General features: G+C 69.5%; 44 protein-coding genes, 3 rRNA genes and 1 riboswitch (2 of these 48 cut by a window edge). Of the genes, 26 read left to right on the forward strand and 21 right to left on the reverse strand.

What is annotated here, in order from left to right; all coding sequences use genetic code 11:
* The 3 genes from ACZ9QC_RS22255 to ACZ9QC_RS22265 form a co-directional block, all read left to right on the forward strand.
* On the forward strand, window positions 1-314 hold the 3' end of the coding sequence (locus ACZ9QC_RS22255) for a PP2C family protein-serine/threonine phosphatase (protein WP_472921762.1). The gene continues 790 nt to the left of window position 1, outside the view; 314 of the gene's 1,104 nt are visible here — the last part of the coding sequence; its start codon lies beyond the left edge, outside the window; it ends in the stop codon at window positions 312-314.
* A gap of 309 nt (window positions 315-623) precedes the next feature.
* Window positions 624-786: riboswitch (cyclic di-AMP (ydaO/yuaA leader) on the forward strand.
* A 10-nt stretch (window positions 787-796) separates the two neighbouring features.
* Window positions 797-1,858 (forward strand): M23 family metallopeptidase, encoded by a 1,062-nt coding sequence (locus ACZ9QC_RS22260; RefSeq protein ID WP_472914730.1) that lies wholly within the window; start codon window positions 797-799, stop codon window positions 1,856-1,858.
* Window positions 1,859-1,987: 129 nt separating this feature from the next.
* Entirely contained in the window at window positions 1,988-2,932 is a 945-nt protein-coding gene (locus ACZ9QC_RS22265) for an aldo/keto reductase (protein WP_472914731.1), read from the forward strand.
* Between the two features lie 192 nt (window positions 2,933-3,124).
* Here ACZ9QC_RS22265 and ACZ9QC_RS22270 read toward each other — a convergent pair whose 3' ends face one another.
* From ACZ9QC_RS22270 to ACZ9QC_RS22285, 4 genes are all read right to left on the reverse strand, one after another.
* Window positions 3,125-4,483, reverse strand: a complete 1,359-nt coding sequence (locus tag ACZ9QC_RS22270) for a PrsW family intramembrane metalloprotease (RefSeq protein ID WP_472914732.1) — start codon at window positions 4,481-4,483, stop codon at window positions 3,125-3,127.
* A gap of 77 nt (window positions 4,484-4,560) precedes the next feature.
* A complete protein-coding gene (trmB, locus tag ACZ9QC_RS22275) occupies window positions 4,561-5,436 on the reverse strand; it encodes a tRNA (guanosine(46)-N7)-methyltransferase TrmB (RefSeq protein ID WP_472914733.1) in 876 nt (291 codons plus the stop codon).
* A 574-nt stretch (window positions 5,437-6,010) separates the two neighbouring features.
* The gene (gene lhgO / locus ACZ9QC_RS22280; protein ID WP_472914734.1) at window positions 6,011-7,222 is read right to left on the reverse strand and encodes an L-2-hydroxyglutarate oxidase; all 1,212 of its coding nucleotides are present in this window, start codon (window positions 7,220-7,222) and stop codon (window positions 6,011-6,013) included.
* Window positions 7,223-7,467: 245 nt separating this feature from the next.
* A complete protein-coding gene (locus ACZ9QC_RS22285; RefSeq protein WP_472914735.1) occupies window positions 7,468-8,892 on the reverse strand; it encodes an MFS transporter in 1,425 nt (474 codons plus the stop codon).
* 714 nt (window positions 8,893-9,606) lie between these two features.
* Between ACZ9QC_RS22285 and ACZ9QC_RS22290 the strand changes: the two genes are divergently transcribed.
* Window positions 9,607-11,700, forward strand: a complete 2,094-nt coding sequence (locus ACZ9QC_RS22290) for an asparagine synthase-related protein (RefSeq protein WP_472914736.1) — start codon at window positions 9,607-9,609, stop codon at window positions 11,698-11,700.
* A 176-nt stretch (window positions 11,701-11,876) separates the two neighbouring features.
* Window positions 11,877-12,647 (forward strand): calcium-binding protein, encoded by a 771-nt coding sequence (locus ACZ9QC_RS22295; RefSeq protein ID WP_472914737.1) that lies wholly within the window; start codon window positions 11,877-11,879, stop codon window positions 12,645-12,647.
* Window positions 12,648-12,664: 17 nt separating this feature from the next.
* Here the strand turns inward: ACZ9QC_RS22295 and ACZ9QC_RS22300 are convergent, their stop codons facing one another.
* Window positions 12,665-14,557, reverse strand: a complete 1,893-nt coding sequence (locus tag ACZ9QC_RS22300; RefSeq protein ID WP_472914738.1) for a sigma-70 family RNA polymerase sigma factor — start codon at window positions 14,555-14,557, stop codon at window positions 12,665-12,667.
* 418 nt (window positions 14,558-14,975) lie between these two features.
* Entirely contained in the window at window positions 14,976-15,779 is an 804-nt protein-coding gene (locus ACZ9QC_RS22305) for a TetR/AcrR family transcriptional regulator (protein ID WP_472914739.1), read from the reverse strand.
* Between the two features lie 484 nt (window positions 15,780-16,263).
* Between ACZ9QC_RS22305 and ACZ9QC_RS22310 the strand changes: the two genes are divergently transcribed.
* Together ACZ9QC_RS22310 and ACZ9QC_RS22315 are read left to right on the forward strand one after the other, a co-directional pair.
* On the forward strand, window positions 16,264-17,628 hold the full coding sequence (locus ACZ9QC_RS22310; RefSeq protein WP_472914740.1) for an NAD(P)/FAD-dependent oxidoreductase: 1,365 nt from the start codon (window positions 16,264-16,266) through the stop codon (window positions 17,626-17,628).
* Between the two features lie 219 nt (window positions 17,629-17,847).
* On the forward strand, window positions 17,848-19,518 hold the full coding sequence (locus tag ACZ9QC_RS22315; RefSeq protein WP_472914741.1) for an ATP-binding SpoIIE family protein phosphatase: 1,671 nt from the start codon (window positions 17,848-17,850) through the stop codon (window positions 19,516-19,518).
* A gap of 32 nt (window positions 19,519-19,550) precedes the next feature.
* Here the strand turns inward: ACZ9QC_RS22315 and ACZ9QC_RS22320 are convergent, their stop codons facing one another.
* A complete protein-coding gene (locus ACZ9QC_RS22320) occupies window positions 19,551-20,198 on the reverse strand; it encodes a response regulator transcription factor (protein WP_472914742.1) in 648 nt (215 codons plus the stop codon).
* Window positions 20,199-20,495: 297 nt separating this feature from the next.
* Between ACZ9QC_RS22320 and ACZ9QC_RS22325 the strand changes: the two genes are divergently transcribed.
* Genes ACZ9QC_RS22325 through ACZ9QC_RS22335 form a run of 3 tightly spaced genes read left to right on the forward strand, consistent with a single transcriptional unit; the run spans window position 20,496 to window position 24,242 of the window.
* Window positions 20,496-20,864, forward strand: coding sequence for a peptidase inhibitor family I36 protein (locus tag ACZ9QC_RS22325; protein WP_472914743.1), 369 nt, complete (start codon window positions 20,496-20,498; stop codon window positions 20,862-20,864).
* A 1-nt stretch (window position 20,865) separates the two neighbouring features.
* Window positions 20,866-21,558, forward strand: coding sequence for an ABC transporter ATP-binding protein (locus ACZ9QC_RS22330; RefSeq protein WP_472914744.1), 693 nt, complete (start codon window positions 20,866-20,868; stop codon window positions 21,556-21,558).
* Complete coding sequence (locus ACZ9QC_RS22335; RefSeq protein ID WP_472914745.1) at window positions 21,555-24,242, forward strand: hypothetical protein; 2,688 nt, start codon at window positions 21,555-21,557, stop codon at window positions 24,240-24,242. The genes ACZ9QC_RS22330 and ACZ9QC_RS22335 overlap by 4 nt, the downstream gene beginning before the upstream one ends.
* 35 nt (window positions 24,243-24,277) lie before the next feature.
* Here the strand turns inward: ACZ9QC_RS22335 and ACZ9QC_RS22340 are convergent, their stop codons facing one another.
* Window positions 24,278-25,558 (reverse strand): MFS transporter, encoded by a 1,281-nt coding sequence (locus ACZ9QC_RS22340; protein WP_472921763.1) that lies wholly within the window; start codon window positions 25,556-25,558, stop codon window positions 24,278-24,280.
* A gap of 158 nt (window positions 25,559-25,716) precedes the next feature.
* Between ACZ9QC_RS22340 and ACZ9QC_RS22345 the strand changes: the two genes are divergently transcribed.
* The 4 genes from ACZ9QC_RS22345 (at window position 25,717) to rrf (ending at window position 32,123) form a co-directional block, all read left to right on the forward strand.
* Window positions 25,717-26,274 carry a MarR family winged helix-turn-helix transcriptional regulator gene (locus tag ACZ9QC_RS22345; RefSeq protein ID WP_472914746.1) on the forward strand — a complete coding sequence of 186 codons (558 nt, stop codon included), beginning with the start codon at window positions 25,717-25,719 and terminating at the stop codon, window positions 26,272-26,274.
* 687 nt (window positions 26,275-26,961) lie between these two features.
* Window positions 26,962-28,487 (forward strand): 16S ribosomal RNA (locus ACZ9QC_RS22350).
* 300 nt (window positions 28,488-28,787) lie between these two features.
* Window positions 28,788-31,911: ribosomal RNA gene (locus tag ACZ9QC_RS22355) — 23S ribosomal RNA — on the forward strand.
* 95 nt (window positions 31,912-32,006) lie between these two features.
* A 5S ribosomal RNA gene (rrf, locus tag ACZ9QC_RS22360) occupies window positions 32,007-32,123 on the forward strand.
* Together the 16S, 23S and 5S rRNA genes form the textbook arrangement of a ribosomal RNA operon.
* Window positions 32,124-32,213: 90 nt before the next feature.
* Here the strand turns inward: rrf and ACZ9QC_RS22365 are convergent.
* A complete protein-coding gene (locus ACZ9QC_RS22365; protein WP_472914747.1) occupies window positions 32,214-32,885 on the reverse strand; it encodes a response regulator in 672 nt (223 codons plus the stop codon).
* Window positions 32,882-34,183, reverse strand: coding sequence for a sensor histidine kinase (locus tag ACZ9QC_RS22370; protein ID WP_472914748.1), 1,302 nt, complete (start codon window positions 34,181-34,183; stop codon window positions 32,882-32,884). Before ACZ9QC_RS22370 ends, ACZ9QC_RS22365 begins: the two co-directional genes overlap by 4 nt.
* A 94-nt stretch (window positions 34,184-34,277) precedes the next feature.
* Here ACZ9QC_RS22370 and ACZ9QC_RS22375 point away from each other — a divergent pair, with 94 nt between their 5' ends.
* Together ACZ9QC_RS22375 and ACZ9QC_RS22380 are read left to right on the forward strand one after the other, a co-directional pair.
* Entirely contained in the window at window positions 34,278-34,859 is a 582-nt protein-coding gene (locus ACZ9QC_RS22375) for a GNAT family N-acetyltransferase (protein ID WP_472914749.1), read from the forward strand.
* Window positions 34,860-34,939: 80 nt separating this feature from the next.
* Window positions 34,940-35,317 (forward strand): cupin domain-containing protein, encoded by a 378-nt coding sequence (locus ACZ9QC_RS22380; protein WP_230217157.1) that lies wholly within the window; start codon window positions 34,940-34,942, stop codon window positions 35,315-35,317.
* A 58-nt stretch (window positions 35,318-35,375) separates the two neighbouring features.
* Here the strand turns inward: ACZ9QC_RS22380 and ACZ9QC_RS22385 are convergent, their stop codons facing one another.
* The 7 genes from ACZ9QC_RS22385 to ACZ9QC_RS22415 form a co-directional block, all read right to left on the reverse strand.
* Window positions 35,376-37,028, reverse strand: a complete 1,653-nt coding sequence (locus tag ACZ9QC_RS22385; protein ID WP_472914750.1) for a type IV secretory system conjugative DNA transfer family protein — start codon at window positions 37,026-37,028, stop codon at window positions 35,376-35,378.
* Window positions 37,025-37,195 (reverse strand): hypothetical protein, encoded by a 171-nt coding sequence (locus tag ACZ9QC_RS22390; protein WP_472914751.1) that lies wholly within the window; start codon window positions 37,193-37,195, stop codon window positions 37,025-37,027. Before ACZ9QC_RS22390 ends, ACZ9QC_RS22385 begins: the two co-directional genes overlap by 4 nt.
* 49 nt (window positions 37,196-37,244) lie before the next feature.
* Window positions 37,245-38,678 carry an ATP-binding protein gene (locus tag ACZ9QC_RS22395; protein WP_230217153.1) on the reverse strand — a complete coding sequence of 478 codons (1,434 nt, stop codon included), beginning with the start codon at window positions 38,676-38,678 and terminating at the stop codon, window positions 37,245-37,247.
* Between the two features lie 66 nt (window positions 38,679-38,744).
* Window positions 38,745-40,301 (reverse strand): SCO6880 family protein, encoded by a 1,557-nt coding sequence (locus ACZ9QC_RS22400; RefSeq protein WP_184892260.1) that lies wholly within the window; start codon window positions 40,299-40,301, stop codon window positions 38,745-38,747.
* The gene (locus ACZ9QC_RS22405; protein ID WP_472914752.1) at window positions 40,298-41,623 is read right to left on the reverse strand and encodes an energy-coupling factor transporter transmembrane component T family protein; all 1,326 of its coding nucleotides are present in this window, start codon (window positions 41,621-41,623) and stop codon (window positions 40,298-40,300) included. The genes ACZ9QC_RS22400 and ACZ9QC_RS22405 overlap by 4 nt, the downstream gene beginning before the upstream one ends.
* A complete protein-coding gene (locus ACZ9QC_RS22410) occupies window positions 41,613-42,479 on the reverse strand; it encodes a DUF8175 domain-containg protein (protein WP_472914753.1) in 867 nt (288 codons plus the stop codon). The genes ACZ9QC_RS22405 and ACZ9QC_RS22410 overlap by 11 nt, the downstream gene beginning before the upstream one ends.
* Before the next feature lie 203 nt (window positions 42,480-42,682).
* Window positions 42,683-42,991 (reverse strand): hypothetical protein, encoded by a 309-nt coding sequence (locus tag ACZ9QC_RS22415; RefSeq protein WP_033525053.1) that lies wholly within the window; start codon window positions 42,989-42,991, stop codon window positions 42,683-42,685.
* Window positions 42,992-43,618: 627 nt separating this feature from the next.
* Between ACZ9QC_RS22415 and ACZ9QC_RS22420 the strand changes: the two genes are divergently transcribed.
* The 4 genes from ACZ9QC_RS22420 to ACZ9QC_RS22435 all read left to right on the forward strand — a co-directional run bounded on the left by ACZ9QC_RS22420 (window position 43,619) and on the right by ACZ9QC_RS22435 (window position 48,181).
* Complete coding sequence (locus ACZ9QC_RS22420) at window positions 43,619-46,168, forward strand: hypothetical protein (protein WP_472914754.1); 2,550 nt, start codon at window positions 43,619-43,621, stop codon at window positions 46,166-46,168.
* Window positions 46,168-47,031, forward strand: coding sequence for an immunity 49 family protein (locus ACZ9QC_RS22425; protein ID WP_472914755.1), 864 nt, complete (start codon window positions 46,168-46,170; stop codon window positions 47,029-47,031). The genes ACZ9QC_RS22420 and ACZ9QC_RS22425 overlap by 1 nt, the downstream gene beginning before the upstream one ends.
* 44 nt (window positions 47,032-47,075) lie before the next feature.
* Window positions 47,076-47,693, forward strand: a complete 618-nt coding sequence (locus ACZ9QC_RS22430) for a DUF7691 family protein (protein ID WP_472914756.1) — start codon at window positions 47,076-47,078, stop codon at window positions 47,691-47,693.
* Window positions 47,694-47,800: 107 nt separating this feature from the next.
* Window positions 47,801-48,181, forward strand: a complete 381-nt coding sequence (locus ACZ9QC_RS22435; RefSeq protein WP_472914757.1) for a hypothetical protein — start codon at window positions 47,801-47,803, stop codon at window positions 48,179-48,181.
* A gap of 71 nt (window positions 48,182-48,252) precedes the next feature.
* Here the strand turns inward: ACZ9QC_RS22435 and ACZ9QC_RS22440 are convergent, their stop codons facing one another.
* The 3 genes from ACZ9QC_RS22440 to ACZ9QC_RS22450 are packed head-to-tail and all read right to left on the reverse strand — an operon-like array spanning window position 48,253 to window position 49,578.
* The gene (locus tag ACZ9QC_RS22440) at window positions 48,253-48,531 is read right to left on the reverse strand and encodes a DUF397 domain-containing protein (protein ID WP_472914758.1); all 279 of its coding nucleotides are present in this window, start codon (window positions 48,529-48,531) and stop codon (window positions 48,253-48,255) included.
* Window positions 48,524-48,718, reverse strand: a complete 195-nt coding sequence (locus ACZ9QC_RS22445; protein ID WP_472914759.1) for a DUF397 domain-containing protein — start codon at window positions 48,716-48,718, stop codon at window positions 48,524-48,526. Before ACZ9QC_RS22445 ends, ACZ9QC_RS22440 begins: the two co-directional genes overlap by 8 nt.
* An 11-nt stretch (window positions 48,719-48,729) precedes the next feature.
* Window positions 48,730-49,578 (reverse strand): helix-turn-helix domain-containing protein, encoded by an 849-nt coding sequence (locus ACZ9QC_RS22450; protein WP_472914760.1) that lies wholly within the window; start codon window positions 49,576-49,578, stop codon window positions 48,730-48,732.
* A 151-nt stretch (window positions 49,579-49,729) separates the two neighbouring features.
* On the opposite strand from ACZ9QC_RS22450, the gene ACZ9QC_RS22455 reads away from it, so the two are divergent.
* From ACZ9QC_RS22455 to ACZ9QC_RS22465, 3 genes are all read left to right on the forward strand, one after another.
* Window positions 49,730-50,158, forward strand: coding sequence for an ATP-binding protein (locus ACZ9QC_RS22455; protein ID WP_472914761.1), 429 nt, complete (start codon window positions 49,730-49,732; stop codon window positions 50,156-50,158).
* A 66-nt stretch (window positions 50,159-50,224) separates the two neighbouring features.
* Window positions 50,225-51,232: a C40 family peptidase gene (locus ACZ9QC_RS22460; RefSeq protein ID WP_316727445.1), complete on the forward strand. Its 1,008-nt coding sequence runs from the start codon at window positions 50,225-50,227 to the stop codon at window positions 51,230-51,232.
* Window positions 51,233-51,467: 235 nt separating this feature from the next.
* Window positions 51,468-52,196 (forward strand): phosphatase PAP2 family protein, encoded by a 729-nt coding sequence (locus ACZ9QC_RS22465; RefSeq protein WP_184892285.1) that lies wholly within the window; start codon window positions 51,468-51,470, stop codon window positions 52,194-52,196.
* A gap of 157 nt (window positions 52,197-52,353) precedes the next feature.
* Here ACZ9QC_RS22465 and ACZ9QC_RS22470 read toward each other — a convergent pair whose 3' ends face one another.
* A complete protein-coding gene (locus tag ACZ9QC_RS22470) occupies window positions 52,354-53,901 on the reverse strand; it encodes an FAD-binding oxidoreductase (protein ID WP_472914762.1) in 1,548 nt (515 codons plus the stop codon).
* Window positions 53,902-54,839: 938 nt separating this feature from the next.
* Between ACZ9QC_RS22470 and pstS the strand changes: the two genes are divergently transcribed.
* The 3 genes from pstS to pstA form a co-directional block, all read left to right on the forward strand.
* Entirely contained in the window at window positions 54,840-55,970 is a 1,131-nt protein-coding gene (gene pstS, locus ACZ9QC_RS22475) for a phosphate ABC transporter substrate-binding protein PstS (RefSeq protein ID WP_472914763.1), read from the forward strand.
* 135 nt (window positions 55,971-56,105) lie between these two features.
* Window positions 56,106-57,113, forward strand: a complete 1,008-nt coding sequence (pstC, locus tag ACZ9QC_RS22480) for a phosphate ABC transporter permease subunit PstC (RefSeq protein WP_472914764.1) — start codon at window positions 56,106-56,108, stop codon at window positions 57,111-57,113.
* Window positions 57,110-57,671, forward strand: partial view of a phosphate ABC transporter permease PstA gene (gene pstA / locus ACZ9QC_RS22485; RefSeq protein WP_472914765.1) — the 5' portion only. 503 nt of this gene lie beyond the right edge of the window; the window shows 562 of its 1,065 coding nt (coding positions 1-562); the start codon lies at window positions 57,110-57,112; the stop codon falls past the right edge of the window. The genes pstC and pstA overlap by 4 nt, the downstream gene beginning before the upstream one ends.

Here is a 57,671-nt window from a genome sequence, read left to right on the forward strand (position 1 = left end):
ACGCCGACGGCACGATGTGCACCCTGGACGCCCCGCGGCCCGCGCTGCCGCTCGGCATGGACGACCTGGGCGCCTGGCCGGACCGCGCGGAGGAGACCGGGTTCCCGCCCGGGGCCACGCTGCTCTTCTACACCGACGGCCTGTCCGAGGCGCGCGACGCGCACGGTGTCTTCTACGACCCGGCCGCGCGCCTCTCGGGCCGTGTCTTCACCGCACCGGGCGCCCTGCTGACGACGCTCGCGGAGGAGGTGCGCCGGCACACGGGCGACCGCACCACGGACGACATGGCCCTCCTGGCGATCCGCCGCCCGTGAAATCTGGTCGTCCGATGTTCGTGAGGTGTGGTCGTCCGACGTCCGTAGGTGTGGTCGTCCGGCGTTCGCGGGGTGGAGATGTCACCGAGCGTGGCCGCTCCACCGTTCTCCGTATAACAACTGACGTCACGTCAGAGCAACTGTTACTCGCGAGTCAAGGTCAACTCGCCCGTTTTCGGCCCCTCATGACCCGTAAAGTCCTGCGCGAAGAGCGGAACGATCATTCGGAACAGCTTGGAATGGAGTACTCGCGTCTATTAACGTTCGATAACGCAGCGCGGTCGTCCCAGCCGTCACAAGAGACGGCTCCGTGCTCACGCGCCGAATCCCGCAAGGGAACCGGGGAACCACCAACCCTGGGGTGAATCGCACGGAAACCGCCGTGGCAGTACGCACGACCGGTTTACGCGCGTAGGAGACCTTCCTGCTCCGAACCCGTCAGCTAACCCGGTAGGCGAGAAGGAAGGAAGGAGTACGCCCACGTGGCGTCGAACCGGTCCGCGACCGAAGCCCCGTTCGTGCCGGCCCAACGTGACGGCGAGAGCCAGACGTTCGGCTACGGCAGCTACAACAGTGACAACGAGGGCCCCTGGCAGGAGTGGAATCCCAGTGAGGATTCGCTTCGTCCCGTTCGCGGTCGGCACCGCGTCGCCAAGAAGACCGGCGTACTCGCCCGTAACGGTCTGGCCCGCAGCTCCACGGTCCTCGGCGTCGGTGTCATAGCCGCCGTCAGCGGTGCCGGGATGGCGAGCGCGCAATCCGGCAAGGCCCCCGTCTCCATATCGATGCCCGACATGCCGAACGTCGGCTCGGTCTTCGAGGACGAGGCCGACGAGCCGGAGCCCCAGGGTTCCACCTCCCCCCTCAGCAACGCGGGGCTGATCGCCGCCGACACCGAGCAGGGCACCGCGGACGCCGGTGAGGCGCTGCGCGCCCGCATCATGGCGCAGGCCGAGTCCCAGCAGGACGCCTTCGACAAGGCCGCCGCCGAGGCCGCGCAGACCGCCGCCGCGGAGCAGGCCGCCGAGCAGGCCGCCAAGGAGAAGAAGGAAGCCGAGGCCAAGGAGGCCGCCGCCAAGAAGAAGGCGGAGGAGGAGGCCGCGGCGAAGAAGGAAGCCGAGCGTCTCGCCGCCCTGGCCAAGCAGTTCACGCTGCCCACCTCCTCGTACACCCTCACCTCCAGCTTCGGTCAGGCCGGCCCGTACTGGTCCTCCGGCTACCACACCGGCCTCGACTTCGCGGCCCCCACCGGCACCCTGATCAAGGCCGTAGGCAGCGGCACCATCACGCAGGCCGGCTACGAGGGCTCCTACGGCTACAAGACCGTCCTCACCCTCGATGACGGCACCGAGATCTGGTACGCCCACCAGTCCTCCATCGGCGTGAGCGTCGGCCAGAAGGTCGCCACCGGCGACGTCATCGGCCGCGTCGGCGCCACCGGCAACGTCACGGGCGCCCACCTCCACATGGAGGTCCACCCCGGCGGCTCCACCACCGGCATCGACCCGGCGGCCTGGCTCCGCAGCAAGGGCCTCAACCCGTAACGGCCGACAGCACCAACCCCGGACAGCGACGCCGCGTGGGCCCATGTGCCCACGCGGCGTTCGTCGATGGGGAAACGATGGGGAAGTCGGTGAGGAATGTGGGCGTCCGGTCCGGTCGTTGAGTAGGACATGACTTCTCTTCGCAAGCTGGGCACATCCGGCATCGAGGTCTTCCCGCTCGCCCTCGGCGGCAACGTCTTCGGCTGGACCGCGGACGAGGCGGGGTCCTTCGCCGTCCTCGACGCGTACGCGGCTGCGGGGGGCAACTTCGTCGACACCGCCGACTCCTACTCGGCCTGGGCCGAGGGCAACGAGGGCGGTGAGTCCGAGCGGATCATCGGCAAGTGGGTCAAGAGTCGCGGCAACCGCGACGACGTGGTCATCGCGACCAAGGTGAGCCAGCACCCCGAGTACCAGGGGATGACGGCGGCCAACATCAAGGCCGCCGCCGACGCGTCCCTGGCCCGCCTCGGCACGGACCACATCGACCTCTACTACACCCACTTCGACAGGCCCGAGGTCCCCGTCGAGGAGATCATCACCGCCCTCGACGACCTGGTGAAGGCCGGCAAGGTCCGCGCGATAGCCGCGTCCAACATCACTCCCGAACGGCTGAAGGCATCCCTGGACTTCTCGGCCGCCGAGGGCCTGGCGCGCTATGTGGCGCTGCAGCCCCACTACAACCTGGTCTCCCGGGACACCTACGAGGGCGCCCTCCAGTCCCTCGCCGTCGACTCCGGCCTCTCCGCCGTCCCGTACTTCGCCCTCGCCAAGGGCTTCCTCACGGGCAAGTACCGCCCCGGCACGACGGTCGACAGCCCCCGGGCGGCAGGCGCCGGCGCCTACCTCGACACCCCGGCCGGCCCGCGCGTCCTCGCGGCCCTGGACGACATCGCCACGTCCCGAGGCGCGGCCCACGCCACGGTCGCCCTGGCCTGGCTGTCCGCCCAGCCGACCGTCACGGCCCCCATCGCCTCCGCCCGCTCCCTGGACCAACTCCCCGCCCTCCTGGCCGTAGCGGACCTCACCCTCACCCCCGAAGAACTGAACCAACTGACGGAGGCTTCGGCGTAGTCAGGCGAAGGCAGAGCCGAGGGGCGAAGCGGGAGGCGGCTCGGCCGTGGCGCCGGGAGGTTGGCAGCTGTCCTGTTCTGCGCCACCGGGGGCCGCAGACGGAAACGCGTCCCGCCCGGAGCTCCGGCCCCGCAGCCGATCCAGGCCCGAGCCCTGATCGAGGCCCCCACCCGCTCTCAGCCCAGCAACGCGCTAGTACCGGTAGGGGTTGTACGCGGGGTACGCCGTCACCCCATATGCCCCATACGCCCCACACCCCACAGGCTGCCCGTACGTCCCGTACGCCCCGCACTCATGGCCGTACCCGTACCCATGGCCGTACCCGTACTTCGCCCCCACCTCCCGCCCCGCGTACCCCATGGCCGGCCGAGCCAGCTCCCGCCTGCGCCACAGCTCGAACAGCAACTCCCGCTCCCGCAGCGCGAAGTCACCCCCGGCCCGCCCCCGCAACCCTCGATACCGGTGGAAGGCCAGCTTCGTCGCGTACACCTCGTACTCCGCGATCGACCGGGCCCCCGCCTTCCCGAAGTGGTGCGCCGCGTACTCCCGCGCCACCCGCCGCCCCCGCATCGACCCCAGCACATACGGCTCGACCGGCGTCAGCCACCCCGCGGCCGCATACGTCGGCAACGCCTCCCGCACGGTCCGCAGCTCCCGCTGCCGGGCCCAGATCACCCACCACGTCAGCAGCCCGAACGCCGGCACCATGAACCCGGCGTACACGGCGAAGAACCCGTACTCCCCGAACGTCGCCGACCCGTTCCAGACCGAGTGCATCCCCATGGCGAGCAGCAGCCCGCCCGCCGGTACGAGCACCCGCCGCGCCCGCTGCCTCTCCGCGGAGTACGCCGCCACCCCGAACCCGATCCCCGTCAGCACGGTGAACAGGGGATGCGCGAACGGCGACATGATCACCCGTACGAAGAACGTGGCCGCGGTGACCGACGCGAGACCGCTTCCCCCGCTGAGCTGGTCCGTCCCGAACGCGGTCCCCAGGTACAGGATGTTCTCGGTGAAGGCGAACCCCGTCGCGGTGAACCCCGCGATCACCACCCCGTCCACGACCCCGGTGAAGTCCCGTCTCCTGAACAGGAACACGAGTAAGACGGCGGCGGCCTTGGCGGTCTCCTCGACGACGGGAGCTATGACGGTGGCGCCCAGGGTGTCGGCGTGCGAGGGATCGGCCGTGGCCGTCGCTATCCACCGCGTCGCGAAGCTGTTCGCCACGATGGCTATCAGCGCCGCCGCGCACGCCCCCCAGGCGAACGCGAACACCAGGTTCCGCCAGGGCCCGGGCTCCACCCGGTCCAGCCACCGGAACGCCGCCATCAGCAGAGGTACGGGCAGCACCGCGAGCCCGAGCCCGACGAGGAACCCCTCCGTGCCGGTCTGTTCCCGGACGAGCGCGAGGATGACGAGCCCGGAGACCGCGAGCAGTGCTATCAGCGCCCCGTATCTGACGCTCTTCCGTTGCCACCAGCGAGTGGGCCTGAACGCGTACCCACCGGTGGAGCCGCTGGGGTGCGTCGGGTAGGGGGAACTGGTGGCCATTGCATTGACCCTAACGAGGGACGGGCGCCGCCCGCGACGGCGCGTGGTACGCCCCGCCGGGCGGTGAAGGCAAGTCGTCAGGCGCCTGTGGGGGGCAGTTCGGACTGCTGCTTCTGCTCCTGGTCCTGCTTCCGCTTCGGATTCCGCTCCTGCTCACGCTGCTGTACGCGGCGGAAGAGCAGATCGTTCACCACATGACCCTTGTCCAGTCCCTGCCCCTCGAAACGGGTCAGCGGCCGGAAGCCGGGACGTGGCGCGAACCCGCCGTCGGCCCGGGTGTTCTCGAAATCGGGGTGGGCGGTGAGTACTTCCAGCATCTGCTCGGCGTACGGCTCCCAGTCCGTCGCGCAGTGCACGATCGCCCCCGGCCTGAGCCGGGACGCGACGAGGGTGAGGAATTCCGGTTGGATGAGGCGCCGCTTGTGGTGCCGCTTCTTGGGCCAGGGGTCGGGGAAGTAGACCCGCAGCCCGTCCAGCGAGCCGGGCGGGAGCATCTCGCGCAGCAGGATGATCGCGTCGCCGTTGGCGACCCGGACGTTGGACAGACCACTCTGGTCCGCGAGGTTCAGCAGGTTGCCCTGGCCCGGTGTGTGCACATCCACGGCGAGGACATTGGTCTCGGGGTCGGCGGCGGCCATCTGCGCGGTCGCCTCGCCCATGCCGAAGCCGATCTCCAGGACGACGGGCCGGTCGTTCCCGAACAGCTCGACGAGATCCAGGGACCGTCCGTCGATGTCGAGCCCCCACTTGGGCCACAGCCGCTGCAGGGCGTCCGCCTGCCCGGCGGTGACCCGGCTCCGCCGCGGCTGGAAACTCCGGATCCGCCGCTCGAAGTGCGACCCGGCGGGATCCGCCTTGGGCCCGTCGGGGAAACGGGGCTGCCCCTTGGCACGGTTATGCCGAAGGGGGGCACCGGTGGTGCGGGGCTCGGGAGAATCGACGGAGTCAGACACAGTGCCCCAATTTTACGGCGCCCGCGAGCCTCCCCGAGGCTCCCAGGGCCACGCAGCGCTTGCGGCGGGGCCGAAGGCCGACGGGGGGCGAGACCGGACGCCGACCCGAGGCCGAAGCCGAAGGCCGACAAGGGTGCTGGAGCACTCAGCTCAGGAAGCCCGAGGGCCGAAGGCGCAGCGCTCTCTGCGGATCGCCGGCGACAGTGGGCGGCCCGTGTGCCTGGGCCGGCCGGGGCGAGCGGGCGGCAGCGCTACTGGGTTGGCCGGGGCGAGCGGGCGCCGGCGTTCCTGAGGCTGGCCGGGTTGTGTCGGCGTCGGTGTTTGGCGGGCGGGCCGGGTCGAGGAGGCGGCAGTGTGCCTGTCGCCCGGCCGGGGCCAGCGGGCGGCAGCGCTACTGGGTCGGTCGGGGCGAGCGGGCGGCAGTGTGCCTGGGTTGGCCGGGTCGAGCAGGCGGCAGTGTGCCTGGGCCGGCCGGGGCGAGCGGGCGTCGGCGCTCCTGAAGTCGGCCGGAACCCCTCGGCGTCGGCCCTCCCACGAATCGGACGGCCAACGCTGGGCTGCGGTGAGAGCACCCTCACACCCGAGCCAACGCCTCCAGCGCCCTCCTCCCCACCTCCCGCCCGATCGGCAGTGAAGCCGTGGCCGCCGGTGACGGCGCGTTCAGTACGTGGACCGCCCGCGCTCCCTCCCGGATCAGGAAGTCGTCCACCAGCGTCCCGTCCCGCAGCACGGCCTGGGCCCGTACCCCGGCCGCGGCCGGCACGAGATCCCCCTCCGAGACCCCGGGCAGCAGCCGCCGCACCGCCCCGGTGAACGCCTTCTTCGACACCGACCGCCGAAGCTCCCCCGCCCCGTACCGCCAGTGCCGTCGCGCTATCCGCCAGGAGCCGGGCCACGCCAGCGTCGCCGCCAGTTCCCGCGGCCGTACGGTCCCCCACCCGTACCCCTCGCGGGCCAGCGCGGGCACGGCGTTGGGCCCGAGGTGGACGCCCCCGTCGATCCCCCGGGTCAGATGCACCCCGAGGAACGGGAACGCGGGGTCGGGCACCGGATACACGAGTCCGCGCACCAGCTCGGGCCGCGCCAGCTCGTAGTACTCCCCCCGGAACGGCACGATCCGCATTCCGGGGTCGTCACCGGTCAGCCGGGCCACCTCGTCGCAGTGCAGCCCGGCGCAGTTCACCAGCACCCGCCCCCGTACGACGTCGCCGCCCCGCACCCGCACGGCGACGCCCAGGGACGCCCGCCGGTCGATCCGCTCGACCTCGGCGCCGTAGCGGATCTCGGCGCCGGAGGCACGGGCGAGCTGCCGGGCGACGCCCACGAAGTCACAGATCCCGGTGGTGCCGACGTGTATGGCCGCGAGGCCGCGCACCTCCGGCTCGTACTCGGCGATCTGCGCGGCGCCCAGCTCCCGCACCGGAATCCCGTTCTCCCGGCCGCGCTGCACCAGGGCGTGGAGCCGGGGCAGCTCAGAGCGCTCGGTGGCGACGATCAGTTTCCCGGTGACGGCGTGGTCGATGCCGTACTCGGCGCAGAACTTCACCATCTCGGCAGCGCCCTTGACCGCGTACCGCGCCTTCAGCGAGCCCGGCCGGTAGTAGATCCCGCTGTGGATGACGCCGCTGTTCCGCCCGGTCTGGTGCCGGGCCGGCCCCGGTTCCTTCTCCAGCACGGTGACCCGCGTGCCCGGCGCCGCCCGCGTGATCGCGTACGCCGTCGACAGCCCGACGATCCCGCCGCCGACGACGAGCACATCACAGTCGTAAGCGCCCTGGCTCCGCACGCGCCCCACCTCCCGACTCCGATAGTGCACTGCACCACTGACAATGCCCTCAAACCCGGAAGACGTCTTCATGGCCTCGATCACGTCCCCGCGCCGGGAACCCAAGGCCGCGCCCCCGTCAAAGGGCGCGGGGAACTGCGCGACAAGCCGCATACAGCCCGCAGCCGCCGACCGAGGAGCGAGGACCGCCGACCGAGGCGCGAGGAGCGAGGGGTAACCCGGCAGACGCCCGGGCACCCCGATGCCTACGCCGGCGTCATCAGAAGAGGCCGCGCCCTCTCCCGCAGCTCGATGACCCGCGGCTCATCCCCGTACGGCTCCAGCCGGTGCAGCAGGTCCTTCACATACTCGGTCGTGCGCGCCGAGGAGATGCGCCCCGCGACCTCCACCGCCCGCACCCCCTGCTCGCATGCCGCGTCGAGGTTGCCGGACTCCAGCTCCGCGACCGCCGAGACGACGAGCCGCAGCCCGTGCGAGCGCACGAACTCCTCCGTCGGCCGCGACAGCGCCTGCTCGGTGAAGCGGCGCACCTGACGCGGTGCCTTGAGGTCGCGGTAGCACTCGGCCGCGTCCGCGGCGAACCGGTCGTACCCGTAGAACCCGAGCCAGCTCGGGTCGTGGTCGCCGTCCCGCGCCCGCTCCAGCCACCCCTCGGCGGCCTTGAGCGCCGCCCCGGCGGCCACCGCGTCGCCCGCACGGGCGTGCGCCCGCGCCTCGACGAGCCGGAAGAAGCTCATCGTGCGCGCGGTGGCGAGCCCCCGGTTGCGTTCCAGCGCGGCCTGCGCGAGGTCGACGCCCTCGTCCCCGAAGCCCCGGTAGGTCGCCTGCAGCGACATCGTCGCCAGGACGTACCCGCCGAGCGGCACGTCGGCCGCGGCCCGCGCCAGCCGCAGCGCCTGGATGTAGTACCGCTGCGCGGCCTCCTGCTGACCCGTGTCAAAGGCCATCCAACCGGCGAGGCGGGTGAGTTCGGCGGACGCTCCGAAAAGGGCGCGGCCGACTTCGTCGGAGTAGGAGCCGAGCAGCAGTGGCGCCGCCTCGACCCGCAGGCACTCCGGCACCATCGACGAACGCCAGTCGCCGCCTCCGTACTTGGAGTCCCAGCGCCTGGCGTCCTCGGCGGCCTCCCGCAGCTTCTGCACATCGCTGTGGCCGACCTTCAGCGGCGACCCGGAGCCCTCCACGGAGCCCGCTTCGCGCGCCACCGAACTGTCGGCCGGGGTTATGAGCCAGCGTGACGCGGGCGTCGCGTACGCGCTCACCGCGAACGACCCGGCGAGGGACTGCCAGATGCCGCCGGTGCCCGCGCGGCGGCCGGCGAGGTCGAGGCGGTAGAGCTCCGTCGCCGCGCGCACCGCCTGTCCGACGTCGCGGGGGAAGGCGAGGCCCACTTCGGGGGCGGGATCCGCGTCCGCCAGGCCGATCTCGTGCAGCGGCACCGGGCGGCCGAGCTTCTGCCCGATCGCGGCCGCGATGAGATGCGGCGCGGCCCCCTGGGGGACCATGCCCTTGGAGACCCACCGCGCCACCGAGGTCTTGTCGTAGCGAAGTGTCAACCCGCGTTGAGCGCCAAGATCGTTGACGCGACGCGCGAGTCCTGCGTTGCTGATTCCCGCGAGGGCGAGAACGGCGCCGAGTTTTTCGTTCGGCCCGCGTTGCTCCCTGGACATTGCGCCACCCCTCGAACAGACGGCTGCCGCGGCGGCATAGGCACGCGGCATTCGTAAACCCAGCGTAGTTCGCCGCATCCCAAGCGTTAAGGGGCCCAAATCCGGATGGCGGGAATGTGGTCCGTACGAAAGTGCGGACGAAGTACGGAGTGTTGTCACGTGCTCCGGCTGTGTGGCCGTGCGCCTGTCCGTGCGCTCTTCTCCGGCCACCGGGGGAGCGGTTCCATGGTCGTGCGTGGGTCGGCCCGCTGTACTGGATCCAGTGGGCTGGGGGACACCGCCGCCTACATCCCCGCGGGCGGCGGACCGGTCCGGGGGGCGAACTCCGCCTCCCGGACTGTGCGTTGACGCTGAGTCGCCATCGGGGGTGGAGGCGGGAGCGGGTGAACTCCGCCCTTCGCGGCCGATTTGGCCGAAAATCGACGGTGGTCGTCGAGGGTGAATACCGCCCCGACCACGTCTCTTGAGGGCGCGTTAGGTGTTTTTGGGGAGCGTACCGGGGGCGCATTCGCGTCGTAGACCCGGGGTCCTCCTTTGTCGACCGCCCCTTCTCCAGGGCGACTTGAGGGTGTGACGGGGGAGCGCTCAAGGCTCCCCAGGGGCGCACTTGCCGGTGCGCAAGCCGTGCCGCGCGCCCTCCGAGGGGCCTCCTTCGTGGCAGCATGGGACCCGTTCGTACGGTGCACCGGTTGTCCACAGCCTGTGGAGGCGTCGATGCGGTGGTTGGTGGGATGGAGCAGTACCGCCGCTGGCGCGCCCGCCCACGGCTCCGCCGGCGCCACCGGACGCGACGGCGAGACCGTGCACCCGGTCGGCTCGCACCTGCTCTGGGGCGACCCCGACCCGCTGTGGGCCGTCGGCGACTGGCGCCCCGACGAGGTACGGGTGGTGCAGGCCGACGCCCAGACGCGGATCGCCGTCCTCGGCATCTGCGGAGCCTCCGACGAGCAGCTGCGTGTGGGCCTGTTCGCCGCCCGCGGCGGCGCCCTGCGCCATCTCACCGCCTGGCCCGGCAGCTACACCGCCGTCGTCCAGGTCGGCCGCCGGGTGACCGTCTGCGGCGACCTCGCGGGCGCGCGCCCGGTCTTCCACACCCCCTGGGCGGGCGGCACGGCGTACGCGACCGCGGCCCTGCCGCTGGCCGACCTCGTCGAGGCCAACCTCGACTTCGGGCACCTGGCCGCCCTGCTGGCCGCCCCCGACGTGCCGGACGCCCTCCAGGACTCCACGCCGTACGACGGCGTGCGCCGCATTCCTCCGGGGCACGCACTGATCCTGCGCGCCGGGGCGCGTGAGATCGCGGGCTACGAGCCCGTCGCCTCCCTCGCCGTCGCCGCCCCCTCCGCCGACCCGGCCAGCGCGGTGGACGCCGTCCGCGACGCCCTCGTGGAGTCCGTACGGGTCCGCCTCGCCGCTCCCCGGCACGTGCCCGACGTCGATCCCGGCCCGGTCCCCGGCATGGGCCCGGCCGAGCGCCGCGCCGCCCGGGGCATGCCCGTGCCCGGCATAGGAGCCGACGTCTCCGGCGGCCCCGCCTCCGGCACCCTGGCCCTGCTCGCCGCCGGCCTGCCCGGCGCCCCCGGCACGGTCCTCGGCCACGGCACCGGCGCCGGCGAGCGCCTCCTGGCCGTCACCTTCAACGACCTGGCCACCTCCGGCCGCGAGACCGAACTGGAACGCGCGGGCACCCTGGCCGCCAACCCCCGCCTCCACCACGTCGTCGTGACCGGCGGCGAGGAGGTCCTCCCGTACGCCGACCTCGACGTCCCCCTCACCGACGAGCCGGGCCCCTCCCTGGTGACGGCCGCCCGGCACCGCGCCCGCCTGGCCTCCGGCAGCGCCGACCACTTCACCGGCTACGGCGCCCGCCAGGTCCTGGACGCCCACCCGGCCCGGCTCGCCGACCTCCTGATGGACCGCAAACGCCGCCACCTGGTCCGCCCGGTCGCCGCCCTCGCCAAGGCCGACGGCTCGGTGATGGTCCCCGCGCGCGTCTACAGCGCCGCCCGCAAGCTGTCCCGCACCCCGTACCGCTCCGGCGTCGAAGGCCTCGCCACCCGTCTGATGCAGCGCCGCTTCGAGGAGCCCGGAGGCGCGGTGGGCGCCTCCCTGGCGGCGCTCACCTGGGCCAGACCCGGTCCCGCCGCCCGCTGGCTGACCGGCGAGGCCCTGGCAGAAGTATCGATTCGCCTGGGTGCGACGACCGGCCGCCCCACCGTCGGCCCGGGCCAGCGCCCCGGCGACTTCCGCGCCCGCGCGGCCCTCGCCCGCCACGCGGCCGACCTCAGAGTCCTCGAACAGGCGGCGGAGATCCGCTCCCAGCGCCTCCACACCCCCTTCCTCGACAACCAGGTCGTCCGCGCCTGCCGTGCCCTCCCCGAGGCCCTCCGCGTCCAGCCGGGCGCCCGCGCCGCGATCCTGCGTACGGTCCTGGAGGGCGCCGGCGTCACCGACCTCCCGCCCGGCTGGGGCGCCCCGTCGCACGCGACCTCCACCGCGGCCGCCCGCACCGGCCTGCGTGTGGCCGCCGACACCCTGATCACCCTCTTCGACACCCCGCTCCTCGCCCAGGCGGGACTGGTGGAGGCCCGGGTGGTCCGCAAGGCCCTGCGCGCCGCAGCCGAGGGCGAGCCCCTCCCGCTCGACGGCCTCGCCGACCTCGTCGCCCTCGAACTGTGGCTCCGCCGCCTCCTCTCCCGCCGAGGCACCTGCTGGACCGGCACCCCGGCCAGACAGCGCGCGGTCCCGGCCGGGATCACCCCCCAGCGGGGCGCCCTGGGCGCGGGGGCGACGGCCCGCCGGGCGTAGCGGATCTGCCCGACTGGCGCGGCGGAATCTCGGCATCCGGATGTGTACAACCAACGGGGGCCGCCGATGGTCTCCTCTGGGTCGGACAGACGTCCGACTCCCCAGCACCTCACGTGCACGTGAGCGCCCCCACGCATGGCGCACCGAGGTGCCGTAGCTCTTGCGCCAGGAGAACCATGCGTACACGTACGGCCGCCGCCGCCACCCTCGGCACCTCGGTGCTGCTCTCGCTGCTCGTGCCCGCCGCCGCCCACGCGGACACCGCGAAGGGCGACACGGTCTTCACCTCGGTGAACTTCAACAAGAAGACCTTCAACGTGGGAGTCAGCGCCGCGCAGACGGTCAGCGTCGCCGCCACGGCCAAGGACGGGTCGGGCATCAAGGGCATCCTCGGGGCCAAGCTCATCAGCTCCGACGACCGGATCATCCACGCCCACGCCGCCGACTGCACCAGACCCTCGTCCACCACCATGAAGTGCGTCTTCAAGTACACCCTGGACGCGAACCGCTCCGACTACTACGACCTCAGGAACAGCTCGGCGGGCACCTGGCGCTTCACCGCCGAGGCCGTCGCCAACGACAGCGACTTCTACGACCTGGAGACCAGCGCCAAGATCCAGGTGAAGCGCCTCGCCAGGCTCGCCACCACCCAGGCCGGCCCCGAGCCGGTCGCCAAGGGCACCAAACTCACCGTCACCGGCACGCTGACCCGCGCCGACTGGAACACCAACACCTACACCCCGCACGCCGGGCGCTCCGTGGCCCTCCAGTTCAAGCGGTCCGGCACGTCGACGTACACGACGGTCAAGACGGTCACGACCGACCCGGCCGGCAAGCTGCGCACCACGGTCACCGCCAACGCCTCGGGCACCTGGCGCTGGAAGGCCGCCTCGACCTCCACGACGAGCGGAGCGACGGCGTACGGCGACTCGGTGACGGCGAAGTAGGCGCCGGGGCCGAGCCGTCACTCACACCTGAACGACGACTCGGCCCAGTCCGCCAGCACCGCCAGGTCGTGGGGGCCGTCCGGCTCGACGACCAGTCGTACCGTCTCCCGCCCGCTCAGGTTCACCCGGACCGGGACCGCCGGATCCCCGCCCCGCACCAGCCCGGACTTCCACAGCCGGACCCCGTCGCCGTAGACGGAGAAGTAGACCCGGCCGAGGCCGTGCGACAGGTCGTCGACACCGAGGAGCGCGCTGTACGAGGCGCACCGGCGGTTGAGGTCGATGGTCACGGAGGAACGGCCGTGCACGGTCACCCCGTTCGCGTACCGCTTCCCGGCGATCGCCATCCCGTACCGCTGCCAGACCCAGCTGCTTTCGCCGAGGCGCATCTCGGGCTCGGTGCCGTCGCCGAGGACGCCGTACCGCAGCTCGTTCCACCGGTAGACGGCCGAGGGAGGCGGCGGGGGCGGGGGAGCGGGTGTCGAGGGCGGTGTGGGGGACGGCTTCGGCGGTGCGGGGGGAGTGGGGGTCGGCGTGGGCGTGGGGTCGGGAGCGGGCGTCGGCTTCGCGGAGGGGGCCGGACTCGGGGCCCGCGACGGCGAGGACTTCGGCGTCGGCAAGGGCTTGGACACCGGAACCATCCGCGCGGGCGCGTCCGGCGCGGGCCGCGACTCCGGCGGCGTCGGGGGAGCCGGCTCCGGGGTGGCCTCGACGGGCTGCGAGGCGGGCGGCCTGGCCAACGGCTCCCGGGGTTCCACCTCGTCGTTGGCCAGCGCGAGCGCCACCGCCGCGGCGACCATCCCGGCGACACTCACCGCGATCCCGGCCTTCGCCGGCGCGCCGAGCCCTTCCGCGGCGGCCCCGCCACCGGCGCCCGCGCCGCCGGACCCACCACTCGTACCGCCCGCCGCGGCCGCGGCCCCGGCCGCACCGGCCCCCGCGCCGCCGGCGACGAGCGCGGCCACCTTCGCGTACCCGGCCGCGCCGAACCACCCGATGACCGCCACGGGTACGACGGCGGGGATCCCGCTCGCGACTTCCTTGATCTGTCCGGCCGCCAGCCGGCATGCCGCGCACTCCTCCAGATGGGCGCGCAGCCCCCGCTCGGCCCGGGTTCGCAGGCTGCCGCGGGCGTATGCGCCGAGCCGGTCGGCGTGGCGTCCGCACTCCGCCGAGTTCCCGGCGAGCGCGGCGCTCACATGGGCCTGCAGATACGCCTGTTTGAGGCCCTCACGCGCCCGGCTGGCCAGCACCCGGGTGCCGTTGGCGTCCAGCCCGAAGAGCGTGGCGACCTCGCTCGGCGACTCGTCCTCGACCTCCGTGTGCCAGAGCACGGCCTGCCACCGCTCCGGCAGCGAACGGAACGCCCGCATCGCCAGCGACTGCTCGGCCTCGTGCATCGCCCGCACATCGGCCCCCAGGTCCAGCGTGTCGCTGTCCGGCCCCTGGGCCCCGCGCGACGCCTGCGCCGCGAACACCGCGAAGTCGTCGACCAGCTGCTCCCGCTTGGCGGAACTCGTCCACGTCGCGGCGACCCGGCGCACCGACGTCAGCAGATAGGCCCGTACGGCGTGCTCCGGTCCGGAGCCGCCCCGTACCGCCTGCAGCATCCGGGCGAAGACCTCGGCCGTCAGGTCGTCGGAGGTGTGGGTGTCCCGGCAGCAGGTCCGGGCGTAGCGGCGCACGGCCTGCGCGTGCCGCCGGTACAGCTCCTCGTACGCCGAGTCGTCCCCCGACCGCATCCACTCGATCAGATCGGCGTCGGAAGGCGCCCGCGGCGGCAGCACACCGGAGTCGGAACGGTCCCACTGTGCGGGAACGCCGTGCCCCCCTTGCCTCGGAACCTGAGGCTCCGCCTCGGCCTCGGCCTCCTCCGCCGACTTCGACTCGTCCCGCCCGTCAACACCCATCGCGGAAGCCCCCGCCGCCAGCCGACCCAGTCCCCAACACCAGGGCAGCGTGCCATATTGGCTTTTGTTCAGTCCCTAGCACTACGGGCATACCACTCGTCCGAGGTCACTTCCCAGACCGCAGTACGCGGATTCACTCATACGAGCAACGCGAATCCATGGGCGCCCCTTAGAGCCGCCCCGCCAGAAGCGCCCCGTCAGGGGCGCGGGGAACTGCGCGAGAACCCCCACCGAACCCGCACCCGACAACGCACCCCACACACCCCCCCCGGGGTCGAAGGGGCAGCGCCCCTGGTGATGGGAACGGGTAGGGGCGGCGGGGGCGAAAAGCCCACCCCACACCGCCCCTGAGCAAACCGCGAACCGCGAACCGCGATCACCGAACCACGAACCGCGAACGCCTCTCACCCGCCCACGATCAGGCCGGCCGAGACCGCAACCCCTCCAGCAGAATGTCGAGCAACCGAGCCGAAGCGGCAGCCTGCTGCGCGGCATCCGGCAGCGAAGGCGCCCCCGTGGCGATCACGAGCAACACATCCGCCACAGTCACGTCCTCCCGCAACTCACCCGCGGCCCGAGCCCGCTCCACCAACTGCCCCACCACCTCGAGCAGTGCGGAAGCCCCGGCGTCGTCCACCGGCCCACCAAGGCCACCGGCGGAGCCACCCGCACCGGAATCCGCCGACACCAGCCGAAGCTCGGCCGTCGGCTGTACCCGCTGCTGCGGCACCCGCGCCTCGTCGGGGTCGATCCCGCCGATCCCGCCGACCGCGTCGGACCCGTCATCGGCGACGCCGACCCGCAGCACCTGCGGCGGCAGCAGCCGCCCGGCGCCGGAGGCCACCGACGTCCGCAGGAACCGCGACAGCGCCTGCCACGGGTCCTCCTCCTGCCCGAGCGCCACCTTGGCCTGTTCGGTGAGCCGGGACGTCTCCTCCTCGGCTATCCGGCGGACCAGGACGTCCTTGCTCGGGAAGCGCCGGTACACCGTGCCGACACCGACCCGCGCGCGGCGGGCCACGTCCTCCATCGGCGCGCCGTACCCCAGCTCGCCGAAGACCTCGCGCGCCGCGCGCAGCACGTGCTCGAGGTTGCGCTGTGCGTCCACGCGGAGCGGAGTGGAACGCACTCCGTCACCGCGTCCGTTGCCGCCCGCCGAGCCGATCGCACCGCCGGGTGCGATGGTGGACGCGGACGACCAATGGGACTCCTGAATATGCATACGTGTTCCCCCGGTAATGACGTCTCCCCCCGGAGACTCTCCCCGTCATCGGAAGCCGGAGCGGCGGAACGAGCGTCCAAGGTCCTCGGCGGTCACCGATCACCTTCGCCGGAGACCCGGTCCGGCCCCGGGCCGATCCGCCCGTCGCGGACCACTCGGAATCCGGACCCGAACCCGAAACCCACAAACCCGATCCCGGACCCGACCGAACCTCTTGAACGCATCCCCCTACACCCCGTCGACACACGAACATAGTTGAGAGGGAGTCAATTCAGAAGGGGCACGTTCCGCGCAGAGCGCCCCTCGATCGGAGTACGGGCGGTTTACGTCCGGTTTGCGCCCCCTCCCGCAACCGGTCTCACACCACCTGACCTGCGCACCTGCCGCACGCGCCGGTGAATCGGCCAACCCCGCGCCCCCACGGAGACCGGTCACACAAATTGCCGGGCCTGTGGACAAACTGGCGAGCAAGGTGCGTCATGGGATGGTGAAGGAACCGATGCGCATCCTTATCGTCGGCGGCGGATACGTCGGGCTGTACACAGCGCTGCGCTTGCAGCGACAGCTGAAACCGGAACTCGGACGCGGAGACGTCGAGATCGTCGTCGTGTCCCCCGACCCCTATATGACGTATCAACCCTTCCTTCCGGAGGCGGCCGCGGGCTCGATCTCGCCCCGCCACGTCGTCGTGCCGCTGCGCCGGGTCCTCGACAAGTGCAAGGTCGTCATCGGCGAGGCCACCGCGATCAACCACGCCAAGCGCGTCGCGACCCTCACCACCCTCGCCACCGAGGAGGAGGGCTCGGCCGCCGAGCAGCTGACGTACGACGAACTGGTCCTCGCCCCCGGATCGATCTCGCGCACCCTGCCCGTCCCCGGGCTCGCGGACCACGCCATCGGCTTCAAGACCGTCGAAGAGGCCATCGGCCTGCGCAACCACGTCATCGAACAGATGGACATCGCCTCCTCCACCCGCGATCCCGCGATCCGCGACGCGGCCCTGACCTTCGTCTTCGTGGGCGGCGGCTACGCCGGAGTGGAGGCGCTCGGCGAGCTGGAGGACATGGCCCGCTACACCGCGCGGTACTACCACAACGTCAAGCCCGAGGACATGAAGTGGATCCTCGTCGAGGCCTCCGACCGCATCCTCCCGGAGGTCGGCGAGGAGATGGGCCGCTACACGGTCACCGAGCTGCGCCGCCGCAACATCGACGTACGGCTGCACACCCGCCTCGAATCGTGCGCCGACCGCGTCGCCGTCCTCAGCGACGGAGCCCGCTTCCCGACCCGTACGGTCGTCTGGACGGCCGGGGTGAAACCGCACCCGGTCCTCGCCGCCACCGACCTGCCGCTGAACGAGCGCGGGCGGCTGAAGTGCACCGCCGAGCTGTCGGTGGAGGGCGTCGCGCACGCCTGGGCGGCCGGTGACGCGGCCGCCGTCCCCGACGTCACCGCCGAGGCCGGCAAGGAGACCGCGCCCAACGCCCAGCACGCCGTCCGCCAGGCCCGCACCCTCGGCGACAACATCGCCCACTCCCTGCGCGGCGAACCGCTGGAGACGTACTCGCACAGATATGTGGGCTCGGTCGCCTCCCTGGGCCTGCACAAGGGCGTCGCCCACGTGTACGGGCGGAAGCTGAAGGGCTACCCGGCCTGGTTCATGCACCGCGTGTACCACCTCAGCAGGGTCCCCACCTACAACCGCAAGGCTCGCGTCCTCGCCGAATGGATCCTCTCCGGACTCTTCAAACGGGAGATCGTCTCGCTCGGATCACTCGAACATCCCCGTGCGGAGTTCGAACTCGCTGCCGGTGGAAAGCCTCCTGAGAACCCGAAGGGGTCGTCCTGACCGGATCCAGGAACTCCACCGTTCAGGCCGACGTCTGACGGATGTCGGTCCGGTCGGCCAGACTGGTCCGCGACGTGATCCATGATCCCGGGCGGGGCCACCCCCTCGCCCACACACACCCACGACCAGGCGTCCCCCACCGCCGCACCCGGGGCAACCCCTCGGGCCACCGGCCGGATCCGGAGCCGGCCACACACGACCACACGAGGCAAGGATTCGGTGAACTTCACGCGCTGGAGCGCCCGGCTCCCCGGTACGCAGCGCCGCGCCGCAGCGCGGACCGAACACACGGTCACCCCGGACCGGCGGGGCGAAGGCTCCGTGCCCGCGGCCCGCGTCGAACGGCAGAGCGACGACCCTCCGGACGACCCCCCGACCGTGCCCGCCGTCGACGACCTCCCCACCCGCGAGATCCTCGACCGCATCCCGGCCCTCGTCGCCCTCGTCCACGGCCCCGATCACCGCACGGCCTACGTCAACGACGCCTACACCGAGGCCTTCGGCGCCCGCCCCCTCGGCGAACCGGCCCGCACGTCCCTGCCCGAGCTGGACGCCCTCGGCCTCCTCCCGCTCCTCGACCAGGTCCTGCGCAGCTCCAGACCCCGCACGGTCAAGTCCCGCAAGGCCCCCGGCGGCCGCAGCTACACGATCACCTGCACCCCCGTCGCCGTACCGAGCGGTGCCGAGCGGAGCGAGGGCGGCGTACTGATCTTCGCCGCCGACGTCACCGACCACGCCGAGGCCGCCGAACGCCTGCGCGCCAGTGAACGCCGCCAGCGCGAGACCGCCGTCACCCTCCAGCGCTCCCTCCTCCCACAGGAGCTGGAACAGCCGGACGACCTGCGCATCGCCGCCGTCTACCACCCCGGCGGCACCGAGACCGCCGTCGGCGGCGACTGGTACGACGTGATCACCCTCGGCGGCGGCCGCACCGCCCTCGTCATCGGCGACGTCATGGGCCGGGGCGTGCGCGCCGCCGCCGTCATGGGCCAGCTCCGTACGGCCGTCCGCGCCTACGCCCGCCTGGACCTGCCGCCCCACGAGGTCCTGCAACTGCTCGACGGCCTGGCCACGGAGATCGACCCCAACCAGATCGCCACCTGCGCCTACGCCGTCCACGACCCCAACGAGGGCCGTCTGGTCTACGCCTCCGCGGGCCACCTCCCCATCCTCGTCCGCGACGAGAGCGGCACGGTCCTGCGCGCCGACGAACCGACCGGCCCGCCCCTCGGCACCGGCGGCTGGACCCACGCCTCCGGCTCGATCCCCCTCGGCCCCGGTTCCACGGCCGTCTTCTACACGGACGGCCTCGTGGAGCGTCGCAACGAGGACCTGGACGAGGGCATCGCCGCCCTGGAACGCGCCCTGTCCGGCGCCACGGGCACCCCGCAGGTCGTCTGCGACCGCCTGGTGCGCTCCACCGGCGTCACCGCCGACCACGACGACGACGTGGCCGTCCTCGTCCTCCAGCACCCCGCCCGGACCGGCCCCGACAGCGAACTCTTCCGCAACGCCGCGCTGGAACTCCTCGGCGGCGTCGAAGCGGCGCCCCGCGCCCGCGCGTTCGCCTCCGGCGTCCTCACCAGCTGGCGCTTCCCACCGGAACTCCACGACCTGGGCGTCCTGGCCGCCAGCGAACTCGTCGCCAACTCCCTCCAGCACGGCACCCCGCCCATGCGGCTGAGGCTGCGCCGCACCGACCGCCGCCTCATCGTCGAGGTCACCGACGGGAACGACCACCTGCCCCGGCGCCGCCGCGCCGACCCCGTCGACGAGTCCGGCCGCGGCATCGCCATCGTCGCCACCATCGCCTCCAACTGGGGCAGCCGCCGGGCACCGGGCGGCGGCAAGGCGGTGTGGTGCGAGTTCGCCCTGCCGGGGACGGCCTGAGCGGCCGGGGCCGCGGCTGAACCGCGGCCCCGTCACACGGACTCGGGCACCTGCGCGTCCGCCCGGCGAGCGGTGTCGACCCCCGCGTGCCAGGCGACACGGGCCGCGTGGAGACGGGTCTCGACGCCGAGCTTGGCGTAGATGCGCCGGAGATGGTCCTTGACGGTGCCGAGGCTCAGGTTGAGGCGGTCGGCGATCTCCCGGTTGGGGAGCCCGTCGCCGACCAGCACGACGATCTCCCGCTCGCGCGGGGTGAGCGTGGACACCAGCGCCTCGGCCGAGGCGCGTTCCCGGTCGGGCGGGGCGGGTCTGGCGTAGGCGCTCTTCACGGTCTCCGTCAGACAGGGGTCCAGCGCCAGACCGCCGTGGGCGACGGCCGCCACCGCCCAGGGCAGGTGCAGGGCGGCCGTGGCACGACGCAGGATGCCCGTCGCGCCGTGCCGGAGCAGTTGGCGCGTGCCGTGGCCCGTGAGCTGCTCGCAGAGGACGACACCGGCTGGCCCGCCGAGCCGGAGCAGCGTGTGCAGGGCCTCGCTCTCTGCCGCGTGGCTGATCACCACGACGTCGGGCCGGGACCAGCGCACGATGTCGGCCAGAGTGCCGGGAGCACCCTCGGCGACGAGAGTGAACTGCTGTACTTCCTCCAATACCGTGCGAACCGCGATGCGTGCGGAGAGCATGGGAGCCACCAACGCGACACGAACCATCTGTTCCCTCGTCAGGTCAGGCTGGTCGGACACGAAAGACGCGCTGTGGTCAAGAGCGCGTGCTTAAGACCTCAACAAGCTTGTGCGGCTTCACACTTGGGGTTGAGCCGGTCAAGCGGAATGGATCTGTACCGGGAGGCGGCCCCGGTGTCAACTCCCCGGCCGGGTGGGAGGCGACGAGGACTCCCCCACCCGTGGGATACAGCGGTGACGGACGGTGCCCCAGGGTTGTGAAGCGAACCGACCGCACACGATGGGGGAACGAGAACGATGCGAATCAAGACAGCGATAGCGGCGACGATGTTCGTGGGGGCGACCCTGTTCACCACCGGGGGCGTGGCCCACGCGTCGCCGAGCGAGTGCAACACCAACAACATGTGCATGTGGGGCAACAACGACTTCCACTGGCTGATCGGCGAGCGTGCCCACGGCTCCACCGCGTGGACCAATCTGACCGGTGACCGCAACGACGAGATGGATTCGTGGGCCAACCGCTCGGCCACCCACACCGGCTGTATGGCCGAGCACTCCAACGGCTCGGGCGACAAGCAGGACATGCACAGGAACGACACCGACGACAACGTCGCCCCCTGGAACAGCGACGAGATCACGTCGTGGCGTACGAGGAACGGGTGCTGAGTTGACGACAGCCGCTGGCGCACCGCTCGTCCGGACGAGCGGAGTGTGCAAGGCCTACCACTCCGCGGCCGAGACGGTCTGGGCCGCGAGAGACGTGGACTTCACCGCCCGGGCGGGGGAGTTCGTGTGCATCTACGGCGCCAGCGGCTCCGGCAAGTCGACGCTGCTCAATCTGCTCGCCGGCCTGGATCTCGCCGACTCCGGCGAGATCCGGGTCAGCGGTGTGGACGTGAGCACGGCCGACGAGGCCCGGCGCGCGGAGCTCCGGCTGCGCACTGTCGGGGTGGTCTTCCAGGAGCACAACCTGATCGAGGAGTTCAGCGCGGTGGAGAACGTCGCGCTGCCCCTGGAGGCATGCGGCGTCCCGGTCGCCGAAGCGCGTGAGCAGGCGCTGACCCAACTGGCCCGCGTCGGCCTGGCCGGGCTGGAGGACCGCATGCCGTGGCAGATGTCCGGCGGGCAGCGCCAGCGGGTCGGCGTCGCCCGGGCACTCACCGGACAGCGTTCCGTCCTGCTCGCGGACGAGCCGACCGGTGCGCTGGACTCGACGACCACACGCGAACTGTTCGAGCTGTTCCGGACCCTGTGCGACGACGGCGTACTCGCCGTGATCTGCTCGCACGACCCCCGCTGCCGCGACTTCGCCGACACCGTCTACGAGGTCGTCGACGGCCGCCTGGAATCCCGCTCGTGACCACCACGGGAGACGACACGGGGGCCCGGCGCCGCATGACCCACGACAGCATGACCCACGACAGCACGACCGACCGAGCCCCGACGGGCGCCCGCGGCTCCACGGCGTACGGACGCATGGCGTTCGCCGACCGGGCCCGGCTGACCGCACGGCTCGCCCGGCGGCTCGCGCGCTCGCGTGCGCTGGCCCGGTCGGTGGCGATCGTGTTTGTCGCCGGACTGCTGGTGATGGGCATGTTCGTCGCCCTGCGGACCCTGTCCCTGTCCGGCGAACAGGTCGCGCAGAACGAACTGGGCCGCTTCGGCGCCAAGGTCGGCTACGGCAGCGGCGTTTCCCTGCCGCCGGGCGACGACACCTTTCTCACCGACCTCCGCTCCCGGATGCGCGACGCCGACGCCACGGACGCCGAGATCGTGCTCAGCGCGACCGACGTCCAGCTGAACACCACTCCGGCCCGCAATGTGACGGCCCTGGAGAGCGACTGGGCGTCACGGCCCTACCCCGAGCGGTACGAGCTGCTGTCCGGCGAATGGCCGAGCCGCCCCGGCGAGGTGGCCGTCACCGAGCCGGACGACGTACGCACCCCGGTGGGCACGACGCTCACCGTGCTGGGCGACGTACGGCTCAAGGTCGTGGCCACCGTCGACGACCGGGCCGCCGACACGACCAACCTGCTGCTGGGACCGGGCACCTGGGCCGGGCTGGACCCCGCACTCAGCGAGGGATTCCCCGTGCTGACCGCGCAGATGGACGTGATGTGGGCGGGGGACAGACAGCAGGAGGTCGTCGACGCCTTCACGGCCGCGGCCCGCACCTGGGCCGAGGGCGGCGACAGCCCCGAGGCCGCCGCCATCCGGGAGGACGGGCAGAACGCCGTGGCCGCCACCCTGGTCACCAGGGACCAACTGGTGGCCCGCCCGCAGAAGACCTGGATCGAGAAGACCCCCGCCGGCTACACCGTCCCGTCGATCCTGGTCCCCGCCGCGGCCGTCCTCCTCGTGTTCGGCCTCAACGGCCGCCGCTTCCGCCGCACCACCGCCTCCCTGACCTCCGTGGGCGTCTCCCGTACGACGGCGGCGCTGGCCCCCGCGCTGGCCGCACTGGCCTGGTCCCTGGTCGCGGCCGCGTGCGGAGCCGTGGCCGGTGTCGTCGTGGGCCTCGGCGCCCGGCTGCTCATCTCCCACCTGCGCGACAGCCCGGCGGGCCCGCTCGACGACCTCGCCTCGCCTGCGCTGCGCCTCCTCGCCGTGGTCCTCGTGACCGGCCTGATCGCCGGCGCCGTGCTCGCCCGCACCCGGCGCGACGAACCCGCCCGCCCGCACACCGACGACGACGCGGTTCGGGCCGCCGACCGCCCGGGCGCCCGCCGCGCCCGCGACGCCCGGCATCTGCTGGCCGTCGCCGCCTGGTGCGCCACGGTCGTGTACGCCACCTGGGTCGACTCACCCCCACAGGCCATGATCCTCACCGGCATCCTGATCACCGCCGTGCTGCTGATCATCCCCGAGGTGTTCTCCGGGGTGCTCCGACTCCTGCCTGAAGGCGGGCCCCGCCGCCGGCTGGTCCGCCGCCAGCTCGCCGCCGACCGGTCCAGGGCCTGCGCCGCCCTGGCCGTCCTCACCGTGCTGTTCGGCGCGTCCCTCGGATACGTCACCCTCCTGGACACCCTGATCCGCACGGCCGAGAAGCAGTCCTACCCCTCGGTGCTCCCGGGCCAGGTTCTGCTGGCCGGACACGAGAGCGACACCTTCCCGCCCGGCGAGGCCCTGCTCCGCACCGTCGAAGCCTCCGGGGCGCTCGACGGGCTGCGCCGCACGGAACCGCGCTATCTGATGGACGACGACCCCGACAACCCCCGCATGGCCGGCCGGGAAGGAGACGACGGCAGCCTCCTCGCCGCCGACACACCCGCCGACGCCGAACGGCTGATCGGCCGCCGACTCGACCCGGCCCAGACCTCCGTCCTGCGCAACGGCGGCCTGCTCGTCTGGGCCCACACCCCCGACGCCCCCACCGGCCCGGACGCGCACACCTCCCTCGTCGTCCGCCAGGGCGACAAGGTCCTCGGCAGCACCGCAGAGCTGCCCGAGGCCGCCGTCGAGGTCAGCCCGGCCGAGTGGCGCACCGGCTCCGACGGCATCATGCTGCGCGCCACCGCGAACGCCCTCGACCTGCCGATCCAGGCCCGTGGGCCGATCATGGTCACCGGCGTCCCCGACACCGAGGCGCGGGCCCTGCAACAGGTCGTCGTCGACGCGGGCATGGACGCCGGAGCCGTCCTGATCCACGTGGAACCCGACGACCCGGTGCCTCCGGCCGCGCTCCTGGCCACCGCCGTGGGGCTGGTGCTGCTGGCCCTCGCCGCCGTACTGGCCGCGACCCGCAGCCAGACCCGCATCCTGCGCCGCTATCTCGCCCGACTGATCGCCGTGGGCATCCCGCCGAGCTGGGCCCGCCAGGTGCTGCTCTGCCAGCACGGCATCCTCATCGCGGTGAGCACCCTCCTCGGTCTGCTCATCGCCGTGATCCCCACCGTGGTGCTCGCCTCCCAGATCTCGGGATTCGTCCTCAGCGTCCCCTGGTGGCAACTGGGCGTACTCGCCGCGGCGACCTACACCGCGGCACTGCTCGCCGCCGTCCTCTCCGCCCACAAGCTCCGCGTGACCGAAGCCCGGGGCACCTGAGGGGCGCCGCGCACGACGTCCGCACGGCCGGGGCGTCAGGCTCGGGCCGCCACCGACTCCGCAGCACCGGCACCGCTCCCGGCGACCACGCGGCTGCTCGCGAGCGCGGGCTGATCCTGCACGGCGGTCAGCTGTCGCCCGAGCCGCAGCGCCAGGACACTGATGCCCAACGAGCACAGCAGGAACGCCACGATGTACGGCGCGTGCAGCGAGGCGCCCATCGGTCCGCCCACCGCCGGACCTACCGCCAGCGCGAGCTGCTTCACCAGCGCGAAGGCCGAGTTGTACTGCCCCGCCAGCCCGGCCGGAGCGAGATCCGCGACCAAGGGGGCGACGGTCGGCGACAGCATCGCCTCTCCCAGCCCGAACAGCGCGTACGTCGACACGAACGCGGCCACGGCCATCTCCTGGCTCCCGTGCCCGAGCCCCGCGAAGCCCGCGACAGCCCAGGCCACGGCCCAGATCAGCCCCACGGCCGCGATCACCCGCGACCGCCTGCGCCGCGTCACGAACCGCAGCACGGCGAACTGCGCGATCACGATCACCGCCGTGTTGGCCGCCAGCGCCGTACCGAGCGCGGAGGTCGATATGCCGGCCGCCTCCACCCCGTACGCGCTGAGCCCCGACTCGAACTGCCCGTAGCAGGCGAAGAACAGCACGAAGCCGAGCACACACAGCTGGACCATGGCCCGGTTGCCGAGCAGCTGCTTCCAGCTCCCCTTGGCCGACGCGCCGGCGGGCACGTCCTCCACCTTGGGCGCGCGCGGCATCCGCACGGTCGCCATCACACCCACGAGCAGCAGGAACATCGCCGCCTGTATGGAGAAGAGCAGGACGAAGGAGCTCGCCCGCGTGGCGTCGACGAGGTGCCCGCCTATCAGTCCACCGACTCCGAGCCCGAGGTTCTGCAGGAAGAACTGGGTGGCGAAGGCCCGCGACCGGTTCTCCGGACCGGAACAGTCGACGATCATCGTCGCGAGCGCCGGCTGCATCACGGCCTGCCCCGCTCCGAGCACCGCCGCGGACGACAACACGGTCGTCGCACTGGCGGCCAGGCCGAGGCCCAGCGACCCGACGGCGGCGGTGACCAGGGCGGTGAGCAGCACCGGAAGCGGCCCGCGCCGGACTATGGCCCGCCCCGCGAAGGGCAGCACCACCAGCGCGGCGACGGCGAAGACCGCGAGCACGAGCCCCGCCGTCATCGCACCGAGGTCCCGCACCTGCGCCACATAGACGTACAGATACGGGACGGTGAAGCCGAGTCCGAACGCGCCGAGCGCGTTGCCCACATGAATCCGGCGCATCGCGGCGCCCATCCCCCTGGTCACGTTCACCTGCCTAGGTAAGGGAAGTCCTCCGCCCGCCGACCTGAACAGGTGTTAGCAGTGAAGACTTCGAAGCTAAAACTTAGAACCTAAACAGTACACCCCGAAGGACTTCGATGCCAAGCGAGGGCGTGCCATACTGCGGTCCCATGGGCGACACCCCAGGCACCCCCGGCAGCGCGGAGCCGACACTCGAAGAGCAGATCGCCGCCTACCAGCGCGAGTTCCAGGACCTCGACCCCCAGGTCGAGAAGATCGTCTCGGCCCTCTCCCGGCTCCACCGCCGTATGAACGTCGCCTACGGCCGCCATACCTCGGAGCTCGGCATCAGCAACGCCGAGTGGGAGGTCCTGAAGGCTCTTGTCCTCTCCGGTGCCCCCTACCGGATGGGCCCGAGCGAGCTGGCCAAGCGACTCGGTCTGACGCCGGCCGCCATGACCCACCGCATCGACCGCATGGTCGCGGAGGGCCTGGTGACGAGGGAGCGCGACGAGAACAACCGCGTACGCGTCATCGTCGAGCTCACCCCCGACGGTCGCGAGAAGTGGCTGGCGGCCATGCGCCTCGCCTCGGTCTTCGAGGAGGACCTCCTCCAGGACCTCTCGCCGCTGGAGCGCACCGTCCTGGGCGAGGTCCTGACCCGGCTCCTCCGCCGCGTCGAGCACGCTCAGCCGGACGCCGGCGGACGTCTCACCGACCTCGACTGAGGTCGTACGCTTGGGGCGGCCGAGGTTTGGCCGCGGGTCACCCGGGGGAGGCTTGACAGTCCAACCGGCGATCCGTAGAGTTCTTCGGGTTGCCGCGGAGCCGTAACGGTTCTGCGACAGCACCTCCGCCGCTTCGAGCGGCACCCAAACCAACCAGCTCGATCTCCCAACCGGGGCGAATTCGGCGTGCCCGAATTCAATTCGATTTGGTTCGGACGAGTTCGACAGGCCCGATTGGGAACTGCCGGACGGATCCGCTAAGGTTTGGGACGTCGGAACGGCCCAACAGCCGCGAAGACAACTCCCGCTGACTGGGAATCAGGCCCGAAAGGATCTGATAGAGTCGGAGCCGCCGGAAAGGGAAACGCGGAAGCGGAAACCTGGAAAGCGCCGAGGAAATCGGATCGGAAAAGGATCTGATAGAGTCGGAAACGCAAGACAGCAAGACCGAAGGGAAACTGCCCGGAGGAAAGCCCGAGAACAGCTTGGGTGAGTACAAAGGAAGCGTCCGTTCCTTGAGAACTCAACAGCGTGCCAAAAATCAACGCCAGATATGTTGATACCCCGTCTCCAGCATCTGCTGGGACGAGGTTCCTTTGAAACAAACACAGCGAGGATGCTGTGAACCATCGGATTATTCCTCCGGTGGTTCCGCTCTCGTGGTGTCGACCCGATCACGGGTAAACATTCACGGAGAGTTTGATCCTGGCTCAGGACGAACGCTGGCGGCGTGCTTAACACATGCAAGTCGAACGATGAACCACTTCGGTGGGGATTAGTGGCGAACGGGTGAGTAACACGTGGGCAATCTGCCCTTCACTCTGGGACAAGCCCTGGAAACGGGGTCTAATACCGGATACGACACTCTCGGGCATCCGATGAGTGTGGAAAGCTCCGGCGGTGAAGGATGAGCCCGCGGCCTATCAGCTTGTTGGTGAGGTAACGGCTCACCAAGGCGACGACGGGTAGCCGGCCTGAGAGGGCGACCGGCCACACTGGGACTGAGACACGGCCCAGACTCCTACGGGAGGCAGCAGTGGGGAATATTGCACAATGGGCGAAAGCCTGATGCAGCGACGCCGCGTGAGGGATGACGGCCTTCGGGTTGTAAACCTCTTTCAGCAGGGAAGAAGCGAAAGTGACGGTACCTGCAGAAGAAGCGCCGGCTAACTACGTGCCAGCAGCCGCGGTAATACGTAGGGCGCGAGCGTTGTCCGGAATTATTGGGCGTAAAGAGCTCGTAGGCGGTCTGTCGCGTCGGATGTGAAAGCCCGGGGCTTAACCCCGGGTCTGCATTCGATACGGGCAGACTAGAGTGTGGTAGGGGAGATCGGAATTCCTGGTGTAGCGGTGAAATGCGCAGATATCAGGAGGAACACCGGTGGCGAAGGCGGATCTCTGGGCCATTACTGACGCTGAGGAGCGAAAGCGTGGGGAGCGAACAGGATTAGATACCCTGGTAGTCCACGCCGTAAACGGTGGGAACTAGGTGTTGGCGACATTCCACGTCGTCGGTGCCGCAGCTAACGCATTAAGTTCCCCGCCTGGGGAGTACGGCCGCAAGGCTAAAACTCAAAGGAATTGACGGGGGCCCGCACAAGCAGCGGAGCATGTGGCTTAATTCGACGCAACGCGAAGAACCTTACCAAGGCTTGACATACACCGGAAACGGCCAGAGATGGTCGCCCCCTTGTGGTCGGTGTACAGGTGGTGCATGGCTGTCGTCAGCTCGTGTCGTGAGATGTTGGGTTAAGTCCCGCAACGAGCGCAACCCTTGTTCTGTGTTGCCAGCATGCCCTTCGGGGTGATGGGGACTCACAGGAGACTGCCGGGGTCAACTCGGAGGAAGGTGGGGACGACGTCAAGTCATCATGCCCCTTATGTCTTGGGCTGCACACGTGCTACAATGGCAGGTACAATGAGCTGCGATGCCGTGAGGCGGAGCGAATCTCAAAAAGCCTGTCTCAGTTCGGATTGGGGTCTGCAACTCGACCCCATGAAGTCGGAGTTGCTAGTAATCGCAGATCAGCAGTGCTGCGGTGAATACGTTCCCGGGCCTTGTACACACCGCCCGTCACGTCACGAAAGTCGGTAACACCCGAAGCCGGTGGCCCAACCCGTAAGGGAGGGAGCTGTCGAAGGTGGGACTGGCGATTGGGACGAAGTCGTAACAAGGTAGCCGTACCGGAAGGTGCGGCTGGATCACCTCCTTTCTAAGGAGCATCTAGATCTCGCAAGAGATCCAGGGCCACAACGTCGGCGAACGTCCGACGGTGGTTGCTCATGGGTGGAACGTTGATTATTCGGCCGGTTTCACGGGCCGGAGGCTGTTAGTACTGCTCGCAAGAGCGTGGAAAACATGATCTCCGGACGGGACCCGGTCGGGCACGCTGTTGGGTGTCTGAGGGAATGAACTTCCTTCAGTGCCGGCCCCAGTGCACTCGAACCGCTGGTTCGGGGTGATGGGTGGTTGGTCGTTGTTTGAGAACTGCACAGTGGACGCGAGCATCTGTGGCCAAGTTTTTAAGGGCGCACGGTGGATGCCTTGGCACCAGGAACCGATGAAGGACGTGGGAGGCCACGATAGGCCCCGGGGAGTCGTCAACCAGGCTTTGATCCGGGGGTGTCCGAATGGGGAAACCCGGCAGTCGTCATGGGCTGTCACCCGCTGCTGAACACATAGGCAGTGTGGAGGGAACGCGGGGAAGTGAAACATCTCAGTACCCGCAGGAAGAGAAAACAACCGTGATTCCGGGAGTAGTGGCGAGCGAAACTGGATGAGGCCAAACCGTATGCGTGTGAGACCCGGCAGGGGTTGCGTATACGGGGTTGTGGGATCTCTCTTCTGTTGTCTGCCGGCAACAGGACGAGTCAGAAACCGTTGATGTAGGCGAAGGACATGCGAAAGGTCCGGCGTAGAGGGTAAGACCCCCGTAGCTGAAACGTCAACGGCTCGTTTGAGAGACACCCAAGTAGCACGGGGCCCGAGAAATCCCGTGTGAATCTGGCGGGACCACCCGCTAAGCCTAAATATTCCCTGGTGACCGATAGCGGATAGTACCGTGAGGGAATGGTGAAAAGTACCGCGGGAGCGGAGTGAAATAGTACCTGAAACCGTGTGCCTACAAGCCGTGGGAGCGTCGGACATCAAGCTTGCTTGGTGTCTCGTGACTGCGTGCCTTTTGAAGAATGAGCCTGCGAGTTTGCGGTGTGTTGCGAGGTTAACCCGGGTGGGGTAGCCGTAGCGAAAGCGAGTCCGAACAGGGCGGTTTTAGTAGCACGCTCAAGACCCGAAGCGGAGTGATCTAGCCATGGGCAGGTTGAAGCGGAGGTAAGACTTCGTGGAGGACCGAACCCACCAGGGTTGAAAACCTGGGGGATGACCTGTGGTTAGGGGTGAAAGGCCAATCAAACTCCGTGATAGCTGGTTCTCCCCGAAATGCATTTAGGTGCAGCGTCGTGTGTTTCTTGCCGGAGGTAGAGCACTGGATAGGCGATGGGCCCTACCGGGTTACTGACCTTAGCCAAACTCCGAATGCCGGTAAGTGAGAGCGCGGCAGTGAGACTGTGGGGGATAAGCTCCATGGTCGAGAGGGAAACAGCCCAGAGCATCGACTAAGGCCCCTAAGCGTACGCTAAGTGGGAAAGGATGTGGAGTCGCAGAGACAACCAGGAGGTTGGCTTAGAAGCAGCCACCCTTGAAAGAGTGCGTAATAGCTCACTGGTCTAGTGATTCCGCGCCGACAATGTAGCGGGGCTCAAGCGTACCGCCGAAGTCGTGTCATTCCAGCATGAGGGCCAACGCCCGCTGGGATGGGTAGGGGAGCGTCGTGTGCCGGGTGAAGCAGCCGCGGAAGCGAGTTGTGGACGGTTCACGAGTGAGAATGCAGGCATGAGTAGCGATACAAACGTGAGAAACGTTTGCGCCGATTGACCAAGGGTTCCTGGGTCAAGCTGATCTGCCCAGGGTAAGTCGGGACCTAAGGCGAGGCCGACAGGCGTAGTCGATGGATAACCGGTTGATATTCCGGTACCCGCTGTGAAGCGTCAAACATTGAACCAGGCGATGCTAAGTCCGTGAAGCCGCCCCGGATCCTTCGGGTGAAGGGGAGTGGTGGAGCCGACGAACCAGACTTGCAGTAGGTGAGTGATGGGGTGACGCAGGAAGGTAGTCCATCCCGGGCGGTGGTTGTCCCGGGGTAAGGGTGTAGGACGGTGTGTAGGTAAATCCGCACGCCATTAAGTCTGAGACCTGATGCCGAGCCGATTGTGGTGAAGTGGATGATCCTATGCTGTCGAGAAAAGCCTCTAGCGAGTTTCATGGCGGCCCGTACCCTAAACCGACTCAGGTGGTCTGGTAGAGAATACCGAGGCGTTCGGGTGAACTATGGTTAAGGAACTCGGCAAAATGCCCCCGTAACTTCGGGAGAAGGGGGGCCACACCTGGTGATCCGATTTACTCGGTGAGCTGGGGGTGGCCGCAGAGACCAGCGAGAAGCGACTGTTTACTAAAAACACAGGTCCGTGCGAAGCCGTAAGGCGATGTATACGGACTGACGCCTGCCCGGTGCTGGAACGTTAAGGGGACCGGTTAGTCACTCTTCGGGGTGGCGAAGCTGAGAACTTAAGCGCCAGTAAACGGCGGTGGTAACTATAACCATCCTAAGGTAGCGAAATTCCTTGTCGGGTAAGTTCCGACCTGCACGAATGGCGTAACGACTTCTCGACTGTCTCAACCATAGGCCCGGTGAAATTGCACTACGAGTAAAGATGCTCGTTTCGCGCAGCAGGACGGAAAGACCCCGGGACCTTTACTACAGTTTGATATTGGTGTTCGGTTCGGCTTGTGTAGGATAGCTGGGAGACTGTGAAGCTCGGACGCCAGTTCGGGTGGAGTCGTCGTTGAAATACCAGTCTGGTCGTGCTGGATGTCTAACCCGGGTCCGTGATCCGGATCGGGGACAGTGTCTGATGGGTAGTTTAACTGGGGCGGTTGCCTCCCAAAGGGTAACGGAGGCGCCCAAAGGTTCCCTCAGCCTGGTTGGCAATCAGGTGGTGAGTGTAAGTGCACAAGGGAGCTTGACTGTGAGACCGACGGGTCGAGCAGGGACGAAAGTCGGGACTAGTGATCCGGCGGTGGCTTGTGGAAGCGCCGTCGCTCAACGGATAAAAGGTACCCCGGGGATAACAGGCTGATCTTCCCCAAGAGTCCATATCGACGGGATGGTTTGGCACCTCGATGTCGGCTCGTCGCATCCTGGGGCTGGAGTCGGTCCCAAGGGTTGGGCTGTTCGCCCATTAAAGCGGTACGCGAGCTGGGTTTAGAACGTCGTGAGACAGTTCGGTCCCTATCCGCTGCGCGCGCAGGAATATTGAGAAGGGCTGTCCCTAGTACGAGAGGACCGGGACGGACGAACCTCTGGTGTGCCAGTTGTTCTGCCAAGGGCATGGCTGGTTGGCTACGTTCGGGAGGGATAACCGCTGAAAGCATCTAAGCGGGAAGCCTGCTTCGAGATGAGTATTCCCACCCACTTGATGGGGTAAGGCTCCCAGTAGACGACTGGGTTGATAGGCCAGATATGGAAGCCTGGTAACGGGTGGAGTTGACTGGTACTAATAGGCCGAGGGCTTGTCCTCAGTTGCTCGCGTCCACTGTGTTGGTTCTGAAACCACGAACAACCCCATGCCTCATGGTCACGAGGGATGGTGCGGTATTCATAGTTTCATAGTGTTTCGGTGGTCATAGCGTGAGGGAAACGCCCGGTTACATTCCGAACCCGGAAGCTAAGCCTTACAGCGCCGATGGTACTGCAGGGGGGACCCTGTGGGAGAGTAGGACGCCGCCGAACAATTTTTGAGAAAGCCCCTGCCGGGAGACCGGCGGGGGCTTTCTGCATTTGCAGGCCGGCCTTCTTCCGGGAATCAGCAGGAATCAGGAATCAGGACGGCTCCACCAATTTCGTGTCGTACGCCAGGATCACTGCCTGGATGCGGTCCCGTGAACCGGTTTTGGCGAGGATGCGGCCGACGTGGGTTTTGACCGTCGACTCCGCGAGATGGAGCCGGGCGGCTATCTCGGTGTTCGTCCAGCCCTGGCCGATGACCGTGAGGATCTCCCGTTCGCGGTCGGTGAGGGGTGAGAGACGGGGGTCCGTGGGGGCGGGGGCGGTGGGCTCTCCGGGTTTCGGCAGGTGACGGGCGTAGGTGTCGAGGAGACGGCGGGTCAGGCTGGGTGCCACCACCGCGTCGCCGGAGGCCACGGCTCGGATGCCGGAGAGGAGCTCCTCGGGGAGGGCGTCCTTGACGAGGAAGCCGGAGGCGCCGGCGCGGAGACCGGCGTAGGCGTATTCGTCGAGGTCGAACGTGGTGATGATCAGGACGCGGGTGCGGTCGCCCGCCGAGACGATGCGGCGGGTGGCCTCGATGCCGTCGAGGCCGGGCATGCGGACGTCCATCAGGACCACGTCGGGGTGGAGCTCGGCCGTCAGCCGGACCGCCCCGCTGCCGCCCGGGGCCTCGCCGACGACCGTCATGTCGTCCTGGCTCTCCAGGAGCATGCGGAAGCCGAGGCGTTGCAGGGGCTGGTCGTCGGCGATGAGGACGGTCGTCACTGCGGGGAATCCTCCGGGAGATGTAGGTGGACTCGCCAGCCGCGTCGCGGGTGGGGGAGCGGTCCGGCCTCAAGTGTGCCGCCGTACAGGGCTGTTCGCTCGCGCATGCCGGGGATGCCGCGGCCGCCGTTCGTGGAGGCGGGCTGGGCGGGGGCGGTGCGCGCGGTGTCGGTGAGGGTGAGGGAGACGGCGCCGGAGTCCTCGTAGGAGATGAGGAGGCGGGACGTGGCGCCCGGGCCCGCGTGCTTCAGGGTGTTGGTGAGGGCTTCCTGGACGACGCGGTAGACGGTGAGTTGGCGGCCGGGCGACAGGGCCGGGGTGCCGCGGACGGTGCTGTGGACGGGGAGGCCGGCGGACCGTACGCCGGTGAGCAGGCGGTCGAGGTCGGTGAGGGAGGGCTGGGGGGTCAGATCGGCCGGCGGGGCGGGGGTCGAGGGGTCCTCGGGGTCGTCGCGAAGGACGTCCAGGAGACGGCGTAGCTCCGCGAGGGCCTGGCGGCTGGTGGTGGAGATGGCGGTGAGGGCCTCGGTGGCGCGGGCGGGGTCCTTCGGTGCCGCGTAACGGCCGCCGTCGGCCAGGCCGGTGATGACGGAGAGGTTGTGGCCGATGATGTCGTGCATCTCGCGGGCGATGCGGGCGCGTTCGGCGGCGGTGGCGAGGCGTAGCTGCTGGTCGCGTTCGACTTCCAGCTGGCGGGCGCGTTCGACGAGGGAGGCGAGGTACTCCTTGCGGGTGCGCACGGCTATGCCGGCGACCGCGGCGAGCGCCAGGGCCGTCGCCGCGGGGACGATGTTCTGGTCGAGGCCCTGTTCGTCGGGGTGGCGGAGGCCGCCGACGACGTAGGGCAGCACGGCGAGGGCGTAGGACCAGAGCAGGGTGCGTTGGCGGGTGCGCAGGGCCACGTGGAAGACGGTGAGCAGACAGAGTTCGCCCGCCTGGAGGGAGGCACCGGTCCAGGTGTTGACGAGGGCGAACGGCAGCGTCGTCAGGAGGGCCGCGAAGGGGCGGGTGCGGCGCAGGAGGAGCGGGAGGGTGAAACCGAGGGAGAGGGTGACGATCAGCCAGCCGGGGAGGGTGGGGTTGTCGGTGGTGTTCCGCCAGCCGCCGCTGGTGTAGTCGATGAGGGCGGCGGTCACGAAGAAGCCCGTGACGAGCAGGTCCCAGAGCAGGGGACGGCGGTGGTCGAGATCCCGGGCCCGCTGGGTGAGGCGTCGGAAGTGCTGGGTGAGGGGTTGCGGGCCGGCCGGCTGCCAGGTGCTCTCGGTGCCGGTGTCGCGTTCGGTGCCGTCGCTCGTCACGTGGGCATCCTCGTACGTGGGGTGGGCTCTGGGCGTGCGACCGGGGCCGGAAATCCGGTGAAGGGTGTAGTACCCCGGTACTACCGTGACCCGCATGAAGCTGCCTCCGCGTGCCGAGAGCCCCGTTCTTCCGGAGGGGTACCGCATCCGGTCCGTCCGTGCCGAGGAATGGCGTGAGGTGCGGGAGTTGAGGCTGGCCGCGCTGCGGGACCCGGTGGCTCATCTCGCGTTCCTGGAGGCGTACGAGGAGGCCGCCGCGCGGCCGGACGGGTTCTGGAAGGAGCGGGCGGAGGGGGCCGCGGAGGGGGCTCGGGAGCGGCGGCAGTTCGTGGTGGAGAGCGCGGCCGGTGAGTGGGTCGGGACGGTGACCGTGCTCGTGGAGGAGGCCGGTGCGCGGGACTTCTTCGGTGGGGTCGTCGAGCGGCGGCAGGCGCATCTGGTGGGCGTGTTCCTGCGGGACGGGCATCGGGGCAAGGGTGTGGGCGAGGCGTTGTTCGCGGTCGCCGTGGGGTGGGCCCGGTCGGCCGGGGTGGAGCGGGTGCGGTTGTTCGTGAACGAGGGGAACGGACGGGCCGCCGCCTTCTACCGGCGGGTCGGGTTCGTGGGCAGTGGGGTGACTGTCGAGGGGGACGAGGGGCGGGAGTTGGAGTACGTGCTGGAGTGGGCCCAGGTGTAGGGCCCAGGCGCAGGGCGTAGGGCGTAGGGCGTAGGGCGTGGGGCGTAGGGCGTGGGGCTCGGGTGTTAGCGTTCGGCGGCATGGACGACAGCGTGTATGTGGGCAATGCGGGCAAGGACGCGGCGCTGGACCGGGGTTGGCTGCTCGGGCACTTCAAGGCGGAGGGGGATCCGCGGCGGAGTGAGGCGGTGGAGATCAAGTGGGGTGTCCATCCACGGGGTGACACGCGCGCCCAGTGGGTCCGGGGTGAGGAACGGACCGCTCTGCAGGTGCTGATCAGCGGTCGTTTCCGGGTCGATTTCCCCGGCCGTAGCGTCGTGTTGGAGCGGCAGGGCGACTATGTCGTCTGGGGGCGCGGGGTGGACCACTCCTGGGTCGCGGAGGAGGAGTCGGTGGTGCTGACGGTGCGGTGGCCGTCCGTGGCCGGGTACGCGGTGCCGGACGAGGGCGCTTCCTGACTCCCGGACTGCCGGACAGATTGCCGGAATCCCAGACTGCCTGACCGCCCGACTGTGTTCAGGGCAGCGGGAGTTCGGCGTTCGGCCAGCGGGAGCGGGCCTGTTCGCGGGAGCGGAGGAGGGCCAGGGTGGGGAGGCCCTGGTCGGCGCCGCCGGTCAGGAGGGCGGGGAGCTGGGGGAGCGGGGCCACGGCCGCCACGTCGTCCAGGACCAGGGTGAGTGGTGGGTCGAGGCGGCCGGAGGATGACCGTTCGGCCATGCGCCGGCCGCGCTCGACCACGCTTGAGACGAGGGCCGTCAGGAGAGGCATCGCGGAGGGGTTCGCCTTGGGGTCCTCGATGGGGTCGCCGACCACATAGAGCGTTCCCCCCTCGTGCACGAAGGAATCCAGCGCCAGGGAGTCGGCTCGGTTCGGGGCGCACGCCTCGCGGACGTTGACCGTGGACAGGGCGGAGAGGGCGCGGGCCGTCAACTGCTGTGCGATGTCCCGGCGTTCGGGGTGTGAGGTGAGCGCCGACTCCAGCTCACCGGCCGCGCCGGGGGCCGCCTTCGGGTTCGTCCGCAGGGTGCGGACCGCTTCCTGGACGTTGCTGCCTTGGGCCCAGCGGTGCAGGTGGCGGATGGTGCGGGTGTCTATGGCGGCGGCGTGGAGGTAGCTGCGCAGGAGGGTCTCGGCGGTGTCCGCCACCGCTTGGTCGATCCTGGCGGTGGGGCGGATGGGGGCGAGCAGGGCGATGGCCCTGGCCAGCGCCGTCGGCTTGTCCTCGCAGCCGGAGATGGGCGACCAGTGGAGGCGGGCCGGTGTGTCGCAGCGGTGAGCGGGGTCGTAGAGGAGGACCGGGCCCAGTTTGGCGCGGGCGTCCTTCGTGTCCGACCAGAGGGTGGGGTCGGAGGTGACGACGAGGGCCGGGCCTTCGGCGTCCCGTACGGCCTGCGCGGCGACCGGGCGACGGGACTCGGCGGGGCCGAGGACGACCGTGGGGGCCGGGTTGGCCCAGGTGGCGTCGGTGTCGAGTGCTGCGCCCACCTCGGCCGCCGGGGCGGAGGGGAGGGCGACCGCGGCAGCGGCGATCGGACTCGGCGTCGGCGTCGGGTTCGGGTTCGGGCCGGTGAATCCGGCGGGTGGGGCGAGGCCGCCGCCGCTGGGGGTCGTGGTGTGCGGCGGGGTGGGGACGGTGGGCTGCGCGGACGACTGTTCCACGGGGGCGGCGGTCGGGGGCGCGCTCTGGGTGTGGCTGGGAGCGTGTGGTGCGGCGTGACCGGGGGCGTGTGGTGCGGTGGGGCCGGGGTGCTGGGCCGGTGCTTCCGCCGTCGGGGTGCCCTGCCTCTGGGCCCGTGCCGCCTTGTCCCTCGCTCGGACGGCTCGCCAGCGGGCCAGGGTGCCCATCGTGAAGACGGTCAGGACGAGGAGGACCATGAGCTGGCTGATGAGGAGGCCCCAGAAGAGGCCGTAGCCGGAGAGCTGGGCGGCGGGGGTGTCCGGCCAGGCGGCGGGGAGGTCCTGCGGGGCGGAGATCAGGCTGCGTACGGCCAGGGGGGTGCGGGTGAAGGTGACGCCGTCCGGCCAGGCGCCGTGGGCGAAGAGGCCGGCCAGACCGGTGGCCGACCAGACCAGCAGGGTCACGCTCACCAGGAAGCCCAAGAGGGCGATCAGCAGTCCGTCGGGGATGCCGCCACCGCCCTGCCGGGGGCGCCGCTCGTCCGGTCTCACCGCACGCCGCCGTACCCGCCGTGGGCCCGGCCGCCGTGCACGCTGTGGCCCCGGCCGTTGCCCACGTCGTACGCCCGGCCGCCGTACACCCGGGCATTGTTCGCGCCGTACGCCCCGCCACCGTACGCTCGGCCGTCGTTCGCGCCGTACGCTTTGCCGTCGTTCACGCCGTTTCCTCGTCCTGACCCTGCTCGTTCCGGCTCATCGCTGTCCCGCTCAGGCCACCGTCGACTCGGAGGAGCCGTATCCGTCGACCTCGCTCAGCTGCTGTTCGACGAACGCCGCCGCTCGTTCCTCCGCTTCCAGTTCGGCGGCGTGCAGGGCGTCGTCGTCCAGCAGGTGGTCGACGGAGGATTCGGTCATCGCGCGGTCGGTGAAGACGAGGGGGCGTTCGGTCTCGGTGATCAGGTGTTTGACCACCTGTACGTTGCCGTTGACGTCCCAGACGGCGATGCCGGGGGTGAGGGTGGGGATGATCTCCACCGCCCAGCGGGGCAGGCCCAGGACGCGGCCCGTCGCCCGGGCCTCGTCCGCTTTCTGGGCGTAGATCGTCCGTGTGGAGGCCATCTTCAGGATGGCCGCGGCCTCCTTGGCCGCCGCGCCGTCGATGACGTCGGACAGGTGGTGGACGACCGCGACGAAGGACAGACCGAGGCGGCGGCCGAACTTCAGCAGGCGCTGGAAGAGCTGGGCGACGAACGGGCTGTTGATGATGTGCCAGGCCTCCTCGACCAGGAAGATGCGCTTCTTCCGGTCGGGGCGGATCCAGGTGTGCTCCAGCCACACGCCGACGATCGCCATGAGGATGGGCATCGCGATGGAGTTGCGGTCGATGTGGGAGAGGTCGAAGACGATGAGGGGTGCGTCGAGGTCGATGCCCACGGTGGTGGGGCCGTCGAACATGCCGCGGAGGTCACCGTCGACCAGGCGGTCCAGGACCAGTGCCACGTCCAGGCCCCAGGCCCGTACGTCGTCCAGGGCGACGTTCATCGCCTCCGCGGACTCCGGCTCGGGGTGGCGGAGCTGCTCGACGATGTCGGTGAGCACCGGTTGGCGTTCGACGATCGTCTCGTTGACGTAGGCGTGCGCGACCTTCAGGGCGAAGCCGGAGCGTTCGTCCAGGCCATGGCCCATCGCCACCTCGATGATCGTCCGCAGGAGGGCCAGCTGGCCCGTCGTGGTGATCGAGGGGTCGAGGGGGTTGAGGCGGATGCCCATGTCGAGGGCGGCCGTCGGGTCGAGGCGGATGGGAGTTATTCCCAGCTCCTCCGCGATGAGGTTCCACTCGCCGACGCCGTCCTCGCCCTGGGCGTCGAGGACGACGACCTGGCGGTCGCGGAAGCGCAGCTGGCGCAGGACGTACGTCTTCTCCAGGGCCGACTTGCCGTTGCCGGACTCGCCGAGGACGAGCCAGTGCGGGGCCGGGAGCTGCTGGCCGTAGAGCTGGAAGGGGTCGTAGATGTAGCCCTTCCCGGAGTAGACCTCGCGGCCGATGATCACGCCGGAGTCGCCGAGGCCGGGGGCGGCGGTCGGGAGGTAGACCGCCTGGGCCTGTCCGGTGGAGGTGCGGACCGGCAGGCGGGTCGTCTCGACCTTGCCGAAGAGGAAGGACGTGAAGGCGTCGGTGAGGGCGGAGATCGGGTCCCTCATCAGTGCTTCACCTCCAGGTGCGGTTGGGCTCCAGGGGCCCTCGGGTGGTCCCGCATCGCGATGGCCCTACCTTCGGATTCCGGTGGCGAACGGGAGCGTGTTGACGAAGGCCCGGTGGTGTTCGCGATCGCACCACTCCAGCTTGAGGTACGACTTGCCGGCCGAGGCCCTTATCGTCCGCTTGTCGCGGGCCAGTGCCTCCGGGGAGCGGGAGGAGACGGTGATGTAGCCGACGAGGTTGACGCCGGCGGCGCCGCTCGCGAGGTCCTCGCCGCGCTGGTCGAGGCGGGAGTGGGAGGCCACGTCACGCGGGTCGACCGTGCGGTTCATCTTGGCGGCGCGGGACGCCTCCGCCTCGTCGTTGGTCTTCTCCGTCAGCATGCGTTCGATGGCGACCTCGGTGGGTTCGAGGTCCATCGTGACGGCGACGGTGCGGATGACGTCCGGGGTGTGGACCAGGAGGGGCGCCAGGAAGTTGACGCCGACCGGGGTCATCGGCCACTCCTTGACCCAGGCCGTGGCGTGGCACCAGGGGGCGCGGGTGGAGGACTCGCGGGTCTTGGCCTGGAGGTAGTCCGGCTCCATCGCGTCCAGTTCGGCCGGCCAGGCGTTGCGCTTGGTCATGGCCTGGATGTGGTCGATGGGGTGGTCCGGGTCGTACATGGAGTGGATGAGGGAGGCGAGGCGGCCCTGGCCGAGCGGCTGCCGTACGCGGATGTCGGCCTCCTGGAGGCGCGAGCAGATGTCCGTCAGCTCGCGGGCCATGACGACGGCGAGGCCGGCGTCCTTGTCCAGCTTGCGGCCGTGGGGGCGGGCGGCGCGGGCCATGGCGTGGCCCTCGGCGGCCAGTTCGCGGGTGTAGTGCATACAGGCGACGAGGTACGCGCGGTGCTGCTCGCTGCTGGTGGAGACCATGGACTGCAGCTGGTCGTACGACTGCTGGAGCCAGCCGGGGGCGCGGTCGTCGCCGCGCTGGGCGACGTCCTTGGCGTGGGCGTCCGGGTCGGCGGGGAGCGTGCGGGCGAGCATCTGGAGGCGGGTGACGAAGCCGTCGCCGTTGGCCACGTGCTTGAGGAGGGTGCCGAAGCGGTCGACGAGGGCTTCCTGATCCTCGGAGTCGCGCAGGCCGACGCCCGGGCCCTCGATCTCGATGGCGGCGGTGACGGTCCGGCGGTCGGCGTGGAGCAGGACGGCGATCTCGTCGGGGCCGAAGGGCGCGGCGAGCCAGGTGATGCGGCCGATGCCGGGCGGCGGGCCGACCTCGACCTCACGGCCGTCGAGGCGGGTGCCGGCCTCCATGTTGGCCGAACGGTACGTCGTGCCCTTGCGCAGGCTGCGCTTGTAACTGCGGTTGATCTCGAACCACTTGTAGAAGGTCCGCCGCTTGTACGGCACGTACACCGCGGCCAGGGCCAGCATCGGGAAGCCCGTCAGCAGGGCGATGCGGGGGACGAGCACCGGGACGAGGAGGCCGCACATCATGCCGAGGAACGCGCCCGCGATGATCAGTGCGATCTCGCCGGACTCGCGGTTCCGGCCGATGATCGCGTTCGGCCGGGCGCGGCCGATCAGATATGTACGGCGGGGCGTGATCGCGTGGGACAGGTGGGAATCGGTCGTCAACGCCCTTCACCTCCCGTGCGGTTGCTGTTGCGGGTGTTGCCGGCGTGGGGGGTGTTGACCGGGCTCGTACGGGGCGGGGGTGCGGCGGAGGGGACAGTTCCGCCGCCGCCGCTCGCGCTGCGCGAGCTGTGGGCGGCCACGCCGCCGGATGCGGGGTTGGACGGGCGGGGTGTGCTGCTGCCGCCGCCTCCGCCGTTGTTGTCGGCCCGGGAGCTGTGGGTCTTGATGCCCTGGGCGACGAGGGTGGCGGGGGAGCTGATGACGGCGGCGGCCTTGCCCTCGGCGCCGCGCATGATGCGGTTGTTGCGGGAGTTGGCGATCTCGTCGCCGAAGCCCGGGACGAAGCGGTAGATCATCGCCGAGGCGAAGATGGCGAGCAGGATGATGGCGAGGCCGGAGACGACCGCGGCGAGGGAGTCGGGGCCGTCCTCGGTGGTCAGGGCGCCGGCGAGGCCGAGCACGATGACGATGACGGGCTTGACCAGGATGATCGCGATCATGATGCCCGCCCAGCGGCGGACGTGGCCCCACAGGTCCTTGTCGACGAGGCCGGCGTAGACGACGACGCCGAGGAGGGCGCCGACGTAGAGGAGGACGGCCCTCAGGTACAGCTCCAGGTACAGCACGCCGGCGGCGACGATGGAGACCAGCGACACCAGGATCAGCATGATGGGGCCGCCGCCGATGTCGTTGCCTTTCTTCAGGGCCTCGGAGAACGTGCCGAAGAAAGTGTCCGTCTGGTTGCCGGTGGTGCGGGCGATGATGTCGCTGACGCCGTCGGTGGCCGAGACGATGGTGTAGAGGATGAGCGGGGTGAAGGCGGAGGCCAGCACGGTCAGCCAGAGGAAGCCGATGGCCTCCGAGATGGCCGTCGTGAACGGCACGCCGCGGACGGCTCGCTTGGTGACGGCGAGCAGCCACAGCACGAGCGTGAGGATCGCGGAGGCGGCGAACACGACCGCGTAGTGCTTCAGGAACGTCATGTTCGTGAAGTCGACGTCCGCGGTCTCGTTGACGGCTTCGGAGAGCTTGTCGACGGTCCATGAGGCGGCGTCGGCGCAGCCTTGGGCCAGGGAGGAGAGGGGGTCGAGGGTGGTGGTTACGTCGTTGGGGAGGGTGCTGGTGTCGGCTTTTTCGCCGGCGCCTCGTTCGCAGTAGTCCTTGGCGGGGCCCGAGATCAGCGAGCAGGGGTCGTCACTGGTCGTGGGAGATGGTGTCGGGGTGGGCGCGGCGAAGGCTCGGGTCGCCAGCAGAACGGCTCCGACCTGAACGGCTGCCACCGCACCGGTGACCGTGAGTGCGCGACGCGGGCTACCGGGCATACGTGAACCCTCCGAACTCCTCGACCGCCTTGCCGATCTCGTCGGCTCCGGAGACCGGGTCGTCTGCGTTGACGGGGGTTGGGCCGGTCTTCTGGCTGGTCTCGAGGACCTTCCAGTCGCCATCTGTCCAGCGCAGCTTCAAGGTCACGGTGAACCAGCCGTTGGTCACCGGGTTGGTCGTGCTTTCCCCGGTGAGCCCGAAGAGGCTGTTGCACCAGACCTCGACGGTTGCCGCCTCGGAGCTGTAGGCCGTGGCCTTGGTGCCGACCGGCAGTGTGCGGTTGACGAACGTGCTGCCCGAGGGCGCGCTGCCGTCCTCGCCGAGGCCCAGTGACTTCAGGAACTCGGCGGAGTAGTCGGCGTCGAAGCCGTCCTGGAGGCGGTCCATGGCGCTGGGATCGGCGATGGTCTCGACGATCTGATGGCGTGTGGCGGTGTTGAACATGCCGTCCGAACCCAAGGCGGCCGTGTAGTTGGTTGCCGCGCTCTGGGCCCCTGCTTCGCTCCGCGCGAACCCCGTAGGGATCCCCGCCGTCTTCGACTTCACCGGCCGCTCCCCCGATGCCGCCGTAGGGGCCGTTTCCGGCTTGTCGGCGGTGGATCCTCCGGACGTGTCGGAGTCCCCGCCGCCCCGGTTCGCGAAGGCGATCGCGGCGATGAGGAGGACGACCACGCCGACGACGGTGACGAGGCTTCTGGAGGAGGAGCGGGGTCGGCGGGGCGCGCCGCCGTAGGGGTCGCCGCCGCCCTCGGGGAGGCGTGTCCGGGTCTGGCCGGTGCCGGCGTACCCCCCGTACGCCCCGTCGTCCCCGGAGCGCGAGGACTCGCGGTACCCGTGCTCGTCGCCGAGACTCATGCCGCGGTCGCCCCTTCAACTTCGACGTCGTACCGAAAGGCGTAGCAGTACGACGGTAGCCGCGCTGGTTCCCGCGCGGGCGCGGTGTGGAGACTCGACATCAGGGAAACGCAACCTCAGCCGGTGGGCACGACGGATGGGTGGGGTGGGAGGGGAACCGGGCGAGGCCGGTGGTCCGGCCGGGGCGGGTGCCGGCGGCCGCGCTACACGGCCATGCCGTACACGATGGTGAAGAGCGTGCCCAGTGAGCCGATGATGAAGACGCCGGTGAGGCCGGCGATGATGAGGCCCTTGCCCTGTTCGGCGCTGAAGGTGTCGCGCAGGGCGGTCGCGCCGATGCGCTGTTTGGCCGCACCCCAGATCGCGATGCCGAGGCAGAGGAGGATGGCGACCGCCATCACGACCTCGATCATCACGCGTGCCTCGTTGCCCAGGTCGCCGAAAGGCCCCCAGTCAGGGGCGATTCCGCCGATGATGGTGGTGATGTCGCCCTTGTCGGCCGCAACGAACATGTAAGTCACCGCCCCTAGTGGGTAGTTCTGTGTGCCTGTGTGTCTGTGCTTGTTGTGCGCTTGGTGTGCGGCACGTACGCCTCGGCGTCCGCTCCGCACGCCTCCGCGCGGTTGCGCAGAGGTCGGGCCCATTCTCGCCGACAATGACGCTGTCGTATGTCGACTTGGCGTCATTGATTGGCGGGTTTCGTACGGATCCCTTGCCGCCGGCCCGCGCGGGACCCTAACGGGGGGCGCGGAACGGTAAACGAAGGGTCGTATCGTCACTCTGTGTATCACGGCAGGTCACGCCGGGCAATGAGGATCAAGCGGAACCTGTGGTGTGGTTCCGTCGTTATTCCCCTTCTGTGACCTCAGGAGGCTGGGCCCGTCCCGCTTCTGACGGGATGTCGACCCTGGCTCGCCCCTTCTTTGTGGGTTCGAGTGTGCCTGATGGGGACGTAAGGGTCGTGTGTGGGGGCGGGGATGTCCCTGAAGGGCGAGCTTTGGCCAGAAGTGCATGGGATCGCGATCGCAATTTTGGTACAAATGATCGACCGGGTGTTCCGGTGTCGCGGCGTCAGGTGTGCGGGCGGAAGGCCGGGTTGAGGGAACGTATCTGCTGCTAAGGCGTCCACGGGGGTAGGCGTGAGCGAGGACAGGCCCGTTGTCTCGGCCGAGATACCGGAGTTCACGGGAAATCTGGAGCAACTGGAGAAGGACGCCGGTGACATCGCGTTCGACGGGATGGCGGTCGGCGCGGCGGGGCTGCTGATCGACGCCAACTTCAATCTGCTGGAACCTTTCTACAAGGCTCCCGAGGCCGACCAGCTCTTCGCGACGACCGCGCCGGTCGCGGCGGCCGGGCAGGACCTGCAGACCGAGCTGGGCACGGTCTCCAAGGCGCTGCTCGACTACGCGGCCGAGGTCCGGCCGCTGGTGGACCGGCTGAACTCGCTGCGTGAGGAGGCGGCGGCGTTCGAACGGCGCGTCGCGGACGACGAGGACTGGGTCGCGGACGGCGACCTCATCGACGAGAACACCGCCCGCCGCAACGCGGTCAACGCGGCCTGGACGGCCTTCCAGGCAGCCGAGCGGACCTGCTACAACAAGATCGTCGCGCTGGTCGGCGGCGAGCCGCTCGCCGTCGGCGACGGGACGGACAAAGAGAACACGTACGGTTACCGCGCCGAGGATCTCAACAACGCCGCCGGCCTGCCCTGGGGCGACGTCGTCGAGGAGTCCAATCCCTGGTACTACTTCCACGAGCACGCCTGGGACTTCACCGTCGGCTTCGTCGTCGACGGCGTGTGGGGCACGATCAAGGGCCTGGGCACGCTGGTCGGCTTCAACGGCTGGGACGCGGCGGGCCAGGCGTGGGTCGGCCTCGGCAAACTCGCGACCGGCATCCTGATCACGGGAACGCCGCTCGGCGCCGCGTACTGGCTGACCCCGGCCGACAAACTCCCCTCCTGGCTGCGCGACTCCCGCACCGCCGTCGTGGAGACCGGCAAGGCGCTGATCGCGTACGACGAGTGGGGCAAGAACCCCTCCCGGGCCGCCGGGGCGGTCACCTTCAACGTCCTGACGACCGTCTTCACGGGTGGGGCGGGCGGGGCGGTCGCGGCGACCGGCAAGGCGGGTGCGATCGCGAAGGCCATCTCCTTCGCGGGCAAGGCGGGGCGGATCGTCGACCCGATGACGTATCTCGCCAAGGGCATCGGCGGAACCGCCGTCAAGATCAGTGACGTCATGGCCGGGCTGCGTGGCATCACCGACGGCACGCACATCCGGCTCGGCGAAGGCACGTATCGCATAGCCGACACCCCCAACCTCGCCGACGACCTCCCGGCCGGCCTCACCCCCGAGAACTCCGTCCGCATGACCACCCCCGAGGGTGAGGTCGTCTACCTCGACACCAAGACCCTGGTCATGCACAACGCGGACGGGACGGTACGGGAGTCCCTGGACAACATCCGGCACGAGCGGACGGCGGAGCAGCGGGCCGGGGAGACTGTGGGACACGGGGATCGAACGCCAGGGGCGACGGGTGTGCGGGAGACCGCGGCTGTCGGGGCCCGTGTGGGAGACGGCGCCGGGGCCGTCGGCCGTGGAGGAGACAGCATCACCACGGGCGGCGGTCGGGGCGGCGATGGGTTGCCGCCGCGGTCAGGTGGCTCGGGCGGGTCCGGCTGGCTGGACGATCTCGGGCGGACCGGTGATGAGGCGGGTGGGCCCGGTGACGAGGTGTCCACAGGCGCCAGGGCGGACGAGGGGACCGACGGCGGAGGCGAGCCGCGTTCGGGACGTGTCCAACAGACGGACGCGCGTGCCGTCATGCAACGACATGTGGATCTCGCCAACAACGATCCGCGCTGGTTCAAGGACCATTACCGGTCCAACGGTTACCGCAGATCCGCCTCGGCTGAGGTGTTCGGACAGCGTCTGCCAATTTTGGTCCGGGATCCAGCGGATCCCACCAAGTGGATTTCCAAGAGCGATCTGCCGCCCGCGATCCAGGCACGGTACATAGACCCCAATCCGCACGGGGTGGGGGGCCGGAAGAACGTCGACAGCGGGGTGCTGAAACGTCTCGACGAATGGGCGACCTCGCGTCGCGACGCCATCGTGGCCGACAAGGCGGCGGAGAAGTCGCTGACCGCTGCGGAGAAGGAGTACCTGAAGCACCGAACCGCCGAGGCGGAGGCGGCGATGGACGCGGCGGAGGCCAGGCACTCCCCGTTGCACGGTGCGATGCTCAAGCAGAGTGAGTTGTTCGGTGAGCGGGTTGCGGAGCATCACGCCATACCGGAGCGCTATCCGGGCGCGAAGCGGGTCGATGACGGGGCTTTCGGTAACAACAGGTTCGACCAGATCTATGAGAGGCCCGGCGGCGGCTATGTCGTCGTCGAAGCCAAGGGGTCACTCAAGGCGGGGGTCGGCGAACGTACGAGTCATCTCGGAAATCGTGTGGAGCAGGGCACACGGGAATACTTCGAGACGATCCTGAATGAAATGGACAAGCGGGCCGCGAAGGTCAATGACCTTGTCGAAGCGGAACTCGCGGGCAAGCTCCGGAAGGCGTTCGTCAGAGGCCAGGTGGACTACGTTCTGATCAAGGCGGACGCCACTCAGGGTGGCAAATATGCTGGCTATGAGATGGAACAGTTCAACATCGGCAAGCCCAGGAGCCAGTGATGATCACCCGTGTGCCACGCGCTGACCCGCCTCCGTCCGGCGATCCGACCGGCTTCATCAAGGCTTCCGACCGACGACTGCTTGACGACATCGCCGACCTCTCGGAGTATCCCGACGGCTTCGGCCTGACGTTCAGCAGTGCCCTGAGCACGGCGGAGTTGCACTGCCTCCACGACCCCACCGCCGACAGGTCCGAAACCTGGGAGGCCTGGGTGGCCGCGATGCAGGTCGGTTCGGCCCTGTTCGCGGCGGCCGTCACGACGGAGGAATCCGTGGAGTGCCGGATCGCCCACGAGCCGCGCGTACTGCCCGCTATCGGTGCCCAGCACTTCACCGACGCCGGTAACTGGATCACCGCGTTCTGGCTGGCGATCGTATGCCGTGACCAGGACCGGATGACCAAGCTCTGCGACGTACCGGTCGACCTGCTGCGGGCATCGGGTGCGGTGTACGACGAGTACATCTACGACTGGGTCGACGCGTTGCAGGCGTACTGGACCGAACGGCCTGGCCTCGGTGAGAAGTTCACCGCTGCGTTCCAAGGCACCGACCCGGACCGTCTCCGGGTCGCCGACCGGGAACTGATGCTGAAGATCCTCTATCCGCCACTCGACCTGTTCCTGCAGTTCCTCAAGCGGGACGAGGCGCAGTTCAACACAGCGCTTGTCCAAGCGCTCCGTCTGCACAAGGAGTACTGGAACGCGGATGAGGAGCGGCGGAGCTCCATCAGCGGAACCGTGGCCCTCGGCCCGCTGGCCGTCACCTGCCTCGCCCACGACGTGGGGATGGCGATCACGGTCGAATCCGAGTACCTGCCCAAGCATCTGCTGGAGCGGTCCTGGGTCGGCGAGTTCGAGATCTGAGCTCTGGCTGAGGTGCTGTCAGTGGCCGCGGCTACGTTGAGGGCATGAGTTCTTCTCTGAGTGTGTATCTGCTGGACGTGGCTGCGACCCAGGCGCTGGTCGGGTCCGGTGACCAGCAGTTGTTGGATGTCGTGCGGAGCGACTTCGGGGACGATCTGGCGCGGGACGACGAGTGGTTCGCGTCCGAGATCGAGGACGGGGCGCCGACGGCGTACGAGGCGTTGCGGGCCGTCGTGCACGGGGGGCCGTTCGGTGAGGGTGACGACAAGGAGCATGCCTTTCAGTACGGGTATGCGTACAAGCGGCTGTGTTCCCTCACGGGGTCGTTCCTGGACAACAGTTGTTTCACCCCGCATCGCGGCGATTGGCTGTCGGTGGTCGACGAGGGGTTGAGCGCACTCGGGATCACCGCGGTGTCCGTGGACGAGTTCGGGTACGGCGGTCTGCCGGCCCCCCTGCCGTCGACGTACATGCCGGGCTGCGGTGAGTGGCGGCACCAGCAGTGTCTCCGGGCGTTGGAGCAGTTCGAAGAGACGAAAGCGGCGGGCGCGGAGCCGCCGCCGCTGGAGCCGGAAGTCGTGGAGGCGGTCATGCAGGTCCTTCAGTGGCTGCGGCACGCGGCGTCGCGACCCGGGTTCGGGGTGATCGGGTTCAAGTCCTGAGGGCAGCGGCTCTTCCCCCAACCTTCTTAGCCTTCCGGCATGGGTACTACGAGCTTCAGCTCAGTCTCGATCTTCCTGCGTCCCTTCCGGCCGAGGAGCTCACCTTGTTGCGCTGGCACTTGGGCGAGGGAGGCAACGACAGGTACGGAGACGACGGTGACGGAGAGGGACAAGGCGGGTACGAGTACCCGCTCTTGGCCGAGCGAGGGGCGGCCCGGCGGGTCGGCGGCGCCCAGGTGGGGGAGCTGTGCGGGCGGGAGCCGGGGTGGGCTCTGACGGTGCGGCAGGAGGTGCATCCTGACCAGTTCGACGACCTGCGGCGGCTGGTGGGCCGGCTCGGGGAGCGCACCAGCACGGCAGGGGTCGTGGGGCAGGTCCGCTCCTACGAGGAGTGGCTGCCGGATCTGCTGATCGTGGAGGCCGGTGCCATGAGCCGTATGACGCCGAGGGCCGGGCTTCGGACCGAAGATATCTTCGAGCTTCTCTAGCCTGCTCGGTCTACTGAGGGGTCGGAGGGCGGCGACGTGCGATGCCGGTCCGCCGCCCGGTGTCGCTCTGCTCAGGCTTCCGGCTGCCGCACCGTCGGCTCGAATCCCTCGACCCCCTCCACGAAGTGGTCGAACTCGCCTGCCTGGACTCCCAGTACGAACGCGTCCCACTTCCGGCGGTTCGTTGTCACGACATTGTCCGGATCGCTCGTCTCGCGGATGTAGACGGGGGCTTCCGGGTCGTCCTCGCCGTTCCCGGCTCCGAAGGCGAGTTCGATCCACGGGCCGGGGCCGGTGGCGTCGTCGGGGGCGGCGCGGATCCAGTCGAGGTCTGGGGGGATGTCAGACACGGGAAGGGTCCTTGTCGAGTTTGAGGGCGTGGAGGAGTGCGCGGAATCCGGTCGGGGTGGCGTTGAGCACGGCTCCGGTGGAGTCGGCGGATTCGGTGATGAGGACGGTGTCGGCGGGGCCGGTGGATATGTGCACGCAGGAGTTGCCTTCGGAGCAGAAGGAGGACTTCTGCCAGGACGAGGTCATGGGTATTTTCCTCACAGGTCTCGCATCACGTCGTGGATCAGGTCGCGGGTCTTGTCCGGGCTGAGGGCCACAGCTTCGATCCGGTCCAGGAGAGTTCGGTATTTGTGCAGCTGTGCTTCGGCGTCGAGGAACACCGCGCCGTGCGACTGATCGAGCTGGACGGTGTCCAACTGCGGTACGGGGCCGTGCGCGTAGGAGATCGACTGCCCCGATCCTGGGTAGGCGCCGACGTCGAAGGTGATGGCTCGCAGGGTGATGTGTTCACGATCGCTCAGATCGAGCAGGTGTTCCAGTTGTTGTCGTGCCACAGTGGGGCCGCCGACCTTCATGCGTAGGGCTGCCTCGTGGATGACCGCCTGGTACGACGTGGGTTCGTCCGCGCGGTAGAGCACTGCCTGCCGCTTGATGCGGAACGAGAGCCGGTGCTCGATGTCGGGGGGTGAGAGTTCGGTGACCGCCTGGCGGAAGATCTCCAGTGCGTACTCGCGGGTCTGGAGCAGGCCGGGGACGCGGGCTGTGGTGGCCTCGCGTACCGACTTGGTGTGGTGCTCGAGTTCGGCCAGATCGAGCATCGGGGTCGGAAGCAGCTCGCGGTACTCCTCCCACCAGCCACGCTTCCGCTCGGACGCCATGACCGCCATCGCTTCTACTAGGGCCTTGTCCGAGCAGTCGTAGTGGCAGGCGATCGTGCGCAGGCGCTCGGGGCTCACTCCCACGCGTCCGGCTTCCATGTTGCTGACCTGCGTCTGCTTGATGCCGAGAAGTTGACCGGCCTCCGTAGCGCTCAGGCCCGCCCGCTCGCGGAGTTTGCGCAGCTCCGCACCGAAGCGGAGTTGTCTGCCCGTCGGGTTGGTCCTCACGGGGCCGTGGACCTCCTTGCCGCCGCTGGTCACCCACACGGGTGGCAGTGAACGGGATTATCAAGAGTTGGTGAATGTATTAACTCTGTCCCGCTACTTTAGGGCTCAGGAGCTGTATCCGACCAACTCCCCTCAGTAACCGGAGACTTCCATGGCCACCGTATCCCCGTCCTGGAACTACACGCTGCGCCTCCCTCGCGATCCCCGGTCTCCCGGTGTCGGGCGCGCCACTCTGCGGGCCGTGCTCTCCGTGCACGACATCTCCGAACTCGCCCCCACCGCAGAGCTGTTGGCCGCCGAGCTGCTCAGTAACGCCCATCGGCACACTGCCGGTGAGTACGCCCTGCGGATCCTGGAGATCGGCGGGCGGCTGCGTGTGGGGGTGTGGGACCGGGACTGGCGGGTGCCGGTGGGGTTCGGAGGGGGTGATGTCCGGCCCGTCGACCTCGACGCCGAGTCTGGGCGTGGGTTGCAGCTCGTGCGCGCCTGCTCCGAGGGGCGGGGCGTGTCCGTGCGGAACGACCTCGGTGTCTCACAGGGCGGAAAACTGCTGTGGGTCGACTGTGGCGCCGTCGAGTGATCATTCCTAAGAAAGCGGGCCGCCTCTACACTTGCTGGCGGTGGACTGGCGCGCGGTGAGGGGCGGTTGACGGTGCGTAAGGCGTGGATCGTGGTGATCGCTGCCGGCAGCGCCGGGCTCGCCTTCGTGATGGTGCTGGTCGTGGGTGTCTATCTGGTCGCCGGGAATCTCGCCGCAGGGATCGGCGGAAAGTCCGTCGGGCTGGCCAAGGGGGCCGTTCCCGGCGCTTATCAGGCGCTCGTGCAGAAATGGGGCAATCTGTGCGACGCCATCAATCCCGCACTGCTCGCCGCGCAGCTGTACCAGGAGAGCGGGTTCAATCCGAAGGCGCAGAGCCCCGCCGCCGCGCAGGGGATCGCGCAATTCATTCCGGGGACCTGGGCCGCGCACGGGCTGGACGGTGACGGGGACGGCGACCGTGACGTCTGGGACCCGAATGACGCGATTCCATCGGCCGCCTCGTACGACTGCTCGCTCGCGAAGTACGTGAAGGACGTACCCGGTGATCCGACGGCGAACATGCTCGCTTCCTACAACGCGGGGGCGTACGCCGTGATCAAGTACGGGGGTGTTCCGCCGTACAAGGAGACCCAGAACTATGTGAAGACGATCACGACGCTGTCGAAGAGTTTCGCCGCTCCGACGAGCCGGGTCGACCCGAGCGAGCAGGCGGCCGGGGCCATCGCGTACGCGCAGAAGAAGCTCGGGACGCTGTATCTGTGGGGCGGCACCGGTACCGCTGAGCAGGGCGGACGCTTCGACTGCTCCGGGCTGACGCAGGCGGCGTACGACAGTGTGGGGATCACGCTGCCGCGTGTCGCGAACGATCAGTACAACGCCGGGCCGCACCCCTCGCGCGACGAGCTGCTGCCCGGGGATCTGGTGTTCTTCTCCGACGACCTCACCAACTCGCGGGCCATTCGGCACGTCGGGATTTATGTGGGAGGCGGATACATGATCGACGCGCCGCGGACGGGGGCCGTCATCCGATTCGACCCGATTGACACCCCCGACTACTTCGGTGCGACCCGGGTCACCGAAGATGGCGCGAAAGCGTTGCCCACGACGGTCTGACGGCGCCGTAATTCTCCGTGAACCACTGCCCTGAGCTGCGCAGACGTGTCTCTCTTCGATAACGTCTGAGTGATCATTCAGTGGAGGGTGGAACGTATTGAGAAGGAGTGTGCGTTCCTATTTGACGTAGCGCGTTGACGCTCATGCGGAAGCACTACGGACACCACGGGGGTGGCAAAGCGCGGCGCACGTACGGGTGCGGTCGCGAGAACGATGACGAAAGGGCCGCAGCACGATGGCTGGACTCGCCGCGCATGCCGCTACCTCACTGGCCGCTGAATCCGGATCGAATCCCGACGTCGAGCTGCTGTACGACATCAATGGTCTGGCCAAGGACGCGCCGCACTGGCTGGACCGGGTGATGGAGTTCGTGGGGGAGTACGGGCTCCTCTTCGCGATGGTGCTGCTGATCCTGTGGTGCTGGTGGGGCGTCCGGAAGCGGGGCGGCGAGGACGCGGCCTCGTCCGTGGCCGCGTTGGTGTGGGCGCCGCTCGCCGCCGGGGTCGCCGTGCTGGTGAACGTGCCGATACGCGGGTTCGTGGAGCGACCCCGGCCCTTCCTCGATCATGAGGGGCTGGAGGTGCTGGTCTCCGGCAAGACCGACTACTCGTTCGTGAGCGATCACGCGACGCTGATCATGGCGATGGCGGTGGCGCTGTTCGTCGCCAACCGGAAGTTCGGGCTGGTCGGGCTGGTCATCGCGCTGTTGGGCGGGTTCATCCGGGTCTACATGGGTGTGCACTACCCGACGGATGTGATCGGGGGGTTCGCGCTCGGGACCGCGGTCGCGTTGCTGCTGTCGCCGCTGGCCATGGCTCTGCTGACGCCGTTGATGAAGGCGGTCGAGCGGTCGGGGCGTGTGGGGTGGATCGTGCGGGCTCGTGGGCGTGATGGGGGGCGTGCGGTGATTCCGGGGGCGCGGGTTGAGTCGGCGTCCGCGGAGGAGCGGGATCTGGCGGCCTGAGGGTTCCCCCGATCTTTTTCGCCCCCGCCGCCCCTACCCGTCCCATCCTCAAGGGGCCGTGCCCCCTATGACCCCCCATCCGACGGCCGGTGGGGCTTCTCGCGCAGTTCCCCGCGCCCCTGGGGTGTGAGGGCCTGCGGCCCTTCCCACCTTCGGATCACAGCGCCTGGGGGAACGAGAAGAAGCGGTTCGGGTCGTATTTCTTTTTTACGGTGGTCAGGCGGGGGGTCGCTTCGCCGTAGTACGCCTTTTTCCAGTTGGTCAGGGTCGCGTCGGTGTAGTTCTGGTACGCGGCGCCCGAGGCGTGGCGGGTCATGGACTTGTGGGCCCGGTCGAGCCAGGACTGGGCCGTCGTGCCGGCGGTGCCGGGCTTCCAGGAGGCGAGGTACTGGGCCAGCATCCGGGAGCGGCGGTGCACGAACGCCGTGGCCGTGGGCGAGACCCGGTTGACCTGGCCGCCGAGCGCCGTGAGGGCGATGCTGCCGGCTCCGCCCTTCACCCCGGTGATCTGGGTCAGGAGGGTCTGGACGCCCGCCGACGAGATCGAGCGGTCGAAGAAGTCCGAGCGGGCCGCGTACGTCTCCCTGCGCAGCGCGCCCTGCGGGGAGCGGCCCGGCGTCGAGCCGGGCAGGTGGCACTTGGCGTCGGTGGAGAACGAGCCGCAGCCGGCGTAGCCCTCCATGGCCTCCTCGTACGAGCGGCGCTTGAGGGAGACGCTGCGGGCCGGGGTGCCGACGCGGTCGGCGAGGCGGTCGAGGGCGTTCTCCAGGTCGCCGTAGCTGCCGAGGGAGAAGGCGGCGACGGCGACGGTCGGGGTGCCGCCGTTCTCCAGGTGGCAGGAGGACCAGATCTCGTCGGCCTGTGTGGGGCCCCACTCCTGCCAGGCCTTCAGTACGGCGGCGGCCTTGGACCACGGCCAGGTGAGGTACGCGGTGACGCCCTGGCGGGCGGGATGGGTCTTGAAGCGGAGTTCCGTGACCACGCCGAAGTTGCCGTTGCCCGCGCCTCGTAGGGCCCAGAAGAGGTCCTTGTTGGTGGTGGCGTTCGCGATCAGTTCCTTGCCGTCCGCGGTGATCAGTGTGGCCTGGGTGAGGCTGTCGCAGGTCAGGCCGTACGCGCGGGAGGTGACGCCGTGGCCGCCGCCGAGGGTGAGGCCGGAGACGCCCACGGTGGGGCAGGAGCCGGCGGGGATGGTGACGCCCTTCGCGGCCAGGGCCCGGTAGACGTCGATCAGCTTCGAGCCCGCGCCGACCACGGCCTCGTTCTGGGAGGCGCGGATCTTGTTCAGCTTCGATACGTCTATGACCAGGCGGCCGTTGCCGGAGGACCAGCCGGCGTAGGAGTGGCCGCCGTTGCGGATCGAGACCTTCAGGGCGTGGGCCTTGGCGTAGGCGAGGGTCGTGCGGATGTCGTCGGGGTGGGCGACGTAGGCGACGGCGGTGGGTTTCAGGGTGTCGAAGCGGGTGTTGTAGAGCTGCCGGGCTGTGGGCCAGGACTTGTCGCCGGGGCGTATGAGGGGGCCGTCCAGGTCTCGGGCGAGGGAGGACCAGTTGGCGGCGGTGCCGGTGACTGTGGTCGTGGTGGTGCGGAGGGAGGTGTTTGTGGCGCGGGCGTTGGGGGTGGGGGTGGGGGTGGTGCAGGCCGAGGTCGTGGTCAGGGTGGTGGTGAGTGCGGCTGCGCCGCCGAGGAATGTGCGCCGTTCCATGTGGGTCTCCCGGTGCGCCGTTCGTGGGTTCGTGGAACGAGACGGGGTGGGTGGGGTGCGGGTTCCCAGGATCCGCCCTCGCCGTGGTCAGGGCTGCGCCCTTGCGTTGCTGCGGCCTCAGGGGCTGGGCCCCTTCGACCCCGCTTCGCCTCAGGGGCCCTCCGCCTCAGGGGCTGCGTCCCTTCGACCCCTGGGGCGCCTTATAGCTCGGGGGTGCGAGTTCGTGGGCGGCCGCGGGTTCGTCGTGGTTGTTCGCGCAGTTCCCCGCGCCCCTGAAGGGGCGCGGTGTAGTTCGCGGCAGTTTTCCGGCGCCCCTGGAGGGCGCGTGGTTGTTGGCGGCAGTCTCCCGGCACCCTGAGGGCTGCCGATAGCCCTTGCGCTCTGCGGGCCCGTACGGCGGCCCCCCGGCAGCCCGCGCCCCACGTGCGAACACTCGCGCGGCCCGCGCCCCCAGCACAGTGGCCCCGCCCCGCGCCCCCTCTCACAACGCCCCGCGCCCCCTGACCGCTGAACGAACAGCCCCCCTGTCTCCCCGCGCGGCCCCCCCAGCCCTCCCCTTTCCTCGTTCTGGTGGGCGTGGAGTTGGGGGTAACTGGGGATGGTTTCTCTCTGTAGCTGATTGCGTGCGGAGAGTTAGTAAGTGGAGGAGGGGAGGTGCGGTGTCGGGATCCTCGCGTGTTCTGGCCGTAAGCGTTCCGTGACCTCACCGCACTGTCGGCAGGGGTTCACTCGCCGTTCACTTCCGTCCATTGGCGGCTTCACCTGATCTGCCTAATTTCGGCCTTACCCGGTGCGGGATGTGGACCGAAATGCGGCCTCGCAGCCCGTGGCGACAGCAGTCTGAGGACCGAAGGCATCAGTGGTTCGGGTCCCGAGGCTGATACGACGACTTCGCACGCCGCCATGTGGACGGCGGCTCCTGGAAGGAACTCCCGAAAGTGAAGCTTCAGCGCAAGAACCGGATGCGCGCCCTTTCTCTCGGTGCTGTCGCCCTCACCGGCGCTCTGACCCTCACCGCGTGCGGGTCCGACGACACCAGTGGTGGCGCGAGCGGCACCGGCGACACCACCCCGGCCGCTGGCAAGATCGACTGCGGCGACGCCAAGGGTCAGCTGCTGGCCGACGGCTCCTCCGCGCAGAAGAACGCGATCGACGCCTGGGTGGCGCAGTACCAGAGCGCCTGCAAGGACGTCGTGATCAACTACAAGGGCAGCGGTTCGGGCGCGGGCATCACCGCGTTCACCCAGGGCCAGGTCGCCTTCGCGGGCTCCGACTCGGCGCTCAAGCCCGAAGAGGTCACCGCCTCCAAGGAGGTCTGCACCGGCGGCCAGGGCATCGACCTGCCGATGGTCGGCGGCCCGATCGCGGTCGGCTACAACGTCCCGGGTGTCGACAACCTCGTCCTGGACGCCAAGACCCTCGCCCTGATCTTCGACAGCAAGATCACCAACTGGAACGACGAGGCGATCGCGAAGCTGAACCCCGACGCCAAGCTGCCCGACCTCAAGATCCAGGCCTTCCACCGCTCGGACGAGTCCGGCACCACGGACAACTTCACCAAGTACCTGATCGCCGCGGCCCCCGACAACTGGAAGTACGAGGGCGGCAAGGCCTGGCAGGCCAAGGGCGGTCAGTCCGCGCAGGGCTCCTCCGGTGTCGCCCAGGGCGTGACCGAGACCAAGGGCGCCATCTCCTACATGGAGCTCTCCTACGCCAAGGACGGCATCAGCACGGTCGACATCAAGACCGAGGCCGCCGAGCCGGTCAAGGCGACCGTCGAGAACGCCACCAAGGCCATCTCCGAGGCCCAGGTCGTCGGCACGGGCAAGGACCTCGCCCTGAAGCTCAACTACAAGCCCACCGCCGAGGGCGCCTACCCGATCACCCTCGTCACCTACGAGATCGTCTGTGACAAGGGCAACAAGGCGGACACCCTGCCCGCCACCAAGTCCTTCCTCACCTACATCGCGTCCGAGGACGGCCAGGCGCTGCTCTCCGAGGCCGGGTACGCCCCGATGCCCGAGGAGATCATCACCAAGGTCCGTACGACCATCTCGGAACTGAGCTGACCTGAGTGCGGCCCAGTCCTCACCAGGACTGGGCCGCACCGTCCGGTGCACCGCCGCCAGGAGTTCTCCCGCCACCGCGGGCGGCTCCGCCCCGAGCCGCCGCCCGCACGACGGCTCCGCAGACCGGAGAACCTGATGGACATATCGATCAAAGACACTCCCGCACCCCCCACCCCACCGACTTCCGAGAGCGCCGTGGACAAGCGAGCCGAGCGTGGCGTCACGCGCCCCGGCGACCGGGTCTTCCTCGGCCTGTCCCGCGGATCGGGCGTCTTCCTGCTGGTGCTCATGGCGGCCATCGCCGTGTTCCTCAGCTACCGGGCCGCGCTCGCGATCAGCAAGGACGAGGCCAACTTCTTCACGACCTTCGAGTGGAACCCCACCGGCGTCCCGCCGGTGTTCGGCATCGCGGTGCTGGCCTTCGGCACCATCGTCTCGTCGGTCATCGCGATGGCCATCGCGGTCCCGGTCGCGGTCGGCATCGCGCTCTTCATCACGCACTACGCCCCGCGCAAGCTGGGCGGCCCCATCGCGTACGTGATCGACCTGCTCGCCGCCGTGCCGTCCATCGTGTACGGCCTCTGGGGCATCCTGGTCCTCGTACCGCAGCTCGACGGGCTCTACGGCTGGCTGAACGACTACTTCGGCTGGACCGGCATCCTGGAGTGGCAGGGCGGCGCCCCCCGCTCGATGCTCACCGTCGGCATCCTGCTCGCGATCATGATCCTGCCGATCATCACCAACGTGAGCCGTGAGGTCTTCCGCCAGGTCCCGCAGATGCACGAGGAGGCCGCGCTGGCCCTCGGCGCCACCCGCTGGGAGGTCATCCGCATGGCGGTCCTGCCCTTCGGGCGCTCCGGTGTCATCTCCGCCTCGATGCTCGGCCTCGGCCGCGCGCTCGGCGAGACCATGGCCGTGGCGATGGTCCTGTCGTCCAGCTTCGAGATCAACCTGAGCCTGCTCGACCCGGGCGGCGGCACCTTCGCCCAGAACATCGCCAGCAAGTTCAGCGAGGCGACCGAGATGGGCCGGGACGCCCTGATCGCCTCCGGTCTGGTCCTGTTCGTCATCACCCTGCTGGTCAACGGCGCGGCCCGGCTGATCATCGCCCGCCGCAAGGAGTTCTCGGGGGCCAACGCATGAGCAACGCAACTCTCACCCCGAAGGGCCCGAGCACCCTGCGTGCCGCGTCCCTGCCCAAGTGGTTCCCCTGGGCGGTCGCCGCCGGTTCGGTGGTCCTGGGCCTCGGCATCAGCGCCGCGGCCGGTCTCGAGAGCTCGGTCCAGTGGGCCCTGATCGCCGGCATCCTCTTCGTCCTCGGCTCGTTCGCCATCGCCGCGCGCGTCGAGGGCAAGCGCCAGGCCAAGGACCGGGTGGCGACCAGCCTCGTCTGGGTCGCGTTCCTGCTCGCGGTGCTCCCGCTGGCCTCCCTCATCTGGGAGACGGTCAGCCGCGGTGTGAAGGTCCTCGACGTCTACTTCCTCACCCACTCGATGGGTGTGGTCGCGACCTCCCAGCCCGGCGGCGGCATCTACCACGCCATCCTCGGCACCCTGGAGCAGGTCGGCATCGCCGCCGTCATCTCCGTGCCGATCGGCGTGCTGACCGCCATCTACCTGGTCGAGTACGGCCGGGGCCGGCTCGCCAAGGCCGTCACCTTCTTCGTCGACGTCATGACGGGCATCCCGTCGATCGTCGCGG

The organism is Streptomyces sp. HUAS MS02 (genome assembly GCF_055702265.1).

Excerpts from the sequence above, each read along its gene's own strand:
- ACZ9QC_RS22265 (WP_472914731.1), top strand. The coding sequence starts at position 1,988 with ATGACTTCTCTTCGCAAGCTGGGCACATCCGGCATCGAGGTCTTCCCG.
- ACZ9QC_RS22270 (WP_472914732.1), bottom strand. The coding sequence starts at position 4,483 with ATGGCCACCAGTTCCCCCTACCCGACGCACCCCAGCGGCTCCACCGGT.
- ACZ9QC_RS22285 (WP_472914735.1), bottom strand. The coding sequence starts at position 8,892 with ATGTCCAGGGAGCAACGCGGGCCGAACGAAAAACTCGGCGCCGTTCTC.
- ACZ9QC_RS22290 (WP_472914736.1), top strand. The coding sequence starts at position 9,607 with ATGCGGTGGTTGGTGGGATGGAGCAGTACCGCCGCTGGCGCGCCCGCC.
- ACZ9QC_RS22295 (WP_472914737.1), top strand. The coding sequence starts at position 11,877 with ATGCGTACACGTACGGCCGCCGCCGCCACCCTCGGCACCTCGGTGCTG.
- ACZ9QC_RS22300 (WP_472914738.1), bottom strand. The coding sequence starts at position 14,557 with ATGGGTGTTGACGGGCGGGACGAGTCGAAGTCGGCGGAGGAGGCCGAG.
- ACZ9QC_RS22305 (WP_472914739.1), bottom strand. The coding sequence starts at position 15,779 with ATGCATATTCAGGAGTCCCATTGGTCGTCCGCGTCCACCATCGCACCC.
- ACZ9QC_RS22310 (WP_472914740.1), top strand. The coding sequence starts at position 16,264 with ATGGTGAAGGAACCGATGCGCATCCTTATCGTCGGCGGCGGATACGTC.
- ACZ9QC_RS22320 (WP_472914742.1), bottom strand. The coding sequence starts at position 20,198 with ATGCTCTCCGCACGCATCGCGGTTCGCACGGTATTGGAGGAAGTACAG.
- ACZ9QC_RS22325 (WP_472914743.1), top strand. The coding sequence starts at position 20,496 with ATGCGAATCAAGACAGCGATAGCGGCGACGATGTTCGTGGGGGCGACC.
- ACZ9QC_RS22340 (WP_472921763.1), bottom strand. The coding sequence starts at position 25,558 with ATGGGCGCCGCGATGCGCCGGATTCATGTGGGCAACGCGCTCGGCGCG.
- ACZ9QC_RS22345 (WP_472914746.1), top strand. The coding sequence starts at position 25,717 with ATGGGCGACACCCCAGGCACCCCCGGCAGCGCGGAGCCGACACTCGAA.
- ACZ9QC_RS22375 (WP_472914749.1), top strand. The coding sequence starts at position 34,278 with ATGAAGCTGCCTCCGCGTGCCGAGAGCCCCGTTCTTCCGGAGGGGTAC.
- ACZ9QC_RS22380 (WP_230217157.1), top strand. The coding sequence starts at position 34,940 with ATGGACGACAGCGTGTATGTGGGCAATGCGGGCAAGGACGCGGCGCTG.
- ACZ9QC_RS22395 (WP_230217153.1), bottom strand. The coding sequence starts at position 38,678 with ATGAGGGACCCGATCTCCGCCCTCACCGACGCCTTCACGTCCTTCCTC.
- ACZ9QC_RS22405 (WP_472914752.1), bottom strand. The coding sequence starts at position 41,623 with ATGCCCGGTAGCCCGCGTCGCGCACTCACGGTCACCGGTGCGGTGGCA.
- ACZ9QC_RS22410 (WP_472914753.1), bottom strand. The coding sequence starts at position 42,479 with ATGAGTCTCGGCGACGAGCACGGGTACCGCGAGTCCTCGCGCTCCGGG.
- ACZ9QC_RS22415 (WP_033525053.1), bottom strand. The coding sequence starts at position 42,991 with ATGTTCGTTGCGGCCGACAAGGGCGACATCACCACCATCATCGGCGGA.
- ACZ9QC_RS22425 (WP_472914755.1), top strand. The coding sequence starts at position 46,168 with ATGATCACCCGTGTGCCACGCGCTGACCCGCCTCCGTCCGGCGATCCG.
- ACZ9QC_RS22430 (WP_472914756.1), top strand. The coding sequence starts at position 47,076 with ATGAGTTCTTCTCTGAGTGTGTATCTGCTGGACGTGGCTGCGACCCAG.
- ACZ9QC_RS22445 (WP_472914759.1), bottom strand. The coding sequence starts at position 48,718 with ATGACCTCGTCCTGGCAGAAGTCCTCCTTCTGCTCCGAAGGCAACTCC.
- ACZ9QC_RS22455 (WP_472914761.1), top strand. The coding sequence starts at position 49,730 with ATGGCCACCGTATCCCCGTCCTGGAACTACACGCTGCGCCTCCCTCGC.
- ACZ9QC_RS22465 (WP_184892285.1), top strand. The coding sequence starts at position 51,468 with ATGGCTGGACTCGCCGCGCATGCCGCTACCTCACTGGCCGCTGAATCC.
- ACZ9QC_RS22470 (WP_472914762.1), bottom strand. The coding sequence starts at position 53,901 with ATGGAACGGCGCACATTCCTCGGCGGCGCAGCCGCACTCACCACCACC.
- pstC (WP_472914764.1), top strand. The coding sequence starts at position 56,106 with ATGGACATATCGATCAAAGACACTCCCGCACCCCCCACCCCACCGACT.